Below are 41,522 nucleotides of genomic sequence, written 5' to 3'. Positions count from 1 at the left end.
TGTACTTAGGCGCAAGGATGGGGGCCTTCATGTACTGGGGAAGGTGTGAAGGTCGAGTTTCCTCGGCTGAGCCGAGGGATGGGGTCCTTCACGCGCGGCCGCTGTGACTGCTGGTACTCATGGGGCGTATGTGGCGATCATCGTGTCCGTGAAGGCCTCCTTGAGGGACCCAGAGTCCCTCAAGGAGGCCTTCATGTACCTGGCCCGCGATCAAGCCGCACGTCAGTCGAGGACGCGGTCGTCCCGCGGCGCTTCGATGGTCAGGGAAGCCGATGTGCCGTCGGTGAGCTGGTTCAGCCGCGTCATGGTCCGGTCCAGCTGCTCCGCCAGCCTCGGGATCGTGCTCGACGGCAGGTACGCCTCGGCACCGGCGTCGAGCAGCCGCCGGACCGGCCCCTCGTATTTGACGCCGAGTTCGGCGTCTTCGATCTCCGTGATCACGATCCGCGCCTTCGGGTACAGCGCGCGGAAGTTGCCGATCAATTGCGGGCTGGCGGGCGGTACCAGCAGGACATCGACGGTCGGGGGCGCCGAGTGCAGGTCCAGGACGAGATACCCGGGGCCGAGCCGCTCGGACAACGAATCCCTCGCCGACGCCGAGAGCTTCATGGCGGTGGCCACGACCGTGATGTCCTCGGAGTCCGTCGCAGGCGCCGGTTCTTCTTGGACAGCGCCGGAAATCGTCCCGATCGTCTCGCCGTTCCTGGTGATGGTCACCTCCTCGCCGGGGCGGAGGGTGTCGATGAGGGCGACGAGTTCTTCAGGAAGCTGGGAGGCCTCGACCCACTGATCACTCATCACCCCATCATGGCCTGACTTCTAGCGAGGCCGCCCGGGGACTCCAGGCCGGGTCTGCCAGGGGTGAGGCCCGTCGAGCGGCCGGTATTCGACGCCCAGCGCGTCCAGCCGTGGCAGGTGATGGTCCCGCAGACGCGGCAGGAACTCCGCGTAATCCCGTCCGTCCGGGTCGCTCCACGCCACCTCGGCGAAAGCGCACAGACGCGGGAAGACGACGTAGTCCACCCGCCGCATGGTGTCGAGGTGCTCCGACCACACCTGCGCCTGCGCGCCGAGAATCGCCTTCCCCTCGGGGTAATCGGCGGGCACCGGCTCGTAGCCGTAGAAGCTCTCCAGTGTGCTCAGGTAGCCAACGGGGATCGGTTCGTCGGGGTGATCGGACTGCCGGTGGTCCAGGTACACGTGGTCCTCCGGGCACATGACGACGTCGTGCCCGGCGGCCGCCGCGCGGGCACCGGCCGCCTCGCTCTGCCACGAGCCGATGATCATCGGCGGCAGATCGCCCGCTTCGAGCACCTCGTCCCAGCCGAGCGGACGACGTCCTCGTTCGACGAGGTGCCGCGCGATCTCGCGGACGAACCAGCCGTGCTCCTCGGTCGCACCGGGCACCTCGTCGCCACCGAGCGCGATGACCTCGGACGGGAAGATGTCCAGCACGTGGTCGAAGACGCGTTTGAAGAAGTCCACAGTGGACTTCTTCGTGTTCAGCAGTGACGTGCTGATACCCCAGCTCGTCCAGACCTCCCACGGTTCGTCGGTCTCCGGCCCGAGTTCGGGATAGGCGGTGATCGCGGCCCTGGCGTGGCCGGGGATGTCGACCTCCGGGACGACCGTCACCGACCGCGCGGCGGCGTACGCGACGATCTCGCGGAGATCATCGGCCGAGTAGAACCCGCCGTGCGGCCGCCCGTCGCGCTCCGGCCCGTCGTGCCGTCCGACCATCGACGACTTCCGCCACCCGCCGACCTCGGTCAGCTTGGGGAACTCGGGGATCTCGATCCGCCAGCCCTGGTCGTCGGTCAGATGCAGGTTGAGCACGTTGAGCTTGTGCGCGGCGATCAGGTCGATGAACCGCAGCACCTCGGCCTTGGTGCGGAAATGCCTTGCCACGTCCAGTAAACAGCCGCGCCAGCCGAACCGCGGGTGATCGGTCACCACGCCGCACGGGATCGTCGCCGGTCCACTGTGGATGGAGGCGGCCCGGAACGCGTCCGGCCCGATGAGCTGCCGGAGCGTCTGGCGGCCGTAGAACTCGCCCGCCGCGTCGGCCGCGTGCAGGGTCACGCCCGCCGGGTCGATCTCCAGCCGGTAGCCCTCGGCCGGCAACGCGGCATCGCGGCGAACGTCCACTTCGGACGGTATGGAACAGTGTCCCGGCAAGGGTTCCACCGAGACGGGACGGGGGAGCAGACTTTCGAAGCCAGGCATGTCAACCCTTCACCGCGCCGCCCATGACGGACACGAGTCGTCGTTGCACGAGGATGAAGAACACCAGCACCGGGATGGTCATCAGGGTCGAGCCCGCCATCACCGCGCCCCAGTCGGTGTCCTCCGGTTTGAAGAACACCAGGATCGCCAGCGGGAGCGTCTGGTTCTCGGTGTTGGAGATGATGAACGTCTTCGCGAACAGGAAGTCGTTCCACGCGTGGATGAACGCCAGCACGCTGATCGCCACCAGACCGGGCGCCACCAGCGGGAAGAGGATCTGCCAGGTGAACCGCATGCGGCTCGCCCCGTCGATCTTCGACGCCTCTTCCAGCTCCTGCGGCACCGCGGCGACGAAGCCGCGCAGCATCCAGATCGCGAACGGCAGGCTGAACGCCAGGTGCACCAGGATCAGCGAGCCGAGATGGTTGGTGCCGAACGCCGGCGCGACGTCGCCGACCGACCGCATCAGGAAGAACAGCGGAATGGTCAGCGCCTCGACCGGCACCATCTGCGCCACCAGCACCATCACCAGCAGTACGGTCCTGCCCTTGAAGTTGAACCGCGTCAGCGCGACCGCCGAGAGGAACGAAAGCAGCAGCGACAACGCCACCACCACGACCGCCACGATCACGCTGTTCAGGAAGAACAGCGCGAAACCCTCACCGCTGAGCACCCGCTCGAAGTGTTCGAGGGTCGGTGTGAGCGTCCAGGGCCGGGGGTTCTCGGCCTGGATCTGCCCGGTGGGCTTGAACGCCGAAAGCACCATCCAGTACACGGGGAACGCGACCATCCCCGCGATCACCACGCAGACGATCTCGGCGATCAGCCTGCCAGGGCGCTTGACCCGGCGGGTCTTCGGAGCCGTCGTCACACCCATCCGGCGCTCCGGCGTTGCGACCGGACGTACAACCCGGTGATGGACAGCAGCAGCAAGGTCATCACGACTCCGAGCGCCGCGCCGAGACCGTATTCCTGTCCGGCGAAGGCCTGTTGATAGGCGAAGACGTTGAGCACGAGGTTGCGCCCGGCCACGCCGCCGCCGTTGGTCATCACGTAGATCTGGGTGAAGATCTTGAAGTCCCAGATGATCGACTGAATCGTGGCGATGGTCAGTAGCGGCCGCACCATCGGCAGCGTGATCGACCACGTGGTGCGCCAGGTCGACGCGCCGTCGAGATACGCGGCCTCGATGACCTCTTCCGGCACCCCCTTGAGCCCCGCGTACATCGTCACCATGACGAACGGGAACGAGCACCAGATGACCTCGGCGGCCACCAGGCCGAACGTGCCGTAGGTGTCGAAGGTCCAGGAGTGGTTCGCCATCCCGGTGAACCCGAGGCCCGACAGCACCTCGTTCACCAGGCCGAAGTCCGCGTCGAACAGGAACAGCCAGACGTACGAGCCTGCCATGGCCGGCGTCGCCCACGCCGCCAGTGCCGCCAGGAACAGCGGAACACGCGCCCAGGCGCGGACCCGGGTCGCCAGCACGGCGAGCCCGGTCCCGAGGGCGAGGCTTCCGACGACGCAGACCGCGGTGAACCCGAGGGTTTTGGCCAGCACCTCCCAGAACTGGAGGTTCTCCAGCAGTTCGACGTAGTTGCCGAAACCGAGGAACACCAGCGGCGCGTTGCCGACCGCCTGCGGCTGGCCGTAGTCGTAGAACGAGATCAGGACGAGCTGGTAGATCGGGTACACCAGCATCGCGAGCAGCAGGACGCCACCGGGAGCCAGGTAGAGCAGGGCGGCCCGCCCGTCCCGGCGACGGCGGGGCGACCGCCGTGCCGGGACGGCCGGAGCCGTGGTGCGGGGGATTTCCTTGGTGACCACTTAGCCGAACGCCTTGTTCATCTCGGCGGCCGCGGCGGTCAGCGCGGTAGCGGGGTCCTTGCCGCCGGTCGCGATCTGCTGGATCGCGGTGGGCAGCACGTTCTGCGCGTCGATCTTCGACCACGCCGCGGTGGCGGGGACGAATTTCGTGCCCGCGGTGAGCGTGTCGACGAAGGGCTTGACCGACGGGTCGCTCGCGGCGAGCTTCTGCTGGACGCTGCCGAGCGTGGGCAGGTTGCCCATCGCCACGTACATCTTCTCCTGGTACTTGGCGCCACCGAGCAGCTCGGTGAACTCGACCGCGAGGCTCTTGCGCTTGGTCGCGTTGAACACGCCGAGCAGGTTGCCGCCCGCGAACGCCGGGGCGATCTTGCCCGCCTCGGTACCCGGGAGCGGGATGATCGCGTACTTGCCCTTCACCTGGCCCGCCTCGACCGCCTTGCGGTTGAAGTCACCGCCGATCGACATCCCGGCCTTGCCACCGGCGAACGCCGTGATGCTCTGTGTCCCGGTGAGGTTGGCGCACTGCTCCGGCGGGCAGATGTCCGCCTTCAGCAGGTTCGAGTACGCCGCGACGCCCGCCTTGGCCTGCTCGGAGTCCACAGTGGACTTCCACTTGCCGCCGTCCTGCTTGGCGATCTCGCCACCGTGCGCCCACAGGAACGGGAGCATCGCGTAGGTGTACTTGCCGCCGACGGAGATGCCGTACAGCTCGGGCTTCTTGGCGCGGATCGTCTTCGCGGTTTCGGTCAGCTCCGCCAGCGTGGCCGGCGGCTTGAGGCCGAGTTCGGCGAAGATGTCCGTCCGGTAGTACAAAGCGCGGATACCGGTGAACCAGGGGAGCCCATAGGTCTTGCCGCCGGACTTCGCGGTCTCCAAGACCGCGGGCAGGATGTCGGCGCCTTCCTTCCACGACGACAGATCGCCGGTCAGGTCGGCCAGCGCGCCCGTGGCGGCGTAGCTGGAGACGTCGGTGTTGCCGAACTCGGCGACGTCCGGCGCGCTGGCCGGGTCGTTGAAGGCGCCGGAGAACTTGTCGGCACGGCCTTCCACCGGGATCCACTGGACGTCGACCTCGACGCCGGAATGCGCCGCCTTGAACTCGGCGATCGCTTCCTTGACGGCGGCCTCCTTGGGCGCGCGGTTGGCTTCGTCGAACAGCCAAACCCGGACCGTGCCGGATTTCTCGTCACCGCCGCTCGCGGCCGGGGTGTTCTGGGCCGGTGCGCAGCCCGCGACGAGGCCGACCGCCGCGAGGCCCGCGATGAGGACGCGAGTTCTCATGGGAGTTTCTCCTTATGCGAAAAAGACGGAATTGACTTGCGGGAGCGCCAGTTTCCCGGCGACGGCCCCGGGGAGGCCGGTACCGGGATCGCGCGGCAGCCAACTGAGCGTGCCGGACTTGTCGCTCGATACGTAGAACCAGCGCTCGGTCGGGTCGAGCGTGATGTGGCGTGGATAGACGCCGCCGACGGGCGTGTTGTCCAGCAGCTTCAAGGACTTTCCGTCCTCGCTGACACCGAACGACGCGATCGTGTCCGAGCCGCGCACGGAGGCGTAGACGAACTTCCCGTCCTTGGACGTGGTGATCTCGCCCGGGTACTGCGCGCCGGGCGTACCAGCCGGAACGGCCGGGACGACCTGTCCGGCGGTCAGTTTCCCGGTGGCCGGGTTCCACCCCGCGACGGTGACCTCGGCCCGCAGTTCACCGAGGATGTAGGCGTACTTGCCGTTCGGGTGGAACGCGAGGTGGCGGGGCCCGGCGCCGGACGGGAGCTTCAGCTGCTGGTTCAGCTTCAGCTTCCCGGTCGGGATGTCGAGTTTGTAGACATAGACCGAATCCGCGCCGAGGTCGACCGCGAGCACCCACTTCCCGGTGGGATCGTTGACCACCTGGTGTGCGTGCGCGTCCCGTTCGGCGCCCTTGTGCTGCGCCAGATCGACGACGTCGCCGAGCTTCCCGCCCGCGAGGATCGGGAGGACGACGACACTGCCGCTGCTGTAGTTCGCCGCCAGCACGTACTTCTGGCTCGAGTGGACACTCAGATGGGTCGGGTGCTTTCCCTTGGCCGGCTTCTTGTTGAGCAGCTTGGGTTTCGTCGGATCGGCCAGGCTGAACGCGGAGATCTGCCCGTTCTCGTCCTCATTGGTCACATACAGCGTCTTGCGGTCGGCGCTGAGGTCGAACCAGGAAGCGTTGCTCACTCCCGGAATCGTGCGGTCGACGACCACGGCGTTCGTGCCCGCGTCCCGGTGAGCGACATCGAGCCCGTGCCCGGAACTGGTGTAGCTGCTGACGTAGATGGCCCCGGTTCCCTTCGGTTCGCAGGTCTGTTCGGAGGCGTTCGCGAGGTGGGAACCGAGAACGGTGGTGAGTCCAGCCGCTCCGACGGCGCCGAGGAACGTGCGTCGATCGAGTCCGGTCATCGTGATCTCTCCCAGCTGTCGGGTGGTTTAAACCACTGCCATGAGCAATGCTGCCACGCCGAAACCGGAAACGGAAAGGACGGTTTCCAGTACGGTCCAGGTTTTCAGGGTCTCCGGCACGGTCAGGTTGAAGTACCGCGAGATGATCCAGAAACCGCCGTCGTTCACGTGGGAGGCGATGATCGAGCCCGCCGAAATCGCGACGACCAGCAGCGCGAGCTGCATCTGCGAGTAGCCCAGCGTGGCCACCGTCGGTGCGACGATGCCGCTCGTGGTCACGATCGCGACCGTCGCCGAACCCTGTGCGATGCGCATACCGCAGCTGATGACATAGGCGGCGAGGATGACCGGGAGACCGGCGTTGTCCAGCGATCCCGCGACCGCCTTGCCGATTCCGGTGGCGGACAGCACGGCGCCGAAGAACGCTCCGGCGCCGACCACCAGCAGGATCATCGCGACCGGACGCAGCGACTTCGCCGAAAGCTCGCTCAAATCCTTGCCCGTCAAGCCGCGGCGCAGGCCCAGCAGCCAGGACGCGAGCAGCACCGAGACCGTCAGCGCGACCGCCGGGGTACCGATGAACGCGGCGACACCGGCGGCCGCGGAGGCCTTGGGAAGCCAGATGCTGCCGAAGGTGCCGGCGAGGATCAGCACCAACGGGACCGCGATGATCCCCAGTACCAGCCCGAGCGACGGCGGGTTCGTCTCCTTTTCGCCTTCTTCCTCCGCGACCAGGAATTCCGCGGGAACGGCCACGTCGACCCGCTTGCCGATCCAGGTCGAATACAGCACACCGCCGACGAGGAACGCGGGGATACCGCAGACCAGGCCCATCAGGATGATCCAGCCCAGTTCCACGTGCAGCAGACCGGCCGCGGCCACCGGGCCGGGGTGCGGCGGGAGGAACGCGTGGGTGATGGAAAGACCGGCGAGCAACGGCAACGCGTACAGCACGAGCGAACGGCCGCCCTGTTTGGCGGCGACGTAGACCAGCGGCGCCAGCACGAAGATGCCGATGTCGAAGAAGACCGGGATGCCGAAGACGAACCCCGCGAGACCCATCGCCAGCGGCGCCCGCTTCTCACCGATGGCGCGCAGCAGCGCGCTGGTGAGCACCTTCGCCCCGCCCGAACGCTCCAAAATGGACCCGAGGATCGTGCCGAGTCCGATGATCGCGGCGATATGGCCGAGGATTCCGCCGAAACCCTTCTCCAGCAAGGAATCCGAGGCCTTCTGCGCGGATCCGACGATCTGGACGACCGGCAGGCCCGCGGCCAGCGCGGTCAGCAGGCCGACCACGATCAGCGCGATGAAGGGTTCGAGCTTGACCTTGATGATGAGGAACAACAACACCGCGATCGAGACGGCGGCGAGGGTCAGGAGACCGCCCGTCGAATGTTGGAGCCAGTCGATCATCGGGCACTCCCGGGGTTCCGCAGTGAATGGCCGGCGAGGGCGCCGGTCGGTTGACCATCGTCGATGGCGGCGACACCGTTGACGAAGACATAGGGGATTCCGGCGGCCTGCTGCCGCGGCTCGTCGAACGTGGCGGTGTCGGCGACGGTTTCCGGGTCGAACAGCACGAGATCCGCCGCGTATCCGGCGCGGACGAGACCCCGGTCGGTCAGGCGCAGGCGGTCCGCCGCGCGGCCGGTGAGATGGGCGACGCATTCCGCGAGTTCGAGGACGCCGAGTTCGCGGACGTAGCGCGCGAGGTAACGCGGGAAGGTGCCCCAGGCGCGGGGATGCGGCCGCGCGCCGACGAGCAGCCCGTCGCTGCCGCCGGTGTGCGTGCGGTGGCGCATGATCGCCTGGACGTTCTCCTCGTGCCCGACGTGCATCAGGCAGGACGTCCCGAGCTTTTCCGAGAGCAGGACGTCGAAATACAGCTCCGCGGCGGGTTTCCCGGCCCGCTGCGCCGAAGCGGCGACGGAATGCCCGACGAGGTGGGAGTTCTCGTCGCGGCGGACGCCGTTGATCTCGATGGCCTCCCAGTCGATCGGCACCCCGTGGGCGCCGTCGGAGCCGGTCTCCTCGATCTCGGCGCGGATGCGCTCGCGGGTGTCCACATCGGACAGCCGGGCAAGCGTGGCGTCGAGCCCGCCCTCGGTGGCCCAGCTCGGCAGTAGCGCGGAAAGGTAGGTGGCGCCGGGAAGGTAGGGGTAGGTGTCCAGCGTGATGTCGCAGCCGTCGTCGAGCGCCCGGTCGAGCAGCTCCAGCAGATTCGACGCCTTGCCCTTGTTCACCGAGAAGTTCATCGTGGCGTGCGCGAGGTGCAACGGGCAGCCCGAGCGGCGGGAGACGTCGACCATCTCGCCGAACGCTTCGAGCGCGCCCTTGCCGTAGCTGCGGTGGTGCGGGCTGTAGAAGCCGCCGTTCTCCCCGACGACCCGGCACAGTTCGACCAGTTCTTCGGTGGTCGCGTACATGCCCGGCGTGTAGGTCAGCCCCGAGGACATGCCCATCGCGCCCTCGGCCAGCCCGGTCGCGATGAGTTCCTTCATCGCGTTCATCTCGGCTTCGGTGGCGGGCCGGTCTTCCCAGCCGACGGTCAGCATGCGGACGGTGCCCTGCGGCACCAGGTAGGCCGCGTTGACCGCGACCCCCGCGTCGAGCCGGTCGAGGTACTCGCCGACGGAACGCCAGTTCCAGTCGAAACCGGCCGGATCGTCGTTCCAGCCGGCGAGCTGCTGGCGCAGCGCGGTGAGGACCTCGTCGTTCACCGGCGCGTAGGAGAGCCCGTCCTGCCCGAGTACCTCGGTCGTGACGCCCTGGGAGAGCTTCGCGAGGTGGTCCGGATTGGCGAGCAGCTGGAGGTCGGAATGCGAATGCATGTCGATGAACCCGGGCGCGAGCACGAGTCCTTCGGCGTCGATGGTGCGGCGGCCCGCGAGCGAGCCGGGTTCGGCGACACTGGTGATACGGCCGTCGGAGATGCCCACGTCATGCCTGGTGAGCGGATCTCCGGTGCCGTCGGCGACCAGTGCCGAGCGGACGACGATGTCCATGGTGATTCTTCCTCTGCGGCGGTGGAGGACGGATCAGAAGTGGGTGCGGACGAAATCGAGCACGGTCTCGCCGTCGGGGCCGACGACCGGGATCAGGGGCCACTTGTCGAAGACGGTGCAGGGATGGGACAGACCGAGGGCGATCCAGTCCCCGACCTCGACCGGTGACGACGCGGGCAGGGTGAGAAAGGCGTGCTGGTCGTTCATCTTCTGGATGGAATGACCTTCGAGCGCGGACGGTGGCCCGTCGCCCTTGCGGATGAGGCGAGGTTCGGGCATGCCCTCGTCGAACGAGGCGTCCCGTTTGCCGATGGTGAGCAGCGCGAGTTCGTCCGTCGGCTTCGACGTCACCTGTGCCCAGGCGCGCAGCGCGGACCGGAACGAGGCGACGCCCCCGATACGCGGGTGTTCGCCCAGCGGCGAGATCACCCGGTAGAAGCCGTCATCGTGGGTCACGTAGGCGCCGCTGCGCAGGATCGGCAGGACGTCCAGGCCGCCCCAGTCCTTCGTGAGCTCGTCGGCGACCCGGTCGAAGTACGCGCTGCCGCCGCCGGTGACGATGATCTGGCCGGCGTCGTCGAGCAGGCCCTTGGCGTTGAAGGCGAAGACGAGTTCGCGCAGACCGTCCACATAGGAGCTGATCAGCTGAAGCGACTTTTCGTCGGTGTGGTGGGAAAGCGCGCCTTCGTAGCCGCCGGATCCGCGCAGGCGAAGGGCCGGGCTCGCGTGCGCGGCCTCGGCGACGGCGAGTGCGGTTCCGGTGTCGCGGACACCGGTGCGGCCGCCCTCGGCGCCGAGCTCGACGAGTACGTCCACCTTGCGGCGGGCCCCGCGCAGGGCTTCGGTCATCAGCTCGACACCGCGGACCGAGTCGACCCAGCAGACGAACTCGAAGTCCTCGTCGGCGTCGAGTTCGGCGGCCAGCCACTTCAGGCCGGACGGGTCGAGCAGCTGGTTCGCCAGCAGGATGCGGGAAACGCCGAAGGCGCGGTAGATCCGCAGGTGACCGGCGTTCGCACAGGTGATACCCCACGAGCCGTGCTTCAGCTGCCGCTCGAACAGCTGCGGCGCCATCGTCGTCTTGCCGTGCGGGGCCAGCGCGACCCCGCGTTCGGCGCACCAGCCCGCCATCGTGCGGAGGTTGTGCTCGACGGCCTCTTCGTCGAGCACCACGAACGGCCCGAGGAAGCCGTCTTCGAACAGCTTCGCGCCGCGGGCGGCGGCTTCGCCGATCGTGAGACCGGACAGCGAGGGCGCGACCGAGCGGAAACGCCAGTCGACGCGCTCCTCCCGGACGGCCGCGACCGCGGCGGAATCGATGGTGCCGGCTTCGAACATGAAGTTCACCTCGGTTGCGTATGTTGCAACGGACGTTGCGCATATTGCGTGGGATAGGTGTAGCATCCGGTCCGCTGGAGGTCAACGGCGTGACGACTAGGAGACGTGAAGGTGACAAGCGCGCCCGACGTTTTGTGCATCGGGGAGTCGATGGCCTTGTTCGTACCGGCCGAACCCGGGCCGCCCGACGAGGTACGTAAATGGGTGCGAAGCATCGGAGGGGCCGAATCGAACGTGGCCTGCCATCTCCCGGCACTGGGTTTCACCAGCGCATGGGTGAGCGCGGTCGGCGATGATCCGTTCGGCCGGGCGCTGGTGCGTGAGATCGGTGAAGCGGGGGTGGACGTCAGCGCGGTCGTGGTCGACCCGACGCGCCCGACCGGGCTCTACGTCAAGGAGAGCGGTGCGGACGGCAGCCCCGTGCGCTACTACCGCAAGGGCTCGGCGGCGTCCGGAATGGACGCCGGATTGCTGGGGAAACTCGATCTCGACGGCGTGCGGGTCATCCACCTGTCCGGGATCACGCCCGCGCTGTCGGACGGCTGCCTCGACCTGGTGCGGGCGCTGATGGAACGACCGCGTGGCGACACGCTGGTGTCGTTCGACGTGAACTTCCGGCCCGCGCTGTGGACCGGGCGTGACCCGTCGGTGCTGGCCGGGCTGGCCGCGCGCGCCGACATCGTGCTGGCGGGTGAGGACGAGGCCGAGCGGGTGTGGGGGACCGGTGACCCGGAACGGCTGCGCGCCGCGGTGCCGGGGCCGAAGACGCTGGTCGTCAAGCACGGGGCACGCGGAGTGACGTTGGTCGAAGGCGACGGGGCGCCGCTGTTCTCGCCCGCGCTCCAGGTCGACGTCGTGGAACCGGTCGGTGCCGGCGACGCCTTCGCGGCCGGATTCCTCGCCGCCACCCTGCGCGGCGACGACCCCGCGACCCGGCTGCGCCGCGGTCATCTGCAGGCCGCGGCCACCCTGCTGACCCACGACGACGTGGGCACTCCGCTGCCCGGGTCCGTCGTCGAAGCGCTCCTCGGGGCGGATGAGGCAGCATGGTCGGCGGCCAAGCTGACGGACAAGGGAGTGGTGGGCGGATGAGCCAGAGCCTGGACAGGGCGCTCACGCTGCTGGGCGGCCTCGCCCGCGAGCCGAAGACACTGGATCAGCTCGCCGAGGAGATCGGCGTGCACAAGTCGACCGTGCTGCGCCTGCTGCGCACCCTGGAGGCACACCACTTCGTGCGCCGGGAAGGCCAGCGGTACTACCGGCTGGGCAGTGCTCTCTTCGACCTCGCGCAGCAGGCACTGGAGGACCGCGACGTCCGCCGCACCGCGCAGTCCGCGCTCGCCGGGCTCAACGCGCGCACCGGGCACACCGTGCACCTCGCGTCCTATGAGGACGGAGAGGTCGTCTACATCGACAAGTTCGAGGGCAGGCATTCGGTGCGGATGTACTCCCGCATTGGGAAACGCGCGCCGTTGCACTGCACCGCCGTCGGCAAGGTGCTCGTCGCGGCGATGACGCCGGAGAAGCAGGCGGACGTGGTGTCGAGGATCGATTTCTTCGTCCGCACGCCGAACACGATCACCACACCCGAGGCCTACGAGAAGGAACTCGCGCTCGTCGCCGACCGCGGCTACGCGGTGGACAACGCCGAACACGAGGACTTCATCCACTGCGTCGCCGCGCCCGTTCGCGGCCCTGGCGGCGTGGTGCTCGCCGCCGCATCGGTGTCGGTGCCGAAGGTGCTGCTCGACTACGACGGCCTGATGGCGCTCGTACCGGAGCTGATCGCCGCCACCGAAGAAGCTTCCGTCCACAGTGGATGGACGGGGAACCGAAAGGGGAAGTTGGAATGAGCAAGACCGCGATCAGCACGGAGAACGCGCCGAAGCCGGTGGCCGCGTTCTCGCAGGCGGTCCGCAAGGGCAACATCCTGCAGGTGGCCGGCCAGGTCGCCTTCGACCCGGCCACCGGCGCCATCGTCGGCGAGACCGTCGGCGAGCAGACCGAGCAGACCTTCAAGAACATCGAAGCGGTGCTCGAGGCCGCCGGTTCGAGCCTGGCCGACGCGCTGATGGTGCGGGTCTACCTGACCGACGTCGACCACTTCGGCGCGTTCAACGAGGTCTACAACAAGCTGATCGGCGAGGCGCCGCACCCGGCCCGCACCACCGTGTACGTCGGCCTGCCCGCCGGGCTGCTGGTGGAGATCGACGTCCTGGCCGTGACGGACTGACCCTCGCGCGTGCAATGAACGGGCCGTTCCTTGCAAATTTCGCAAGGAACGGCCCGTTCCTAGCAGCTGCTAGAGGACGCTCGTGTATCCGTTCAGCGCGGGCTGCCCGCCCAGATGCGCGAAGAGCACATTCGAGTCCCGCGAGATCTCGCCGCGGGAAACGAGGTCGATCAGCCCCGCCATGGACTTGCCTTCGTACACCGGATCGGTGAGCACGCCCTCCAGCCGCGCCAGCGTCCGGATCGCGTCCAAAGTGGACTCGTCCGGGATGCCGTAGATCCCGGCGTGATAGCGCTCGTCCAGTTCGACCTCGCCGATCCCGCCCGCACCGATCAGTTCGGCGGTCGCCTGGGCGATACGGGTGATCTGGTCCCGGGTCTCGGCCGGTTTCGCCGATCCGTCGACGCCCAGGATCCGCCGCGGCTTCCCGGAAAGCGCGGCCCCGGCGACCATCCCCGCCTGCGTGCTGCCGGTGACCGAGCAGACGACCACCGTGTCGAAGAAGACGCCGAGCTCAGCCTCCTGCGCTTCGAGCTCGACGATCCAGTTCGCGAAACCGAGCCCGCCGAGGCGGTGGTCCGAACCGCCGGCCGGGATCGCGTACGGCTTCCCGCCGTCGGCTTCGATCTCCTTGACCGCGTTCTCCCAGCTCTCCTTGAAGCCGACGCCGAACCCGGCCTCGACCATCCGGATGTCCGCCCCGAGGATGCGGGAGAGCTGGATGTTGCCGACCTTGTCGTACATCGGGTCGGTCCAGTCGACCCAGCTCTCCTGCACCAGTACGGCCTTGAGCCCGGCCCGCGCGGCGGCAGCGGCGACCTGGCGGGTGTGGTTCGACTGCACGCCGCCGATCGAGATCAGCGTGTCCGCGCCCTGGGCCAGCGCGTCGGCGACCAGGTATTCGAGCTTCCGGGTCTTGTTGCCGCCGAAAGCGATCCCGGAGTTGACGTCCTCGCGCTTCGCCCAGACCTGCGCGCCGCCGAGATGGGCGGTGAGCCGTTCGAGCGGGTGGACGGGGGAGGGGCCGAACAGCAGCGGGTAGCGGGGGAAATAGGCGAGGGTCATGGCGTCTCCAGGAGTGCTTCGAGTTCGGTCCAGATCGTGGCGGTGATCGCGCAGGCCGCGTCGACGTCGCCTGCTTCGATGGCGTCGGCCAGCTCCGCGTGGCGCTGGACGGACCGGTGGGCGGGCAGGGAGCCGAAGCGGGCGTATTCGAGACGTCGCAACAGCGGGGTGTAGCGGGCCAGCGTCGCCGCGATCGCCCGGTTGCGCGCGGCGGCCACCGGGACGTCGTGGAGCTCGTCGTCGGCGGCGATCGCGGCCGCGATGTCCCCGGCGGCGATCGCGCCGGCGAACCGGGTGTTGGCCGCCCGCATCGCGGCGACCTCCGCCGGTCCCATCCGCGGCGCGCCCGCGCGGACGGCGAACTCGTGCAGCGCGCGCACGAGCTGCAAGGCGTCACGGACGTCGTCGGGAACGAACCCGGCCACGCGCGTATAGCTCTGTGGCTTCGACTCGACGAGACCGTCCTCGATGAGCCGCAGCAGGGCCTGGCGCACCGGCGCCCGGGAAAGCCCCAGCTGCTCGGCGAGGTCGCCGTCGCGCAGGTTCGTACCCGGCGGCAGCGTCCCATCGATGATCGCCCGCCGGATGTTCTCGTAAGCCTCGTCCCTGAGGAGGGACCTCGGTACCTTCGCTAACCCACTCACATCTGAAATGTTAGCCGCTCAGTGCGCGTCCGGGGAAGAGGTCGATGCAAGGAACGGTCCTTTCCTTGCGAAATTTGCAAGGAAAGGACCGTTCATGGCGTGCCGGAGGGGTCGGGGAGGGCTAGTAGACCGGGCCCGTGTACTTCTCGCCCGGTCCCTGCCCGGGCGCGTCCGGCACGGCCGAAGCCTCGCGGAACGCCTTCTGCAGCGACTGCAGGCCGTCGCGCAACGGGCCGGCGTGCAGGCCGAGGTACTCTGCCGAAGCGGTGACCAGCCCGGCGAGGGCGGTGATCAGGCGACGGGCTTCGTCGAGGTCGCGGTGCGGTGAGCTGGCCGGGTCCTCGTCCGCGAGGCCGAGACGTTCGGCGCCGGCGGAGAGCAGCATGACGGCCGCCCTGCTGATCACCTCGACGCTCGGGATGTCCTCCAGGTCGCGGACGTCCGGGGAATACGGGGGTTGCTGAACGGGTTCATCTGACACGTCTGGTACCCTTCCACGAGCGACCAGCCTCCGAGCGATCGGGGGCGGCAAGTGGAGCCCCGCTCCCACCCGTGTCACCGCCGCAACATCAGGTGTCCGGGTCCGGTCTCGCCAAAGACGATTTCGGGCGTCGGAGGCGGTGCGTTCGGTTCTGGAGACTGAACGCGATCGGAATGAGTGGGCCTCGCGTACCTCACGGTACCGGGGCCTTCGGCATGTGGGCACCAGGTCGAAACGGTAGAAGAATTTACCTCGGACCAAGGAGGCCCCATCAGCTCCGAGACACGCATCAACGACCGAATCCGGGTTCCGGAGGTCCGCCTCGTCGGACCGGCCGGTGAACAGGTCGGCATCGTCCGGATCGAAGATGCGCTGCGGCTGGCACAGGAGAACGATCTCGATCTGGTCGAGGTCGCTCCGCAGGCACGCCCGCCCGTATGCAAGCTCATGGACTTCGGCAAGTTCAAGTACGAGAGCGCGCAGAAGGCCCGCGAGTCCCGCCGCAACCAGCAGCTCACCGTCATCAAAGAGCAGAAGCTGCGGCCGAAGATCGATCAGCACGACTACGAGACCAAGAAGGGTCACGTGTCGCGCTTCCTGGCGGCAGGCAACAAGGTCAAGGTCACGATCATGTTCCGCGGTCGCGAGCAGTCCCGGCCGGAACTCGGTTTCCGGTTGCTGCAGAAGCTCGCCGACGAGGTGACCGAACTCGGGTTCGTCGAGTCGTCGCCGAAGCAGGACGGTCGCAACATGATCATGGTGTTGGCTCCGCACAAGAACGTGAAGCCGCAGAAGGCCGCGAAGGCAGCCAAGGACGAGTCGTCCGAGCCGCCCGCCGACGCGTAGCGCCGACCAGCACATGTCAGCGGCACACCGGGGAACACCGGTGTGCCGCCGCACGAAAGAGGACAACGTAATGCCGAAGATGAAGACGCACAGCGGGACGTCCAAGCGTGTCCGCGTCACGGGCTCGGGCAAGCTGCGCCGCCAGAAGGCCGGCCGTCGCCACCTGATGGAGAAGAAGTCCAACAGGCTCACCCGTCGCCTCGAAGGCACGACCGAGATCGCCAAGAACGACGTCGGCCGCGTCAAGCGCCTTCTCGGCCGCTGACACCCCCGCACTTGTAAACCCCGGGCGCGCCCGCCGCGCCCCCAGATCGACAGGATGGACCAGTGGCACGCGTCAAGAGGGCGGTCAACGCCCAGAAGAAGCGTCGCGCGACTCTCGAACTCGCCAGCGGCTACCGCGGTCAGCGTTCGCGGCTGTACCGCAAGGCGAAGGAGCAGACGCTTCACTCGCTGAACTACGCCTACCGGGACCGTCGTGCCCGCAAGGGTGACTTCCGCCAGCTGTGGATCACCCGCATCAACGCCGCGGCCCGCGCCAACGGCGTGACCTACAACCGGTTCATCCAGGGCCTCAAGGCCGCGGGTGTCGAGGTCGACCGCAAGATCCTCGCGGACCTCGCCGTCAACGACGCCGCCGCGTTCACCGCGCTGGCCGAGCTGGCCAAGGCGAACGTGAACACCGAAGAGAAGAAGTCGGCCTGACCGGCGACAGCGCTCTTCCGCAACCCGGGGCGGCTCCGTTCACCGAACGGACGCCCCGGGTTGTTGCTGCGCGCAAGCTCACCCGCCGGGCCGAGCGCGAGAAGACCGGCCGGTTCCTCGCCGAGGGTGCGAACGCCGTCGAGGCGGCGCTCCAAGACGGCGGCAAGGTGTACGAGCTCTTCGTGACCGAACGGGCCGCCGCGCAACACGGGCGGCTGCTCGCCGTCGCGCGTGAGGCGGGCGTCCCTGTCTCGCCGATCACCGATCGCGCCGCCGACGGGTTGTCCGAGACCGTGACACCGCAAGGCATCGTCGCGGTCTGCGCCCTCGTCGACCGTCCACAAGAGACTGTCCTGAAGCCGGGCGCGAAGCTCGTCGTCGTCCTCGTCGACGTCGCCGACCCCGGCAACGCGGGGACCGTGATCCGGGTCGCGGACGCCGCCGGCGCCGACGCGGTCGTCCTCGCCGGGGACAGCGTCGACCCGCACAACGGCAAATGCGTCCGCGCGGCCGCGGGCAGTCTGTTCCACCCCGCCATCACCCGGATCCGGGACGTCGACGCGGCCTTGAAGGCCTGCTCCGCCGCCGGACTCCGCACCCTCGGCGCGCACGGTTACGCCGACACCGAACTCGATCAGGTGACCTTCGACGAGCCGACCGCGTGGGTGTTCGGCAACGAGGCGCACGGCTTGCCGCGGGAGGTCCTGGAGACGGTCGACCTCGCGGTGAAGATCCCGATGTACGGCCGGGCGGAGAGCCTCAACCTCGCGACGGCCGCGGCCATCTGCGTGTACACAAATGCGATGGCTTCCCGGGCCGAGGCCACGTAGAGTCACGGGCATCACGCCGTCGCACCACGACACCAAGGGAGCTCTCATGGAACGCAGTGTTCGTTCCAGCACCTTGTTTACGGCGTAGAGCGCGTTTTTCGCACTCCAGAGTGACGGTGTGCCCAGCCCGAGGGTGATCGGGGGCCGCCGTTCGCTGTCCCATAGAATTCAGCAGCTGCTAAACCCATGTGTGCGCTCGTGTGCACCGGACCAGTCCCAGCGGACGCCGAGGAGTTATGTCCGAAGCCAACGACAAGCAGGACCCCCAGGCGGGGGCGCTCGCGCCGGAAACGTTGACGGCCGCCGTCAAGCAGGCCGAGACGGATTTCGCGGCCGCGGCGGATCTCGACGCGCTGGCCGCGGTCAAGCCCGCCCACCTCGGGGACCAGTCTCCGCTGCTGCTCGCCCGCCGCGAGATCGGCGCACTGCCGAAGCAGGAGAAGGCCGAGGCCGGCAAGCGGGTCAACGAAGCGCGCCAGGGCATTCAGTCCGCGTTCGACGCCCGCCGCGCGGTGCTGCAGGCGGAGCGCGACGAGAAGGTGCTCCGCGAGGAGGCCGTCGACGTCACGCTCCCGTGGGACCGTGTTCCCCGCGGCGCCCGGCACCCGATCGCGACACTGTCGGAGCGGATCGCCGACGCGTTCGTCGCGATGGGCTACGAGGTCGCCGACGGCCCGGAGCTCGAAGCCGAGTGGTTCAACTTCGACGCGCTGAACTTCGGCAAGGACCACCCCGCGCGCCAGCTGCAGGACACGTTCTACCTCGGCGAGGAGGACTCCGGCCTGGTGCTGCGGACGCACACCTCGCCGGTGCAGGCCCGCACGCTGCTGCACCGTGACCTGCCCGTGTACGTCGTCTGCCCCGGCCGCACCTACCGGACCGACGAGCTCGACGCCACGCATACGCCGGTGTTCTCGCAGGTCGAAGGGCTCGCGGTGGACAAGGGCCTGACGATGGCGCACCTCAAGGGCACCCTCGACGCCTTCGCCCGCGCGATGTTCGGCGGTACTTCGAAGACCCGCCTGCGTCCGCACTTCTTCCCGTTCACCGAGCCGTCGGCCGAGGTCGACGTCTGGTTCGAGGAGAAGAAGGGCGGCCCCGGCTGGGTCGAATGGGGCGGCTGCGGCATGGTCAACCCCAACGTCTTGCGTGCCTGTGGCGTCGACCCCGAGGTCTACTCGGGCTTCGCCTTCGGCATGGGTATCGAGCGCACCCTGCAGTTCCGCAACGGAATTCCGGACATGCGCGACATGGTGGAGGGCGACATCAGGTTCACCCTGCCCTTCGGAACGGAGGCCTGAGTGAAGGTCCCAGCCAGCTGGCTGATCGAACACCTCGACGTCGACGAGGAGGTCACGGCCCAGGATCTGGCCGACGCCTTCGTGCGTATCGGCATCGAGGTCGACGACGTCCGCGAACTCGAACCGGTCACCGGTCCGCTCGTGGTCGGCCGCGTCGCCGAGATCGAGGAGCTCACCGAGTTCAAGAAGCCGGTCCGGTTCTGCCGGGTCGACGTCGGCGAGTCGGAGGACGAGGACACCGGCAAGCCGGACGAGAACCTCGACGACGACGAGGACGACGAGGGTCCCTTCGAGGACGAAGGCCCCACGGGGATCAAGACCCGAGGGATCATCTGCGGTGCCACGAACTTCGCCGAGGGCGACCTGGTCGTCGTCGCGCTGCCCGGCACCGTGCTGCCCGGCGGTTTCGAGATCGGTTCGCGCAAGACCTACGGCCGGCTCAGCGACGGCATGATCTGCTCCGCGAGCGAACTCGGCATCGGCGACGACCACTCCGGCATCCTGGTGCTGCCGCCGAGCACGGCCAGCCCTGGCGAAGACGCGAACAAGCTGCTCGGCCTCGAAGACACCGTCCTCGAGGTCACGCCGACCCCGGACCGCGGGTACACGCTGTCGGTCCGCGGCCTGGCCCGCGAGCTGTCCAACGCGCTCGACGTCCCGTTCGGCGACCCGGCGTCCATCGAGGTCCCCGAGGCCGAGAGCGACGCCTGGCCGGTGCACCTCGAAGACACCGAGGGCTGCAAGCGGTTCGTCCTGCGCCGGGTCAAGAACCTCGACGCGACCGCGCCGACGCCGTGGTGGATGCGCCGCCGCCTGATGCTCGCGGGCATCCGGTCGATCTCCCTCGCGGTCGACGTGACCAACTACGTCATGCTCGAACTCGGGCATCCGCTGCACGCGTTCGCGACCGGTTCGGTCAAGGGCGATCTGGTGGTGCGCAAGGCGAAGCCGGGCGAGAAACTGACCACTTTGGACGATGTCGAGCGCACGCTGGACGCGGACGACGTGGTGATCGCCGACGACAGCGGGGTCATCTCGCTGGCGGGCACGATGGGTGGCGCGTCGACCGAGATCACGCCGGAGAGCACCGACGTGCTGCTCGAAGCGGCGCACTGGGACCCTTCGTCGATCAGCCGGACGGCCCGCCGTCACAAGCTGTTCTCCGAGGCGGCCAAGCGGTTCGAGCGCTACACCGACCCGCAGCTGTGCGCGGCGGCGGTCGAACTCGCCGCGCGCCTGCTGCGCCAGTACGGCGAGGGCTCGATCCTGCCCGGCCGCACCGACGAGGGCGGCGTCGTGCCGAACCCGCCGGTGACCATGCCGATCAGCCTGCCCGACCAGGTGGCCGGGGTGCGCTACGAGCGCGGTGTCACGGTCAAGCGGCTTTCGCAGATCGGCTGCAAGGTCAATGTGGGCACGTCCGAGGACGGCACCGCCCTGGTGACCGCGGTCCCGCCGAGCTGGCGTGGCGACCTGGTGCAGCCCGCCGACCTGGTCGAGGAGGTACTCCGGCTGGAGGGCTACGACAGCATCCCGTCGGTGCTGCCCGACGCCCCGGCAGGCCGGGGGCTCACCGACACGCAGCGTCGTCGCCGCTCGGTCGCGCGTGCGCTGGCGGAGAACGGCTACGTCGAGGTGCTGCCCTTCCCGTTCATCTCGGACTCGGTCTGGGACGCGTTCGGGCTGCCCGAGGACGACGTCCGCCGCAGGACCGTCCGGGTCCGCAACCCGCTGGAGGCGGACAAGGACCGGATGGCGAGCACCTTGCTCCCGGGGCTGCTGGAGACTCTTCAGCGCAACATTTCCCGTGGTTTCAAGGATGTCTCGCTGTTCCACATCGGGCAGGTCGTGCTGCCCGGGCCGAACCCGATCCCGATGCCTTCGCTCGGGGTGGACCGGCGGCCGACCGACGAGGAGCTCGCGGTACTGGAGGCGGCCGTGCCGCCGCAGCCGCTGCACGTCGCCGTCGTGCTCGCGGGTCAGCGCGCTCGCGCCGGCTGGTGGGGCGAGGGTGAGCAGGCGAACTGGGCCGACGCGGTGCAGGCCGCGCGGCTCGTGGCGCAGGCCGCAGGTGTCGAGCTGACCACGGCCGCGGCGGATCAGCCGCCGTGGCACCCCGGCCGCTGCGCGCAGCTGCGGGTGGGACAGTGGCCCGTCGGCTACGCCGGTGAGCTGCACCCGAAGGTCGTCGAGGCGCTCGGGCTGCCCCCGCGCACCGTCGCGATGGAACTCGATCTGGACGCGATCCCGATCCCGGACGACCGTCCGGCGCCGCGGATCTCGGCGTATCCGCCGGTGTTGCTCGACGTCGCCCTCGTCGCCGAGGCGGGTGTGCCGTCGGCGGACCTGGCCGAGGCACTGCGCGAAGGCGCCGGCGAACTGCTCGAGGACATCACGCTGTTCGACTCCTACCAGGGCGAGCAGGTGGGCGAGGGCAAGCGTTCGGTGGCGTACAAGCTGCGGTTCCGTGCCGCGGACCGGACGCTGACCGTCGACGAGGCCACCACGGCCCGCGACGCCGCCGTCGCGGTCGCCGGTGAACGCTTCGGCGCGAGCCTGCGGGCCTGACCCTGTAGTCCCGTGAAGGCCCCCTTCCCTCGGCTGAGCCGAGCGAAGGGGGCCTTCACGCGCTTCGGATGTGGCAAAGTGAGGACTTGTGTCACGTCCAGACGGCCGGTCCAGCATCCAAGACATCGCCCGTGCGCTGCTGAGCGACGGTTTCGTCGGCAGGGTCGGGGAACGCGAGGACTTCCGGCACAATCTGGGGTTGCCCGGAGCTGACCGGCGCCGCCGCTACCTGTTCTCGGTGCACGGTCTCGCCGGGGTCGGCAAGTCCTTCCTTCTCGACCAGCTTCGCGGTATCGCCGAGGAAGCCCGCGCCGCCGTCGGGTTCGCGGACGACCGGCAGCAGGATTTGCCCGCGACCTTGGTCAAACTGGCGAAGGACCTCGCTCGCGGCGGATACGAGATGCGCCGCTTCGAGAAGCGTTACGAGTCCTATCTCAAGGCGAGGGAACGGCTTCACAGTGATCCGCAGGCTCCCGCAGCGGGCCGCGCGCTCGTGACGAAGACCGTCGTCAAGGCCAGTCTCGGCGTCGCGAAGACCCTCCCAGGCGGGAGCATCGCCGCCGACGCGATCGACGCGGACGCGACGGCGAAACAGCTGGAGCAGCTCCAGGTCTACCTCGCGGCGAAGTTCAAGCGGAAGGCCGATGTCCAGCTGCTCCTCGAACCGGCGGAGGAGCTCACCAAACCGTTCGTCGAAGATCTGTGGCGCATTCCGGAGAACCGGCAGATCGCGCTGTTCTTCGACACCTTCGAGCGGACCGCGCCGGTGCTGGAGACGTGGCTGCTCGACCTGCTCGCCGGACTGTACGGCGATCTGCCGCAGAACCTGGTGCTCACCGTCGCGGGCCAGTTCCCGCTGGACGAGGCGAACTGGAACCGGCACGCGCCGCTCGTGCGCGAGATCGAACTCCGGCCGTTCACCGAGCCGGAGGCACGTCGCCTGCTCGCCGAACACGGGATCACCGACGAACAGGTCATCGAGATCGTGCTGCGGCTGACCGACGGCCTGCCCGTCCTGGTCGCCATGCTGGCCAGCAGGAATCCCGTCGGCGCGGACGCCGTCGGCGATCCCAGCGATGACGCGGTCAAGCGGTTCCTGCACTGGGTCCCCGAAAAGGCCAGGAAGGACATCGCCGCCACGGCGTCGCTGCCCCGCTTCCTCGACGAGGACGTCATCGGCGTGCTGACCGGGAAGGAGACCGCGGGGGAGACCTTCCGCTGGCTGCGGGAGCTGCCGTTCGTCGGGCGCCGTGAGCTTCCGGTGCGCTATCACCCGGTGGTCCGCGGCCCGATGGTGCGGATGGAACGCGGGCGTTCGTCCGCCGAGTTCGCCGAACGCCACCTTCGGCTCGGCGAGTACTACGAAGGCCGCTGTGCCGAACTCGGCCTGAGTAGCCATCGCGACGCCTGGAGCGACGAGCACTGGCAGAAGAGGAAGCTCGAACAGACCTATCACCGGCTTTGCGGCGCCCCGGCCGACGCTCTGCCGGACGCGCTGCTCGGCGCCGCCGAGATGATCACCACCGGCATCGCACCCGCACGCGCTTGGGCGCGCATGATGGAGCAGGCGGGTGTCGACGCGGACGCGCCCTCGGTACTGGGCTGGGGACAACGGCTGACCGCCGCGATCGGCGACGGCGACGGCCCGCGGGAGATCCCGGTGCTCGACCTGCTCTCCGGCGCGGGCGAACTCGACGCGGCGCGGCTTTCGACGGTGATCCGGCGGCGTGCCTGGGCCTATGAAGGCCAAGAAGACATCGAAGCGGCTACACGGGACTTCGACCGGGCGCTCGATCTGAACCCCGCCGACCCCTATGCGTGGAGCGATCGGGGCAACCTGTTCCGCAACGAGGGTGACTGGGAACGGGCGTTGCCGGATCTGAACCGGGCGATCGAGCTCGACCCCGGTTACGCCTACTCGTGGCGTGGACGCGGTTCCGCCCGTGCCGAGCTCGGCGATCTCGACGGCGCGATGGCGGACCTCGACGAGGCCGTCCGTCTGCAGCCCGACCACACGTGGGCGTACTCCATCCGGAGCGAGGTGTACTTCAAACGCGGCGATGTCCGGAAGGCGATCGACGAGATCGACATCGCGATCCGGCTCGATCCCGACTACGCCTGGGCTGTCCACTACCGGGCCACGCTGTTCACCGAGCTGGGAGACGACGACAAAGCACTCGCCGGTCACCGCGCGGCCGCGGCCCTCCGTCCCAAAGACGTCTTCTACCTGACCGAGCTGGCGTTGTTCCTGGAACGGACAGGAGACACGGAGGCCGCGTCGGCGAACTTCGACGCGATCGTCGCGACGGACCCCGGCAGCGCCAGGGCCCACGCGATCCGGGCCGCTTTCCACCACCGCGGTGAGCGGTACCGGCTCGCCGTCGACGGTTTCACCACCGCGCTCCGGATCGACCCGGACTACGAGTGGGCGTATTACATGCGTGGCCGGGCGCACTACGATCAGGACGAGCACCGAACGGCGCTCGCCGACTTCGACCGGGCCATCGAGCTGGCTCCCGACGACGCCGAGAACCATCTACAGCGAGGGAAGGCGCTCAGCAGGCTCAAGGAGAACAGCGCCGCGGTGAGCTCCTTGAGCCGCGCGATCGAACTCGACCCCGGCAACGAGTGGGCACACACCTGGCGCGCTCTGGCTCACCAGCGCTCCGGTGATTTCACGGCGGCACTCGCCGACATCGACGTCGCCGTCTCGGCGAATCCGGAGATGGCCTTCTTCCACATCACCCGTGGCGACATCCTCAGAGACCTCGACCGGCACGGCGAAGCCCGGACCGCACTGGACGAAGGGGTTCGCCTGGGACAGGACGGCGGGTATGCCCTGTACCGGCGCGCCCGCCATCGTTTCGTCTTCGATGACCTGGAAGGCGCGTTGTCCGACGCGGAAAGCGCGCTGGAAGCAGGGTACGACGAGAGCGCTCGCGCCCTGCGCGCGGACATCCGCTGTCGGGCAGGCGAGTACGGGGAGGCCATCCGGGAACTGCGCGAACTGGTCGCCTCGGATCCGGAGGACACCGAATATCGCGAGAGCCTCGGGGAGGCCCTGCTGTTCGCGGGGGAGACTGGCGAGGCGGAGACGCTCCTGGCCCCGCTCGCACCGGAATTCGGCTGGGCGCACAACCTCCTCACCCTCGTCTGGCTGAAGACCGGAAAGACGGAAGAAGCCCACCAGGCGCTGAACGAAGGCCTCGACGAAGCCACCACCCGGATCTCGACCGGCGCCTTCGACTGGGACGTCCAGCTCCAACCGCTCTTCTACCTCCTCGTCCTCGGACGTGAGGACGAGATCACCCGTGACCTCAAGGCCCTGCTCGAAAAAGGCCCGCCACAGGAGACGCGCTTGGAGCTGCTTCGCGATCTCAAAGAGCTACGAGTGCTGTTGCCCGAACTCGGCGGGGTGATCGAAGATCTCATCGCCCTCATCCCCAGGCCGGTGCTCACCCTCCCAGGTGCTTGAGCGCCTCCTTCCTGGACAGAGTGGACAGTGCCGGATGCGCGGCGACGAACGCGCGCACCCAGTCCGGCTCGGTCTTCGCGTACTCGCGCAGTGCCCAGCCGATTCCCTTGCGCAGGAAGAAATCCTTGTCGTCGATGTTCGCCTCGACGGCACGGGTGAGCAGGTCGGTGTCCGTTCCGCCCTTGGCGCCGATCTGGCAGATGACCGCCGTGCGGCGGCGCCACCTGTCCTCGTCGTAGGCCCAGGTCAACATCAGCGTGGTCACCGCCTCCGGATCCGCACGCAGGATCGGGCCGACCCGGCGGATGGCGACTTCGTCCACATAGTCCCACCACGCGCCCGTCACGATCATCTCGTCGTACAGGCCGAGCAGTTCCACGTCCTGCCAGCGGGCATAGGCGCGGTGACCGGAAAGCGCGATCGCCGCATAGCGCTCTTCGCGGAACTCGGCCTCCCGCCACAACGTGAGAATTGCCGTCGAAAAGCTCACACGATCGGGTAGTGGATGTTCGGCGTAGACCTGCTTCAGCAAGGCGGCCCGAGGCGGGGACGCCACACCGAGGAACGGCATTTCCGACTTCATGTACGCCCGCATCGACGGCGCTTTCCCCGGATCGGCCAGCGCGGCCAAACCGTTGCGAACCGCCGAAACCAGGCTTTTCACCTCGTCCACGCGTACTCCTTTCCCCAGTTGGCTTCGCGAGCGTACGACAGGGGACCGACAAGACTGATATGCCCGGATCGAGGTTCGGATACCGACTAAAGAGGGATGGCGGTCAACGTGTCGGTCAGCGAGATTGAAGCCGGTTCTCGGTAGCTTCGGCCCGACCGGGTCGAACGCGGACGAAAAGGAACACAGTGAAGAAATTCGTTGCCGCCCTGGCGGTCGCGGGGATCGGCGTCGGCACCATGGCGCTCGCTCCCTCCGCCACGGCCGCCTCGGCGTCGGACTTCGATCCGAAGCCCATCTCCTGGGGAGCCTGTACGCGCCCGAGCCTGGTCAAGGCCGGCGCGGAATGCGGTTTCCTCGAAGTCCCAATGGACTACGCGAAGCCGGGCGGAGAGAAGATCTCGATCGCCGTCTCGCGCGTGAAGCACAAGTCCGCCCAGTCGCAGGGTGTCATGCTGGTCAACCCGGGTGGCCCCGGCGGTTCGGGCCTCGGCCTGTCGACGCTCGGCCAGGCCGTCCCCAAGAAGGCGGGTGAGGAGTACGACTGGATCGGCTTCGACCCGCGCGGGGTGGGGGCGAGCAAGCCGTCGCTGACCTGCGACGGGAACTACGCCTCCTACAACCGCCCGCAGTACGTGCCGACCACGCGCGCCATCGAGACGGCATGGCGTGAGAAGGCGAAGGGCTACGCGAAGGCGTGCGCCAAGAACGGCGCGATCCTCGACCACATCAAGACCATCGATGTGGCGAAGGACGTCGACAGCCTGCGCAAGGCGCTGGGCGAGAAGCAGATCAACTACTACGGCTTCTCCTACGGCACCTACCTCGGGCAGGTCTACAGCACGCTGTTCCCGCAGAACGTGCGGCGGATGGTGTTCGACGGCACCGTCGACCCCCGCGACGTCTGGTACAAGGCGAACCTGAACCAGGACATCGCCTTCGACAAGAACATCAAGATCTACTTCGGCTGGCTCGCCAAGTACGACTCCGTCTACCACCTCGGCAACACCGCCGCCGCGGTCGAGAAGCTGTGGTACGCCGAGCAGAAGAAGCTGTACGACAAGCCCGCGGGCGGCGTCATCGGCGGATCCGAGTGGACGGACATCTTCCTGCAGGCCGGCTACTACGTCTTCGGCTGGGAAGACATGGCGAACGCCTTCTCCGGCTGGGTGCACAAGGGTGACTGGCAGACCTTGAAGGGCCTTTACGACAACTCCAACCCGCCGGGCCAGGACAACGGCTACGCGGTCTACACGGCCGTGCAGTGCACCGACGTGGCGTGGCCGCAGAGCTGGCCCCGCTGGAAGTTCGACAACTGGGTCACGCACTTCCGGGCGCCGTTCGAGACCTGGGGCAACGCCTGGTTCAACGCGCCGTGCCTCGACTGGCCCGCGAAGCCGGGCAAGCCGGTGGAGATCGACGGGAGCAAGGTCCCCGGCATCCTGCTGGTCAACGAGGAGAACGACGCCGCGACGCCGTACCCCGGCAGCATCGAGGTCCGCAAGCGCTACCCGAACTCCAGCCTGATCAGCGCTCCGGGCGGCACGACGCACTCGGGCTCGCTGTCCGGTGTGTCCTGTGTGGACGACAAAATCGCGGACTACCTGCTGACCGGAAAGCTGCCCGTGCGCAAGCCGGGCAACGGTTCGGACGTGCAGTGCGCCCCGGTCCCGCAGCCGGTTCCGGCCGGTGCTTCCGCTTCCGCCAAGTCGGACGTGCCGTCTTCGGTCGCCGACGTGAAGAAGGAGGCGCTGGCTCAGGCGCTGCCTTTCTGAGTATCTCGGGATGTTTCGATGCCCCGGTCCGGGTTTTCCGGACCGGGGCATTTCTTCGCTCTGGGTGACGGACGCTTGTGTCGCGTACGGGGACCGGTGGTGGGCTGAAGGCGTCCTTCACCGCGTCTGATGCGGCGAAGGACGCCTTCAGCCCCTTGTCAGGCAAGGAAGTCCGAACCTGTCGCGAAAGCCACTTTGGGGACATCTAGTGTCTCGAAAGTGGCTTTCGCGACATGGTCGTCGAGACCACTTACCGCCACCGCCGTGATGGATGGGCCCGAGGACGACGCCGTTGCTGTCCAGGGTGTTCACCCACATCAGCCACGCGTCGTTGCTGTCGCTGCTGACGATCGTCGCTTCGAACGAAGCGCTGCCGTTGCGTCTGAGGGTCCATTTCGCGTTGCCCATCGTGCAATCCCGGCCCGGATGCGACCTCGCGGGTGACCGCGGTAGGGATCACTTAGGTGCGGCAACGGGGGTGGCCGATAGTGCCGTGACCGGCATCCTCACGGCCGGGAAAGCGATGAAAGTTCCGGTCACGCATCGAATCCCCTCGCCGCGCCGGAGAATTGTCGGGCCCGCCCGTTAACGTCCCCGGCATGACCATCGTCGAAGAGCACCGGACCGAGATCCGAGTGCAGGACACCGTTTATCGCATCGAGGTCGCCGCCCGTGAGGGTGGCGGCGCGGCCGGGGAAGACCGCTGGGTGACCGTCATGGTCGGCGGAGCCGGACCGCTGGAAGAGCCTGTCGCCGAAGGCAGGCTCGATATGGACGCCGAAGCCGTACCGGCCTTGGCGACCGTCCTTTCCGACACCCTGCTGGCGTTCGCCGGGCGGGGCACCGGCCGGAACGGCCGCCGAAGATCGGCGGACCGCCCCGCGCAGCAGGGCCTGCCCTGGTCCGACGAGCTGGACGCGGAACTGGAAAGCCGTTGGCTGGCCGGGGAAAGCGTCGAGGAGATCGCGCGGCGGTTCGAGCGGACACCGGGCGGGATCCGTGCCCGGTTGCCCAGGGTCGGCTGCGACCCGGAGCGCCGGGGCGCGTATCTCCCCATCCCGCCGAGCCAACGGGAGGTGGCCGAACTCGGCTGAAAACCGGCGGTCGCGAGGGCCTTCGGTCCCTCGCGACCGCTGTCAGTCCGTTGTGGACGACGACGCTCCGCGCTCGGCCCGCGCGGCCATCTCCCGGAGATGCTCGATCAGTTCCGGCGGCTCGTGCACGGTGAATTCGCAGCCGAGCCCGAGGATCCGGAACGCGAGCCAGTCCAGGGTGTCCGTGCCCGCGTGGAAAACGCAGGTTTCGTCGTCCATCGATTCCAGTTCGCCGAATCCCTCGCCGATCGCGGGGGCGACCTGGCCGATCGGCGCGTGCAGGGTCACGCGTGCGCTGTAGGTGGGAAGGAGGCTGTACATCTTGTCGGTGACATAGGCCGCCACGTCCTCCGCAGGTGGTTGTCTCGGGGTCGCCCGGCCGCCGGTCGCCCGCGGATCCGAGATCCGGTCCGCGCGGAAGATCCGCCAGTCGTCCCGGTCGAGGTCGTAGCCGAGCAGGTACCAGCGGCGTCCGGCGGAGACGAGCCGGTGCGGTTCGACGTGCCGCCGGGATGCGGTCCCGTCTCCGGTGCGATAGGTGAACCGGGTCCGCTCGGTGTTGGCGATCGCGCCCGCGAAGACGGTGAGGTGTTCTGGATCCACCGCGGGGCCCCTCCCGGGGAGCGGCACGGTCGCGGCGCCCAGCGCGCCGACGCGATACCGCAGCCGCGAAGGCAGCACCTGTTCGAGTTTGGCCAGCGCCCGCACCGAAGACTCCTCGATACCCGAGATCGCCTGCCCGGCGGCGCCACGGAGACCGACCGCGATCGCGACGGCCTCGTCGTCGTCGAGCAGCAGCGGAGGCATCGCCGTGCCGGCGCCGAGCCGATAGCCGCCCTCGGAGCCTCGCGACGCTTCGACGGGGTAACCGAGCTCACGCAGCCGGTCGATGTCGCGCCGGATGGTCCGCGGACTGACCGCCAGCCGTTCGGCGAGCTCGCTGCCAGGCCACTCGCGTGGAGTCTGCAGGAGCGACAGCAGGCTGAGCAGCCGGGCGGGCGTGTCCGTCATGCGATCAAGGATGCCTCGTACGGAGTCCCGTATCGGGTGAGCCACACGACTTTGTTTGATTGAACTTGCATGGGAGTGCATAATCATGCGTATGACGGTGAAGATCGCGGTGGCCGGAGCCAGCGGGTACGCGGGCGGCGAACTCCTGCGCCTGCTGCTGAGCCATCCCGAAATCCAGATCGGCGCGCTCACCGCGGCCAGCTCCGCGGGGACGCCGCTCGTCCAGCATCAGCCGCACCTCGCCCCACTGGCGGACCGGGTCCTGCTGGAGACGACCCCGGAGACCCTGGCCGGACACGACGTCGTCTTCCTGGCCCTGCCGCACGGCCACTCCGGTGCCATCGCCGCGCGGCTGGGACCGGACGTCCTGGTGGTGGACCTCGGCGCGGACCACCGCCTCGCGGACGCGGCCGACTGGCAGCGCTGGTACGGGGGCGACCACGCCGGGCAATGGCCGTACGGGCTCCCCGAGCTTCCCGGCGCCCGTGAACGGCTCGCCGGGACCAAGCGCATCGCGGTCCCCGGCTGCTTCCCGACCGGCGGTTCGATCGCCCTCGCTCCGGCGCTCGCCGCGGGCCTGGTCGAGCCGGAGATCAACGTCGTCGCGGTCACCGGGACCTCGGGCGCGGGCAAGAGCCTGAAGCCGAACCTCCTCGGTTCGGAGGTGATGGGCTCGGCCACCGCGTACGGCGTCGGTGGTGCCCATCGGCACACTCCAGAGTTCGCGCAGAACCTCTCGGCGGTCGCGGGCGAGCGGGTCAAGGTCTCGTTCACCCCGGTGCTGGCCCCGATGCCGCGCGGGATCCTCACCACCGCGAGCGCCGCGCTCAAAACGGATCTCGACGCCGAAGGTGCCCGCGAGGTCTACGAAAAGGCCTACGCCACCGAGCCGTTCGTCCAGCTGCTGCCCGAGGGCCGGTGGCCGTCTTCGGCTTCGGTGGTCGGCTCGAACAATGTCCAGCTGCAGGTCACCGTCGACGCCGACACCAGGCGCTTGATCGTGGTCGCGGCCATCGACAACCTGACGAAGGGCACCGCGGGCGGCGCCGTCCAGTCGATGAACATCGCCCTCGGCCTCCCCGAAACCACCGGACTACCGACCGTAGGAGTCGCTCCGTGACCGTCACCCAGCCGAAGGGATTCCGTGCCGCGGGCGTCGCCGCCGGAATCAAGGCCGAGGGCAAGCTCGACCTCGCGCTCGTCGTCAACGACGGGCCGCTGCAGGTCGCGGCCGGCGTCTTCACGCGCAACGTGATCAAGGCCGCGCCCGTCCTGTGGTCGCAGGAAGTGCTCAAGCAGCAGCGGCTGAAGGCCGTCGTCCTCAACTCCGGCGGCGCGAACGCCGCCACCGGCCCCGGCGGTTTCCAGGACACTCACAAGACCGCGGAGAAGGTCGCCGAACTCCTCCAGGCGGGCGCGATCGAGGTCGCGGTCTGCTCGACGGGCCTGATCGGTGAGCGGCTGCCGATGGACGCGCTGCTTTCCGGTGTGGACACCGCTTTCGGGCGGCTCGGCACCGGCGACGAAGCCGATCTCGCGGCCGCGACCGCGGTCATGACCACCGACACCAAGCCGAAGCAGGCGGCCGCGAAGCACGAAAGCGGTTGGAGCGTGGGAGGGTTCGCCAAGGGTGCGGGCATGCTCGCCCCGAACCTCGCGACGATGCTCTCCGTCCTCACCACCGACGCGGTCGTCACGCCGGAAGTCCTGGACAAGGCCCTGTGTGCCGCCACCGGCGTGACGTTCGACCGGCTCGACGTCGATGGCGGGACCTCCACCAACGACACGGTGCTCGTCCTCGCGTCCGGTGCCAGCGGTGTCGAGCCGACCGAGGCCGAACTGACCGATCTCCTCACCGCCGTAAGCCTCGACCTCGTGCTGCAACTACGCGCGGACTCCGAGGGCGCGACCAAGTACGTCGACGTCACGGTCACCGGCGCGGCGAGCGAGGCCGACGCCATCGCCGTCGGCCGGACGATCGCCGAGGACAACCTGGTCAAGACCGCCCTGTTCGGTTCCGACCCGAACTGGGGCCGCATCGCCATGGCGCTGGGCCGCGTACCGGCGGAGATCGATCCGGAGAAGGTCGCCATCGCGATCAACGGCGTCACCCTGTTCGCCAAGGGCACCACCGCGGCGGACCGCTCCGAGGCGGATCTTTCGGGCCGTGACATCCAGATCGTCGTCGACCTCGGTCTCGGCGAAGGCGAGGCGACGATCTACACGACCGACCTCTCGCACGCGTACGTCGAAGAGAACAGTGCGTACTCGTCATGAGCCCTTCCGAATCCACCGTCCCCGCGGACGAGCGGCTCGCGACGGCCGCCGAGAAGGCCTCGATCCTCATCGAGGCCCTGCCCTGGCTGCAACGCTTCCACGGCGCCACCGTCGTGGTGAAGTACGGCGGCAACGCCATGATCGACGAGAGCCTCAAGCAGGCCTTCGCCGAGGACATGGTCTTCCTGCGCATGGCGGGGCTGCGCCCGGTGGTGGTGCACGGCGGCGGCCCGCAGATCACCGCGATGCTCAACCGGCTCGGCGTCGAAGGCGAGTTCAAGGGCGGTCTGCGCGTCACCACGCCCGAGACCATGGACATCGTCCGCATGGTGCTGACCGGCCAGGTCAGCCGTGAACTGGTCGGCCTGATCAACGCGCACGGACCGTACGCGGTCGGCATCTCCGGCGAGGACGCGCGGCTGTTCACCGCCGAGCGCAAACAGGCCACTGTGGACGGTGTACCGGTCGACATCGGGCTCGTCGGCGAGGTCTCCGAGGTCAACCCGGACGCTGTACTCGACATCGTCAACGCAGGCCGGATCCCGGTGGTGTCCACCGTGGCCCCGGACGTCGACGGTGTCGTGCACAACATCAACGCCGACACCGCGGCCGGCGCGCTGGCCGCGGCGCTGGGCGCGGAAAAGCTGGTCGTGCTCACCGACGTCGAAGGCCTGTACGCCAACTGGCCGGACCGTGGGTCGCTGGTCGACAGGATCCGTGTGGACCGCCTCGAAACCCTCCTTCCCGGCCTCGCCAGCGGCATGATCCCGAAGATGGAGGCCTGTGTGCGCGCCATCCGCGGCGGCGTCCGCCGCGCGCACGTGATCGACGGCCGCATCGCCCATTCGGTGTTGCTGGAGGTCTTCACCTCCCGCGGCATCGGTACCATGGTCTTCCCCGAAACGGAGCTCCCGTGACCACGTACAAGTCCAATGTAGACGGCCAGGAGCACTGGAAGTCGTCCCTCATGGACAACTACGGCACCCCGGCACTGACCCTGGTCCGCGGTGAGGGTGCGAAGGTCTGGGACGCCGACGGCAAACCTTACGTCGACCTGCTGGGCGGCATCGCGGTCAACGCGCTCGGCCACGCCCACCCCGCCGTGGTCGCCGCCGTCACCGAGCAGATCGCGAAACTCGGGCACACCTCGAACCTCTACGTGAACCCGGTCGCCGTCGAGCTGGCCGAAACCCTCCTCGACGTCGCCGGCCTGTCCGGCAACGCGAAGGTGCTGTTCGTCAACTCCGGCGCGGAGGCCAACGAAGCCGCGCTGAAGATCAGCAGGCTCACCGGGCGGACCAAGATCGTCGCTTGCGAGGGCGCCTTCCACGGCCGCACCATGGGCGCGCTGTCGCTGACCGGGCAGCCGTCGAAGCGGGACGCGTTCGCACCGCTGGTCCCCGGCGTCACCCACGTTCCCTATGGTGACGTCGACGCGCTTCGTGCCGCGGTGGACACCGAAACGGCGGCGGTGTTCCTTGAGCCGATCCTCGGGGAGGCGGGCGTCGTCCCCGCGCCGGACGGCTACCTCCAGGCCGCGCGGGAGATCACCAAGGCGACCGGCACCCTGCTGGTCCTCGACGAGGTGCAGACCGGCATCGGCCGCACCGGCGCGTGGTTCGCCTTCCAGCACGCCGGCATCGTCCCGGACGTCATCACGCTGGCCAAGGGACTCGGCGGCGGGCTGCCGATCGGTGCGGTCATCGGCGTCGGCGAGGCGGGGGAGCTGGTGAAGCCGGGGCAGCACGGCACCACCTTCGGCGGCAACCCGGTCTGCTGCGCCGCCGGCCTCGCCGTGCTCAAGACCATCGCCAAGGACAACCTGAACGACCACGTTTCCGCACTGGGCAAGGACATCGCCTCCCGTGTGGAGGAGTTCGGCCACCCGCTGGTGTCCGGGGTCCGCGGCGCCGGGCTGCTGCTCGGCATCGCTCTGCGCGAACCGGTCTCGGCGAAGGTCGCCAAGGCCGCGCAGGACGCCGGGTACCTGGTCAACCCGATCGCCCCGGACACCATCCGGCTGGCACCGCCGCTGATCCTGAGCGCCGACGAGGCCGCGGGATTCCTCGAAGCCCTTCCCGGGGCGCTCGATTCCACCACCACCTAGGACAGAGACGAAACGCATGCTCCGCAACTTCCTCCGTGACGACGATCTCAGCCCCGCCGAACAGGCCGAGATCCTGGACCTCGCCGACCAGCTGAAGGCCGAGCCCTTGAGCTCGCGCGCGCTGGCGGGCAAGTCCGTCGCGGCGATCTTCGAAAAGAACTCCACCCGGACCCGGTTCTCCTTCGAGGTGGGCATCGCCCAGCTCGGCGGCAACCCGGTCATCGTCGACGGCCGCTCCATGCAGCTCGGCCGCGAAGAGACCATCGAGGACACCTCGCGGGTGCTTTCGCGGTACCTGGACGCGATCGTCTGGCGGACCTTCGCCCAGAAGCGCATCGACGCGATGGCCTCGGCGGCGAGCATCCCGGTGATCAACGCGCTCACCGACGAGTTCCACCCGTGCCAGGTGCTCACCGACCTGATGACCATCCGTGAGCGCAAGGGCAAGCTCGCCGGGCTCACCCTGGTGTACCTCGGTGACGGTGCCAACAACATGGCGCATTCGCTGCTGCTGGGCGGGACCACGGCCGGGATGCACGTGCGCGTCGTCTCGCCGGAGGGTTTCCAGCCGGATCAGCAGGTCATGCTCGACGCCAAGCACCGTTCGACGGAGACCGGCGGCAGCACCACGGTCTTCACCGATCCGTACGCCGCCGTCGAGGGCGCGGACGTCGTCGTCACCGACACCTGGACCTCCATGGGCCAGGAGAACGACGGTCTCGACCGCGTCGGCCCGTTCCGTGAGCTGCAGGTCAACTCCGCGCTGATGCGCCGCGCCGCGGACGAGGCGATCGTGCTGCATTGCCTGCCCGCGCACCGCGGCTGGGAGATCACTGACGAGGTCATCGACGGGCCGTCCAGTGCGGTCTGGGACGAGGCGGAAAACCGGCTGCACGCACAGAAAGCGCTACTGGTGTGGCTGCTCGACGAGAAGCGACGATGACCGGCAGCAGGGTCACCCGGCAGGCCCGGATCACCGAACTCGTGTCCTCGATGGCCATCCGCAGCCAGACGGAGCTCGCGAAGCTCCTGGCGGCGGAAGGCATCGACGTCACGCAGGCGACGCTGTCACGCGACCTCGACGAGCTGGGCGCGGTGAAGCTCCGGGGCGCCGATTCCGGTGCGCCGGTGTACGTGATCCCGGAGGACGGCAGCCCGGTACGCGGAGTGCAGGGCGGCACTTCCCGGCTCTCGCGGCTGCTCGCCGAACTGCTCGTTTCGGCGGACTCGTCGGGGAATCTGACGGTGCTCCGCACCCCGCCGGGTGCTGCGCAGTTCCTGGCCAGCGCCATCGACAGGGCGGCGCTGGAGGAGGTCGTCGGCTCGATCGCCGGCGACGACACGGTCGCGGTGATCGCGAGAGAACCGTTGTCCGGCAAGGATCTGGCCGAGCGTTTCATGGCACTGGCGCGACGGTCGTCCACAGTGGACGGCGGTGAGGAGACCGAGGGTGACGCCTGACGGGTTCATGTTCCCGGATGACCCGGAGAAGCTGGTCATCACCTTCGACGAGGGTGTACCGGTGGCCATCGACGGGGAGACCGTGACACTGCTGGAGGCCTTCCAGCAGCTGAACCGACGTGCCGGCGCCTTCGGGCTCAAAGGACGCGAGATCTACGAGGGGCCCGGCGCGCTCGCGCTGGTCACCGCGCACGAGGAACTGCGAAAGGTCAGTACCGGGCGGGTGTCCGGCGAGGTCCGGCTGGTCCTGCACCGCGGGAACGCGGTCGTGAACTCCGCGCGCGACGAGCGCGCGCTGTACGACTTCACCACAGGCGCTACCTTCGACCGGTCAGTCGCCTGAAGAGAATCAAGGAATTCGAGGAGTGTTGTGAGCGGGAATGAGCAGCCGGTGCAGCTGTGGGGCGGCCGGTTCGCCAGCGGACCGGCCGAGGCGATGGCGGCGCTGAGCGCGTCGACCCATTTCGACTGGCGGCTGGCGCCGTACGACATCGCCGGGTCGCGGGCCCACGCGCGGGTACTGCGGAAGGCGGGGCTGCTCACCGAAGACGAGCTGACCGGCATGCTCGCCGCGCTGGACACCCTCGCGCAGGACGTCGCCTCGGGCGCGTTCACCCCGACGGTCGCCGACGAGGACGTCCACACCGCGCTCGAACGCGGTCTCCTGGAGCGGGCGGGTACCGAACTCGGCGGCAAGCTCCGGGCGGGCCGTTCGCGCAACGACCAGGTCGCGACGCTGTTCCGGATGTGGCTGCGCGACGCCGCCCGCCGGGTGGTCGCGGGCACCCTAGGCGTCGTCGACGCACTCGTATCGCAGGCGAAGCGGCACCCGGACGCGATCCTGCCGGGCCGCACTCACCTGCAGCACGCCCAGCCCGTCCTGCTGGCGCACCACCTGCTCGCGCACGGCCAGTCGCTGCTGCGCGACGTCACCCGGTTGCGTGACTGGGACGCTCGCACCGCCGAATCGCCCTACGGCTCCGGCGCACTGGCGGGGTCCTCGCTCGGCCTCGACCCGGAGGCCGTCGCCGAGGAGCTCGGTTTCGACACCAGCGTCGATAACTCGATCGACGGCACCGCTTCGCGGGACTTCGTCGCCGAGTTCGCCTTCGACGTCGCGATGCTCGCGGTCAACCTGTCCAGGATCGCCGAAGAGGTGATCATCTGGAACACCGCCGAATTCGGCTACGTCACCCTCGACGATGCCTGGGCGACCGGTAGTTCGATCATGCCGCAGAAGAAGAACCCCGACGTCGCCGAGCTGACCCGCGGCAAGGCCGGGCGGCTCATCGGCAACCTGACCGGTCTGCTCGCGACGCTCAAGGCGCAGCCGCTCGCGTACAACCGTGACCTGCAGGAGGACAAGGAGCCGGTCTTCGACTCCGTCGAGCAGCTGGAGCTGCTCTTCCCGGCGATCGCGGGCATGCTCGAGACGCTGACCTTCCACACCGACCGGCTCGCCGAGCTGGCTCCCGCCGGCTTCACCCTCGCTACGGACATCGCCGAATGGCTGGTCCGGCAGGGAGTCCCGTTCCGCGTCGCCCACGAGGCGGCGGGAGAGAGCGTCCGCGTCGCCGAGGCCCGCGGCGTCGGGCTGGACGAACTGACCGACGAAGAATTCGAGAAGATCAACCCGGCGCTGACACCGGCCGTGCGCGAGGTGCTGACCGTCGAAGGCTCGGTGAGCTCGCGCAACGCCCGGGGCGGTACCGCTCCTGAGCGGGTCGCCGAACAGCGGGATCGCCTGGTCGCACGGGTCGCCGAACACCGCACCTGGCTCGGCTGAGCTTCCCCCCAATACGCGTGAAGGCCCCCTTCCCTCGGCTGACCCGAGGGAAGGGGGCCTTCACGCGCTTCAGGTGAGCCTGGTCGCCAACCCGTCGAGGACGCAGTCGAGCCCGCGCTCGAAGTCCCCGTCGTTGGTTTCGCGGGGTTCCTGGTTTCGCTGTGCCGCGTACAGCTTCTTGAGCCGCGGGTGATCCCGCACCGCTTGCTCGGCCGCGGGCCACAGCCGGTTCTTCCACTCTCGCTCGCTCAGCTCGCTGCGTTTGAGCGTCGTGAGCCACGCGGCTTCGCTCGTCGCCCGTCCGACGACGAACGCCATGACCGTGTTCCAGGCCAGATCCGCGTCTTCCAGTGAGAGACCGGCGTCTTCGAACAGGCCCAGTGCCGCTTCCGACAGCTTCAGTACGTTGGGCCCGAGATACGCCACGCCCGCCTCGCCGAGTAGCGAGCCGATCCACGGATGGCGCAGGAACACCGAACGCAGGTCGTGCGCGAACCGCGTCGCCTCCGCTCGCCACGGACCCGGCCGCGGGACCGCGACCTCGCCGTAGACCTCGTCGACGACCAGCTCGATCAGCTCGTCCTTGCTGGCCACATGGGTGTACATCGACGGGGCGGCCACGCCGAGCCGGACGCCGAGTTTGCGCATGCTCAGCGCCTCGATGCCGTCGGCGTCGAGGAGTTCGATGGCCGCGGAGACGATCTGTTCGCGGCTCAGCGACGGCTGGTCGCGTCGTCGCTTCGAGGGCCGTGCCCACACCGACCCGAACGACTTCTCTGGCATCCGAACAGTGTAAGGCCTGGCGTACACCTGTCCTTGTCCGTACAGTGTTCAGTATGCCTAACACTGTACGGACAACTTTCGATTCTGCTCACTGGCAAACGCGGCTCGACGACCTGCGAGCCGAGTATCGGGTTCCGGGAGCGACGCTCGCGGTGCTGGCCGATGGGGAGATCCACGAACTGGCGAGCGGGATCCTGCACCGGGGAACCGGAGTCGAGACCACCACCGATTCGATCTTCCAGCTCGGTTCCATCGCGAAGCCCTACACGGCCTCACTGGTGATGGGGCTGGCCGAGGAGGGGCGACTGGATCTCGACGCGCCGGTGATCGAAGTGCTCCCGGAGTTCTCGACGGTCGACCCGGAGGCGACGAAGACCATCACCCCCAGGCAACTGCTCAGCCACACCGGCGGGCTCACCTGCGACTTCATGGAAGACACCGGACGCGGTGACGACTGCCTCGCCAAATTCGTCGAAGCGGCCAGGGGAGTGGCGCTCGACTGCCCGCCGGGGACAGCCCCGTCCTACAGCAGCGTCGGGTACAACGTGCTCGGCCGGATCGTCGAGGTGCTCACCGGGCTGACCTGGGACAACGCCCTGCGGGAGCGGATCATCACCCCGCTCGGGCTCACCGAGACCATGACGTTGCCCGAAGAGGCGTTGCGTTTCCGGGTGGCGATGGGGCATGTCGGGCAAGACCCGGAGCCGACGGCCGCCTGGGATCTCCTGCCCCGCTCGGCCGGTCCGTACGGCCGCGTTCTCGCCAGCGCCGGCGACGTGGTCCGGTTCGCCAGGATGCTCATCGACGGCACCGCGGCCGACGGGACCCGGGTCCTCGCCGCGGAGACGGTGGCCATGATGCGGCGCCGCGAGGTCGAAGTACCCGACAAGTGGACGCTCGGTTCCGACGGCTGGGGCCTCGGCCTGTCGACCTACGACTGGGACGGCGTCGCCGGATTCGGGCACAACGGGTCGTCGATCGGGCAGCGCTCCTACCTGCGGGTGATTCCGGAGGCGGGGCTGGCCTTCGCGTTGCTCACCAACCACGGCACGACCGACCGGCTCTACACCGCGCTGTCCCGCGAACTCCTCGAAGAGCTGGCCGGGGTCCGGGTGCCCGCCGCATTCGCTCCGCCGCCGTCGCCGCTCTCGATGGACGTCGCGCCTTTCGCGGGTGTCTACCGGCGTGAAGGTGTCATCATCACCGTCACCGAGAACGACGGGAAGCTGCATTTCGTCTACGAGTTCGCCGACGGGCTCAAGGACATCGCCCCGCCGATCGAGGCGGATCTGGTTCCGGTGGCGGAAAACGTCTTCGCCGGGATGAACCCGATGCTCGGCGACGATTGGATGCCGGTGCTGTTCTCGAAACTGCCCGACGGCACCGAGTATTGCGCCGCCTCCATGCGGGTGGCACCGAAGCTGCGGTGACCACGCACGATAGGTTTTGTGCATGGCTGGCAGACAGTTCACCCGGCGCGAGCTGGCGCTGGATCCGGTGGAGCTGTCCACACTCCTGCTCGGCGCGGTGATCGAATCGACCGGTCCGGACGGCACGGTCGCCGTCCGGCTGGTCGAGGTTGAGGCATACCGGGGCCTCGACGACCCCGCGTCGCACTGCTATCGCGGCAAGACCCCGCGCAACGCGGTCATGTGGGGGCCCGCGGGGCATCTGTACGTGTACTTCGTCTACGGCATGCACTTCTGCGCGAACGTCGTGGGCACCGAAGACGGGCAGCCGGGTGCCGTGCTGCTGCGTGCCGGGGAGGTGGTGTCCGGTGCGGACATCGCCAGGGCGCGCAGGCCGTCCGCGCGAGGCAACGGCGAACTCGCCAAAGGCCCGGCCATCCTCACCTCGGTACTCGGCATCGACCGGGCCGAGAACGGCGTCGACCTGACCGACCCCGCGTCACCCGTCCGGTTGTTCACCGGTGAACGCGTCCCCGAAGCGGATATCCGCACCGGGCCGCGCGTCGGTGTCGCGATGGCGATGGACACGCCGTGGCGCTTCTGGATCGACGGATCGCCCGCGGTCTCCACCTATCGCCGCGGTGGCAAGCGACGGGCGGCCGCCCCCGGCCGATAGTCGGTTGACCTGGTGCGGGAGGATCTACAGGCGTGAGCGAGCACATCCTTGACGAGCTGACCTGGCGCGGCCTGATCGCGCAATCCACCGACCTCGACGCGTTGCGGCGAGACCTCGACCAAGGACCCCTCACGCTCTATTGCGGATTCGACCCGACCGCGCCCAGCCTGCACGCCGGCAACCTGGTGCCGCTGCTGATGCTCTCGCGCTTCCAGCGCGCCGGGCACCGGCCGATCGTGCTGGCGGGGGTCGCCACCGGGATGATCGGCGACCCGCGCGACACCGGTGAACGCACCCTGAACACGCTGGACACGGTCGCCGAGTGGGCGGATCGGATCCGGGGGCAGCTGGAGCGGTTCGTCGACTTCGACGACTCGCCGACCGGCGCGGTCATCGAGAACAACCTGAACTGGACCGGGAAGCAGACCGTGGTCGAGTTCCTGCGTGACGTCGGCAAGCACTTCCCGGTCAACATGATGCTGAACCGGGAGACGGTGAAGCGGCGTCTCGAAGCCGACGGCATGTCCTACACCGAGTTCAGCTACCTGCTGCTGCAGTCGCAGGACTACCTGCACCTGCACCGCGAGTACGGCTGCAAGCTGCAGATCGGCGGCTCGGACCAGTGGGGCAACCTCGTCGGCGGCGTCGACCTGATCCGCCGGACCGACGGTGGCCACACGCACGCGTTGACCGCGCCGCTGGTCACCGACACCGAAGGACGCAAGTTCGGGAAGTCCACCGGTGGCGGCAGCGTCTGGCTCGACCCGGAGATGACTTCGCCGTACGCGTGGTTCCAGTACTTCGTGAACGTCGCCGACACCGATGTCATCCGCTACCTGCGGATGTTCTCCTTCCTCGGGCAGGAGGAGATCGCGGCGCTGGCCGAGGACACCGAACAGCGCCCCCACCTGCGGTCCGCGCAGCGAAAGCTGGCGGAGGACTTCACGACCCTGGTCCACGGTGAAGAGGCGACCCGCCAGGTCATCGCCGCGAGCCAGGCGCTGTTCGGCAGGGGAGAGCTGCGTGAGCTCGACTCGTCGACCCTCGACGCCGCCATGGCCGAGGTGCCGAACGGCAAGGTCGACCCGAATGGCGAGTCGACCATCGTCGATCTGCTGATCGCGGCCGGGCTCGTCGACAGCAAGGGCGCCGCGCGCCGCACCGTCAAGGAAGGCGGCGCGTACGTCAACAACACGAAGATCGCCGACGAGGAGTGGAAGCCGTCCTCGGACGACGCTCTGCACGGCCGCTGGCTGGTGGTCCGCAAGGGCAAGCGCAACGTCGCCGGCGTGCGCGTCGGGGGCTGATCGCGGCCCGGGCCCGAAACAGGGGCTCTGACCTGCGGAAACGCAGTTAAGGTACCCCCCTGTTTCGGGCCCTTTCGGGGCGTGTAAAGTTCTCCAAGTCGCCAGGGAAACCGGGCGGCCGACCGGGACACGAACCAAGCTCTCGCTCAGTGCGATTGAGTGGGTGTCTCACCAAAAACTGCTAGGAATGAC

Annotated in this window: 39 protein-coding genes; 23 read left to right on the top strand and 16 right to left on the bottom strand. The window is 68.6% G+C overall.

The window, feature by feature from the left end:
* Positions 1–222: 222 nt before the first annotated feature.
* From ACIBTM_RS46065 to ACIBTM_RS46025, 9 genes are read right to left on the bottom strand one after another with little or no spacing between them, the layout of a single operon-like run.
* On the bottom strand, positions 223–798 hold the full coding sequence (locus ACIBTM_RS46065; protein ID WP_395883422.1) for a hypothetical protein: 576 nt from the start codon (positions 796–798) through the stop codon (positions 223–225).
* Between the two features lie 21 nt (positions 799–819).
* The gene (locus tag ACIBTM_RS46060; protein ID WP_395883421.1) at positions 820–2,226 is read right to left on the bottom strand and encodes a beta-N-acetylhexosaminidase; all 1,407 of its coding nucleotides are present in this window, start codon (positions 2,224–2,226) and stop codon (positions 820–822) included.
* A 1-nt stretch (position 2,227) separates the two neighbouring features.
* Positions 2,228–3,103 carry a carbohydrate ABC transporter permease gene (locus tag ACIBTM_RS46055; RefSeq protein WP_037345608.1) on the bottom strand — a complete coding sequence of 292 codons (876 nt, stop codon included), beginning with the start codon at positions 3,101–3,103 and terminating at the stop codon, positions 2,228–2,230.
* Positions 3,094–4,053: a carbohydrate ABC transporter permease gene (locus tag ACIBTM_RS46050; protein ID WP_395883420.1), complete on the bottom strand. Its 960-nt coding sequence runs from the start codon at positions 4,051–4,053 to the stop codon at positions 3,094–3,096. The genes ACIBTM_RS46055 and ACIBTM_RS46050 overlap by 10 nt, the downstream gene beginning before the upstream one ends.
* Positions 4,054–5,337, bottom strand: coding sequence for an extracellular solute-binding protein (locus ACIBTM_RS46045; protein WP_395883419.1), 1,284 nt, complete (start codon positions 5,335–5,337; stop codon positions 4,054–4,056).
* 12 nt (positions 5,338–5,349) lie between these two features.
* Complete coding sequence (locus tag ACIBTM_RS46040) at positions 5,350–6,480, bottom strand: lactonase family protein (RefSeq protein WP_395883418.1); 1,131 nt, start codon at positions 6,478–6,480, stop codon at positions 5,350–5,352.
* A gap of 27 nt (positions 6,481–6,507) precedes the next feature.
* A complete protein-coding gene (locus tag ACIBTM_RS46035) occupies positions 6,508–7,896 on the bottom strand; it encodes a GntP family permease (RefSeq protein ID WP_395883417.1) in 1,389 nt (462 codons plus the stop codon).
* Positions 7,893–9,488: an amidohydrolase family protein gene (locus tag ACIBTM_RS46030; protein WP_395883416.1), complete on the bottom strand. Its 1,596-nt coding sequence runs from the start codon at positions 9,486–9,488 to the stop codon at positions 7,893–7,895. The genes ACIBTM_RS46035 and ACIBTM_RS46030 overlap by 4 nt, the downstream gene beginning before the upstream one ends.
* Positions 9,489–9,521: 33 nt before the next feature.
* Positions 9,522–10,826 carry an amino acid deaminase gene (locus ACIBTM_RS46025; RefSeq protein WP_395883415.1) on the bottom strand — a complete coding sequence of 435 codons (1,305 nt, stop codon included), beginning with the start codon at positions 10,824–10,826 and terminating at the stop codon, positions 9,522–9,524.
* Between the two features lie 150 nt (positions 10,827–10,976).
* On the opposite strand from ACIBTM_RS46025, the gene ACIBTM_RS46020 reads away from it, so the two are divergent.
* From ACIBTM_RS46020 to ACIBTM_RS46010, 3 genes are read left to right on the top strand one after another with little or no spacing between them, the layout of a single operon-like run.
* Positions 10,977–11,918, top strand: coding sequence for a sugar kinase (locus ACIBTM_RS46020; protein ID WP_395883424.1), 942 nt, complete (start codon positions 10,977–10,979; stop codon positions 11,916–11,918).
* The gene (locus ACIBTM_RS46015; protein ID WP_072026456.1) at positions 11,915–12,679 is read left to right on the top strand and encodes an IclR family transcriptional regulator; all 765 of its coding nucleotides are present in this window, start codon (positions 11,915–11,917) and stop codon (positions 12,677–12,679) included. Before ACIBTM_RS46020 ends, ACIBTM_RS46015 begins: the two co-directional genes overlap by 4 nt.
* Entirely contained in the window at positions 12,676–13,059 is a 384-nt protein-coding gene (locus ACIBTM_RS46010; RefSeq protein ID WP_007028047.1) for a RidA family protein, read from the top strand. Before ACIBTM_RS46015 ends, ACIBTM_RS46010 begins: the two co-directional genes overlap by 4 nt.
* Positions 13,060–13,128: 69 nt before the next feature.
* Here the strand turns inward: ACIBTM_RS46010 and ACIBTM_RS46005 are convergent, their stop codons facing one another.
* From ACIBTM_RS46005 to ACIBTM_RS45995, 3 genes are all read right to left on the bottom strand, one after another.
* Positions 13,129–14,124 carry a 1-aminocyclopropane-1-carboxylate deaminase gene (locus tag ACIBTM_RS46005; protein ID WP_395883414.1) on the bottom strand — a complete coding sequence of 332 codons (996 nt, stop codon included), beginning with the start codon at positions 14,122–14,124 and terminating at the stop codon, positions 13,129–13,131.
* Positions 14,121–14,768, bottom strand: coding sequence for a GntR family transcriptional regulator (locus ACIBTM_RS46000; protein ID WP_395883413.1), 648 nt, complete (start codon positions 14,766–14,768; stop codon positions 14,121–14,123). Before ACIBTM_RS46000 ends, ACIBTM_RS46005 begins: the two co-directional genes overlap by 4 nt.
* A 121-nt stretch (positions 14,769–14,889) precedes the next feature.
* Positions 14,890–15,249, bottom strand: a complete 360-nt coding sequence (locus ACIBTM_RS45995; protein ID WP_005163289.1) for a DUF1844 domain-containing protein — start codon at positions 15,247–15,249, stop codon at positions 14,890–14,892.
* A 270-nt stretch (positions 15,250–15,519) separates the two neighbouring features.
* On the opposite strand from ACIBTM_RS45995, the gene infC reads away from it, so the two are divergent.
* From infC to ACIBTM_RS45960, 7 genes are all read left to right on the top strand, one after another.
* Positions 15,520–16,095 carry a translation initiation factor IF-3 gene (gene infC, locus ACIBTM_RS45990; protein WP_051071860.1) on the top strand — a complete coding sequence of 192 codons (576 nt, stop codon included), beginning with the start codon at positions 15,520–15,522 and terminating at the stop codon, positions 16,093–16,095.
* A 70-nt stretch (positions 16,096–16,165) separates the two neighbouring features.
* Positions 16,166–16,360, top strand: a complete 195-nt coding sequence (gene rpmI, locus ACIBTM_RS45985; RefSeq protein ID WP_007028043.1) for a 50S ribosomal protein L35 — start codon at positions 16,166–16,168, stop codon at positions 16,358–16,360.
* 62 nt (positions 16,361–16,422) lie between these two features.
* On the top strand, positions 16,423–16,800 hold the full coding sequence (rplT, locus tag ACIBTM_RS45980) for a 50S ribosomal protein L20 (protein ID WP_005163284.1): 378 nt from the start codon (positions 16,423–16,425) through the stop codon (positions 16,798–16,800).
* Positions 16,797–17,630, top strand: coding sequence for a TrmH family RNA methyltransferase (locus ACIBTM_RS45975; protein WP_395883423.1), 834 nt, complete (start codon positions 16,797–16,799; stop codon positions 17,628–17,630). Before rplT ends, ACIBTM_RS45975 begins: the two co-directional genes overlap by 4 nt.
* A gap of 236 nt (positions 17,631–17,866) precedes the next feature.
* Positions 17,867–18,931: a phenylalanine--tRNA ligase subunit alpha gene (gene pheS / locus ACIBTM_RS45970; RefSeq protein ID WP_395883412.1), complete on the top strand. Its 1,065-nt coding sequence runs from the start codon at positions 17,867–17,869 to the stop codon at positions 18,929–18,931.
* Positions 18,932–21,499 carry a phenylalanine--tRNA ligase subunit beta gene (gene pheT / locus ACIBTM_RS45965; protein WP_395883411.1) on the top strand — a complete coding sequence of 856 codons (2,568 nt, stop codon included), beginning with the start codon at positions 18,932–18,934 and terminating at the stop codon, positions 21,497–21,499.
* Positions 21,500–21,587: 88 nt separating this feature from the next.
* Positions 21,588–24,974: a tetratricopeptide repeat protein gene (locus ACIBTM_RS45960; RefSeq protein WP_395883410.1), complete on the top strand. Its 3,387-nt coding sequence runs from the start codon at positions 21,588–21,590 to the stop codon at positions 24,972–24,974.
* Here ACIBTM_RS45960 and ACIBTM_RS45955 read toward each other — a convergent pair.
* Positions 24,955–25,647, bottom strand: coding sequence for a DNA alkylation repair protein (locus tag ACIBTM_RS45955; RefSeq protein ID WP_395883409.1), 693 nt, complete (start codon positions 25,645–25,647; stop codon positions 24,955–24,957). The two genes, ACIBTM_RS45960 and ACIBTM_RS45955, sit on opposite strands and share 20 nt — an antisense overlap.
* A 185-nt stretch (positions 25,648–25,832) precedes the next feature.
* On the opposite strand from ACIBTM_RS45955, the gene ACIBTM_RS45950 reads away from it, so the two are divergent.
* Complete coding sequence (locus tag ACIBTM_RS45950; protein WP_395883408.1) at positions 25,833–27,419, top strand: alpha/beta hydrolase; 1,587 nt, start codon at positions 25,833–25,835, stop codon at positions 27,417–27,419.
* A gap of 147 nt (positions 27,420–27,566) precedes the next feature.
* Here ACIBTM_RS45950 and ACIBTM_RS45945 read toward each other — a convergent pair whose 3' ends face one another.
* Positions 27,567–27,827 (bottom strand): DUF6294 family protein, encoded by a 261-nt coding sequence (locus tag ACIBTM_RS45945; protein ID WP_395883407.1) that lies wholly within the window; start codon positions 27,825–27,827, stop codon positions 27,567–27,569.
* A gap of 191 nt (positions 27,828–28,018) precedes the next feature.
* Between ACIBTM_RS45945 and ACIBTM_RS45940 the strand changes: the two genes are divergently transcribed.
* Positions 28,019–28,513, top strand: coding sequence for a helix-turn-helix domain containing protein (locus ACIBTM_RS45940; RefSeq protein ID WP_395883406.1), 495 nt, complete (start codon positions 28,019–28,021; stop codon positions 28,511–28,513).
* 42 nt (positions 28,514–28,555) lie between these two features.
* Here the strand turns inward: ACIBTM_RS45940 and ACIBTM_RS45935 are convergent, their stop codons facing one another.
* Entirely contained in the window at positions 28,556–29,524 is a 969-nt protein-coding gene (locus ACIBTM_RS45935) for a helix-turn-helix transcriptional regulator (RefSeq protein ID WP_395883405.1), read from the bottom strand.
* 91 nt (positions 29,525–29,615) lie between these two features.
* Here ACIBTM_RS45935 and argC point away from each other — a divergent pair, with 91 nt between their 5' ends.
* The 8 genes from argC to argH are packed head-to-tail and all read left to right on the top strand — an operon-like array spanning position 29,616 to position 37,155.
* A complete protein-coding gene (argC, locus tag ACIBTM_RS45930; RefSeq protein ID WP_395883404.1) occupies positions 29,616–30,644 on the top strand; it encodes an N-acetyl-gamma-glutamyl-phosphate reductase in 1,029 nt (342 codons plus the stop codon).
* Complete coding sequence (gene argJ, locus ACIBTM_RS45925) at positions 30,641–31,801, top strand: bifunctional glutamate N-acetyltransferase/amino-acid acetyltransferase ArgJ (RefSeq protein WP_395883403.1); 1,161 nt, start codon at positions 30,641–30,643, stop codon at positions 31,799–31,801. The genes argC and argJ overlap by 4 nt, the downstream gene beginning before the upstream one ends.
* Positions 31,798–32,718: an acetylglutamate kinase gene (gene argB, locus ACIBTM_RS45920; RefSeq protein ID WP_034321637.1), complete on the top strand. Its 921-nt coding sequence runs from the start codon at positions 31,798–31,800 to the stop codon at positions 32,716–32,718. Before argJ ends, argB begins: the two co-directional genes overlap by 4 nt.
* Positions 32,715–33,908: an acetylornithine transaminase gene (locus tag ACIBTM_RS45915; protein ID WP_395883402.1), complete on the top strand. Its 1,194-nt coding sequence runs from the start codon at positions 32,715–32,717 to the stop codon at positions 33,906–33,908. The genes argB and ACIBTM_RS45915 overlap by 4 nt, the downstream gene beginning before the upstream one ends.
* A gap of 16 nt (positions 33,909–33,924) precedes the next feature.
* A complete protein-coding gene (gene argF / locus ACIBTM_RS45910) occupies positions 33,925–34,851 on the top strand; it encodes an ornithine carbamoyltransferase (protein ID WP_395883401.1) in 927 nt (308 codons plus the stop codon).
* Positions 34,848–35,369: an arginine repressor gene (locus ACIBTM_RS45905; protein ID WP_016335384.1), complete on the top strand. Its 522-nt coding sequence runs from the start codon at positions 34,848–34,850 to the stop codon at positions 35,367–35,369. The genes argF and ACIBTM_RS45905 overlap by 4 nt, the downstream gene beginning before the upstream one ends.
* On the top strand, positions 35,359–35,712 hold the full coding sequence (locus ACIBTM_RS45900) for an argininosuccinate synthase (RefSeq protein WP_395883400.1): 354 nt from the start codon (positions 35,359–35,361) through the stop codon (positions 35,710–35,712). Before ACIBTM_RS45905 ends, ACIBTM_RS45900 begins: the two co-directional genes overlap by 11 nt.
* Before the next feature lie 27 nt (positions 35,713–35,739).
* Positions 35,740–37,155 (top strand): argininosuccinate lyase, encoded by a 1,416-nt coding sequence (gene argH, locus ACIBTM_RS45895; protein ID WP_395883399.1) that lies wholly within the window; start codon positions 35,740–35,742, stop codon positions 37,153–37,155.
* 69 nt (positions 37,156–37,224) lie between these two features.
* On the opposite strand, the gene ACIBTM_RS45890 is transcribed toward argH, so the two are convergent.
* The gene (locus ACIBTM_RS45890) at positions 37,225–37,938 is read right to left on the bottom strand and encodes a TetR/AcrR family transcriptional regulator (protein ID WP_395883398.1); all 714 of its coding nucleotides are present in this window, start codon (positions 37,936–37,938) and stop codon (positions 37,225–37,227) included.
* Between the two features lie 53 nt (positions 37,939–37,991).
* On the opposite strand from ACIBTM_RS45890, the gene ACIBTM_RS45885 reads away from it, so the two are divergent.
* From ACIBTM_RS45885 to tyrS, 3 genes are read left to right on the top strand one after another with little or no spacing between them, the layout of a single operon-like run.
* Positions 37,992–39,368: a serine hydrolase domain-containing protein gene (locus ACIBTM_RS45885; RefSeq protein WP_395883397.1), complete on the top strand. Its 1,377-nt coding sequence runs from the start codon at positions 37,992–37,994 to the stop codon at positions 39,366–39,368.
* A gap of 22 nt (positions 39,369–39,390) precedes the next feature.
* Complete coding sequence (locus tag ACIBTM_RS45880) at positions 39,391–40,023, top strand: DNA-3-methyladenine glycosylase (protein WP_395883396.1); 633 nt, start codon at positions 39,391–39,393, stop codon at positions 40,021–40,023.
* A gap of 32 nt (positions 40,024–40,055) precedes the next feature.
* On the top strand, positions 40,056–41,330 hold the full coding sequence (gene tyrS, locus ACIBTM_RS45875; RefSeq protein ID WP_395883395.1) for a tyrosine--tRNA ligase: 1,275 nt from the start codon (positions 40,056–40,058) through the stop codon (positions 41,328–41,330).
* The last annotated feature ends 192 nt before the right edge of the window (positions 41,331–41,522 follow it).

Origin of the sequence: Amycolatopsis sp. NPDC049868 (assembly GCF_044461365.1) — a bacterium.
GTDB lineage: Bacteria > Actinomycetota > Actinomycetes > Mycobacteriales > Pseudonocardiaceae > Amycolatopsis.
This window is presented reverse-complemented; position numbering and strand designations above follow the sequence as displayed.

Bases quoted from the DNA above. Each gene is read 5' to 3' on its own strand.
- ACIBTM_RS46065 (WP_395883422.1), bottom strand. From the start codon at position 798: ATGAGTGATCAGTGGGTCGAGGCCTCCCAGCTTCCTGAAGAACTCGTC.
- ACIBTM_RS46060 (WP_395883421.1), bottom strand. From the start codon at position 2,226: ATGCCTGGCTTCGAAAGTCTGCTCCCCCGTCCCGTCTCGGTGGAACCC.
- ACIBTM_RS46055 (WP_037345608.1), bottom strand. From the start codon at position 3,103: ATGGGTGTGACGACGGCTCCGAAGACCCGCCGGGTCAAGCGCCCTGGC.
- ACIBTM_RS46045 (WP_395883419.1), bottom strand. From the start codon at position 5,337: ATGAGAACTCGCGTCCTCATCGCGGGCCTCGCGGCGGTCGGCCTCGTC.
- ACIBTM_RS46040 (WP_395883418.1), bottom strand. From the start codon at position 6,480: ATGACCGGACTCGATCGACGCACGTTCCTCGGCGCCGTCGGAGCGGCT.
- ACIBTM_RS46035 (WP_395883417.1), bottom strand. From the start codon at position 7,896: ATGATCGACTGGCTCCAACATTCGACGGGCGGTCTCCTGACCCTCGCC.
- ACIBTM_RS46030 (WP_395883416.1), bottom strand. From the start codon at position 9,488: ATGGACATCGTCGTCCGCTCGGCACTGGTCGCCGACGGCACCGGAGAT.
- ACIBTM_RS46025 (WP_395883415.1), bottom strand. From the start codon at position 10,826: ATGTTCGAAGCCGGCACCATCGATTCCGCCGCGGTCGCGGCCGTCCGG.
- ACIBTM_RS46020 (WP_395883424.1), top strand. From the start codon at position 10,977: ATGGCCTTGTTCGTACCGGCCGAACCCGGGCCGCCCGACGAGGTACGT.
- ACIBTM_RS46015 (WP_072026456.1), top strand. From the start codon at position 11,915: ATGAGCCAGAGCCTGGACAGGGCGCTCACGCTGCTGGGCGGCCTCGCC.
- ACIBTM_RS46010 (WP_007028047.1), top strand. From the start codon at position 12,676: ATGAGCAAGACCGCGATCAGCACGGAGAACGCGCCGAAGCCGGTGGCC.
- ACIBTM_RS46005 (WP_395883414.1), bottom strand. From the start codon at position 14,124: ATGACCCTCGCCTATTTCCCCCGCTACCCGCTGCTGTTCGGCCCCTCC.
- rpmI (WP_007028043.1), top strand. From the start codon at position 16,166: ATGCCGAAGATGAAGACGCACAGCGGGACGTCCAAGCGTGTCCGCGTC.
- pheS (WP_395883412.1), top strand. From the start codon at position 17,867: ATGTCCGAAGCCAACGACAAGCAGGACCCCCAGGCGGGGGCGCTCGCG.
- ACIBTM_RS45945 (WP_395883407.1), bottom strand. From the start codon at position 27,827: ATGGGCAACGCGAAATGGACCCTCAGACGCAACGGCAGCGCTTCGTTC.
- ACIBTM_RS45940 (WP_395883406.1), top strand. From the start codon at position 28,019: ATGACCATCGTCGAAGAGCACCGGACCGAGATCCGAGTGCAGGACACC.
- ACIBTM_RS45935 (WP_395883405.1), bottom strand. From the start codon at position 29,524: ATGACGGACACGCCCGCCCGGCTGCTCAGCCTGCTGTCGCTCCTGCAG.
- argC (WP_395883404.1), top strand. From the start codon at position 29,616: ATGACGGTGAAGATCGCGGTGGCCGGAGCCAGCGGGTACGCGGGCGGC.
- argB (WP_034321637.1), top strand. From the start codon at position 31,798: ATGAGCCCTTCCGAATCCACCGTCCCCGCGGACGAGCGGCTCGCGACG.
- argF (WP_395883401.1), top strand. From the start codon at position 33,925: ATGCTCCGCAACTTCCTCCGTGACGACGATCTCAGCCCCGCCGAACAG.
- ACIBTM_RS45905 (WP_016335384.1), top strand. From the start codon at position 34,848: ATGACCGGCAGCAGGGTCACCCGGCAGGCCCGGATCACCGAACTCGTG.
- ACIBTM_RS45890 (WP_395883398.1), bottom strand. From the start codon at position 37,938: ATGCCAGAGAAGTCGTTCGGGTCGGTGTGGGCACGGCCCTCGAAGCGA.
- ACIBTM_RS45885 (WP_395883397.1), top strand. From the start codon at position 37,992: ATGCCTAACACTGTACGGACAACTTTCGATTCTGCTCACTGGCAAACG.
- ACIBTM_RS45880 (WP_395883396.1), top strand. From the start codon at position 39,391: ATGGCTGGCAGACAGTTCACCCGGCGCGAGCTGGCGCTGGATCCGGTG.